The organism is Ameyamaea chiangmaiensis (genome assembly GCF_013376175.1).
GTDB classification, from domain to species: Bacteria; Pseudomonadota; Alphaproteobacteria; order Acetobacterales; family Acetobacteraceae; genus Ameyamaea; species Ameyamaea chiangmaiensis.
This window is the reverse complement of sequence record NZ_JABXXR010000013.1, coordinates 1-42411: the sequence shown is the minus strand read 5'-3', so window position 1 is coordinate 42411 and position 42411 is coordinate 1. Positions and strand designations below refer to the sequence as shown.

The following is a 42411-nucleotide window of genomic DNA, read 5'->3' as shown; positions in this document are numbered from 1 at the left end:
CGTCTGGCTCTCCACAAGACCGCCCATCCGCGCCATGATCGCACGGAGTTGCCCCAGTTCCTGTTCGTAACTCTTGACCGTGTGCGCGCTCTCGCGGTTCATCCGACCCTCCCCGATCTATCCGGCGTCACCCCCGGCGTTGCGCGCAGCGGTGGCCAGACGATCCACGCGTTCGTTGTTTTCGTCACCCGAATGGCCACGTACCCAGAGCCATGTGATCTCGTGCCGCTTACTGACATCGAGAAGCCGACGCCAAAGATCCATATTCGCGACCGGATCCCCTGCCGCATTGCGCCAGTTGCGTCTTACCCACCCCGTGGACCAGCGCGTAATGCCATTGCGCACATATTCGCTGTCGGTGTGAAGCGTCACGATGCAGGAACGGGTCAGAGCCTCCAGCGCCTCGGCCGCTGCCGTCAGTTCCATGCGGTTGTTCGTGGTCTCGGCCGCGTAGCCGCTCAGTTCGCGCTCATGCACGCCAAAGCGCAGCAGCGCGCCCCAGCCGCCCGGTCCGGGGTTGGGCTTGCACCCGCCATCGGTCCAGATCGCGACCGTGGGACGCGCACCTTCGCCAGCGTCCACCTGCGCCGCTTCGAGATCAGAGTCCATAGGCGCCCGGACCATCGGCCTGCAGATGGAAGCGCAGCCGATGCAGGTAGTCGCGCGGATCCTTGCGCGTCACCATGGCGTCCGGCGGCGTGTTGATCCAGTCATACAGCCGGGTCAGCAGAAAGCGCAGCGCCGCCCCACGCGCCAGAACCGGCAGGCTCGCGCGCTCCGCCGCCGTCAGCGGACGCACCGACTCATACCCCGCCACAAGAAGCCGCGCGCGCGTGACATTGAAAGAGCCGTCCATCTCGAAACACCAGGCGTTCAGGCAGATCGCAATGTCATAGGCCAGCATGTCGGTGCAGGCGAAATAGAAGTCGATCACGCCCGACACGGCGCGGTCGAGAAAGAACACGTTGTCGGGAAACAGGTCCGCATGGATATGCCCGACCGGCAGCGCGCCCTCGGCCGGCCAGTTCCGCAGCACACCATCGAGTGCCGCCGACACTTCGGCCACCAGACCGGGGTGCACGCGGTCACCCTGCGCCCGGCAGGCCTCCAGCAGAGGCCCCCACGACTCGGCCCCGAGTCCGTTGCGTCGCACAGGCACGTAGGCCTCTCCGGCACGATGCAGATGTGCCATCGCCTCGCCCAGTGCACGACAGTGATAGAGATGCACACGACGGGGCCACACACCGGGCAGGAACGTCGTAATGGCCGCCGGACGCCCGGCGAGTTCACGCAGTGCCTCGCCGTTCCGCCCCACGACGGGAGTCGGGCAGGACAGGCCATGGGCCGAGAGATGACGCATGAAGCCCAGGAACCACGGCAGATCGTCGCGGTTCACGCGCTTTTCATACAGGGTCAGGATAAAGTCGCCCTGCGTGGTGCGGAGAACGAAATTACTGTTCTCGACGCCTTCGGCGATGCCGCGAAATGCGACAAGGCCGCCGATCTCATACTCTTCAAGAAACGCCGACAGGGCCTCGTCGGAGACGTCGGTATAGACCGCCACGACTCAGCCCAAAGGGGCGGGCAGACGGAAGGTCACGTTCTCTTCCTTAACCGTCCGCTCCTCGATCTGAAGGTCGAAACGCTTGGACAGCGCGACCACCATCTCCTGGACCAAAGACTCGGGCGCCGACGCACCGGCGGTAATGCCCAGCGTATCGACACCTTCCAGCACCGCCCAGTCCAGCGCGTTCAGGCGCGGCACCAGCAGCGCGCGCTTGGCGCCCGAACGCTCGGCGACCTCGCGCAAGCGCTGCGAGTTCGATGAATTGGGCGAGCCGATGACGATCACAAGGTCGCTCTCCGGCGCGATCGCCTTCACCGCTTCCTGACGGTTGGTCGTCGCGTAGCAGATATCCTCGCGCTTGGGCCCTTCGATCTGCGGGAAGCGCTCGCGCAGGATCGAGACGATCTCCGCCGTGTCGTCGACGGACAGCGTGGTCTGGGTGATGAACGCCAGCCGGGACGGGTCGGCCGGCTGGACGGAGCGGGCCTCGTCCGCATCGTTGATCAGCGTGACGGCGCCCGCGGGAAGCTGTCCCATCGTGCCCACCACCTCCGGATGGCCGGCATGGCCGATCATCAGGATATGACGGCTGTCCGGACCACCGTCGGCATAATGCCGCTCGGCCTCGCGGTGCACCTTGGACACAAGAGGGCACGTCGCATCCAGATAAAGCAGGTTTCGGCGCTCGGCCTCGGCGGGAACGGTCTTGGGAACGCCATGGGCCGAAAAGACGACATGGCCGTCGGCCGGCACCTCGTCGAGTTCCTCGACGAAGATAGCGCCCTGCTCCTCGAGCGTCTCGACCACCGTGCGGTTATGCACGATCTCGTGACGGACATAGACGGGCGCGCCGTACCGGCGGATCGCCTCCTCCACCACGCGGATGGCGCGGTCGACGCCGGCGCAGAAGCCGCGCGGCCCTGCCAGGAGGACGCGCATGGACCGCACTGCGGTGTCGGTCGTCGCGGAATCGGCGGTCGTGGTCATCTGGTCGGGCATGGTGTTCCCCAAACATGCAACGGGCGGTATAGGAAGCAGGTTGTCTCCGGCCGTGGGGCCTGTCCACCCATACTTGTGGTCTGGTCCGCCCCTACGCAAAGTACGACAGACGCGCAAGCCATATTCCGCGGCGCGCCCGTTTCCGACGCCCCGACCGGGTCGCCGGAAGGCGCCGTCCCAGCCTCTCGGAGCCTTCGAATCCTACGATGACGACCCCGACCTTTCCCCGCTTCGCGCACCGCGCGGCCCTCGGCACCGCCGTCATGGCAAGCCTGCTCGGACTGGGGGGCTGCAATGACGACGCGACAGCCTTTGCTCCGGGTTGTCCCCGCTCCGATATTCCCTCCGAGGCCGCCGATTATTTCGACTACAGCGGCACCAGCACCGATCTGCGGACCCTGCTGGTCCATGCCTCGCTCAGCGGGCTCACCGGCGATTGCGAGGATGGCCCGACCGGCAAGGGCTCCGTCCGCAGCCGCATGACGGTCCGCATGCACGTCACGCGTGGACCGGCCAATCACACCGGTACGGCCGAGATCCCGTTCTTCGTGGCCGTCACGCATAACGGCAAGATCATCGACAAGAAGATCTTCAGCCAGACCGTGACCTTCACGACGGCGCTGTCGGAGACCGATGTCACGTCGCGCGTGCTGATCATCGATCTGCCCGACGCCGCGCGCGAGGACCCCGACAGCTACGGCATGGACATCGGTTTCCAGCTCTCACCCGGGCAGCTGACCTACAATCGCGCGCATCTACCGGCGGTCCGCTTTAAACAACTATAAAAATACGTGTTTTATTCATAAAACAAATCCTGTTGCGTAATTAATCCGTTTCTCCCTAGATGCTCGCATCATGGGAGACACCATCGTGCGGCTTCGCCGTTCCAGCCCCGTTCTTCGTCGCAGCGGTCTGTCGGTGCTGGCCATGGTGGCCCTTGCCCCCGGCGTCGCCCGATCCGCCGTGTCGTCCCTTCAGACGGCCACCCCGGCACAGGTACGCAGCGTGCAGCACTCGCCCCCCTCACGCGGGGCCGGCGCGGCGACCTTCCCGTCCATCCAGACCTATCCGCATGCCGGCCCCGTCAGCCAGCCGCGCCGCATCCCGGGCACCTCCGGCGCCCCGGGATTCAGCACCCACGGTCCGTGGGGCGTGTTCAATTACGGAAACGGCGAGCCGGCGGGATTCGGCCCGATCGGGCTGTATGCCGTCGCACCGTGGGCGGAGGACTGGAGCGGCCTGCGCAACGGGAAACCGGACCACGACCCGTTCGACGTGCTGAAATTCATCCCCCTGAACAATGACGGCTCGGTGTGGTTGAGCTTTTCGGGCGAGACGCGCCTGCGCAACTGGTGGGAACAACGACCCAATCTCGGCACCCAGAAGCCCAATGACTCCGGCCGCTTCGGCGTGCGCAACCTGTATGGCGCCGATCTGCATATCGGCCCGCATCTGCGTTTCTTCGGCCAGTTGATCAACGCCGATGCCGGGGGCTGGGGCGGGTATGGATACACCGCAAACTACCGGACGCGGCTCGACGTGCAGCAGGCGTTCGTGGAATGGCGGCAGCCGGTGCTCGGTACCCAGACAGGCTTCATCTTCGGGCGACAACAGTTTCTCGATGCGCCGTCCTACATTCTCTACAATCGCGAAACGCCCAACGTGCCGCTGTCGTGGAACGGGTTCCGCCTCTACTCCGTCGGACACCGCATACGCTTTGACGCGTACGATTTCGTCCAGACGAACATCACGCCCGCCGCCATGTTTCACGACACCGAAAACTACGCCACGCGCCTGTACGGCGTTAACGCGACCCTGGCGCCCGGCCAGTTTCATCTGGGTCTGGAAAAAGTCCGTTCGTTTCTGGATATGTTCTATATCGGCTACAAGCTGACCGGGTCGTCGGCCGCCATCGCCACCCGGACCGCCACCGCCTCGGGCGCGACCACGCGCAACAATTTCGGGATGCGGTGGTACGGCTCCGCGCCGTCCTTTGAATTTTCCGTGGGCGCGCTGTGGCAGGGCGGCACGTTCAACTATGCCCGGACCAACCTGCCACGCCCGGTCAGTGCCTATGCCATCAACACCATCATCGGCTACCGCCACACGCCGTCGCCCGTCCATCCGTTTCTGGGGGTGCAGGCCGATCTCTATTCCGGTGGCGACGCACGGCGCACGAATGGCACGGTCGGCACCTACATCGCCCCCTACAGCCCGCAGACCAACTACCTCGACACCACGACCTATATCTCGCCCTCGAACCTGATCGCCCTGTCGCCCGTGATCCGCCTGACCCCGCGCAACAATCTGACCGTTCAATTCAAGGCGCCGTTCCTGTGGCGTGACAGCACCAACGACCCGATCTATGGCCCATCGGGTCGTTACGTGTTCCGTCACGCCTTCAGCGGCGGCTATGTCGGCGTGGTGCCGCAGATTTCACTGTCGATCCAGCTCAACCGTCATCTGACCTGGACACAATACGCGGCACGTTTCTTCACGTCCGACAGCCTCACTCGTGCCGGCGGATCAAGCGGAAGCTACTACCAGAACAACGTCGTCTTCCGTTTCTGACGGGCGGCGCCGGGCTGCGCGTTCCCGGTGCGCTGACAGATACGTGATCCCCCGCCGCCTCGGCGTCGGGGCGCGCATGGGCCAGACTGCGCCATCGTTTGATACGCGACCTGCAGCGGAGGGGTTAGCATGCAACTGTTCAGTCTGAAGGGGCGGATCGCCCTCGTCACCGGTTCGTCGCGTGGGATCGGCCTGGCCCTGGCCCGGGCACTGGGCGAAGCCGGGGCGACACTGGTGCTCAACGGGCGCGACGAAGGCGCGCTCGGCACGGCGCGAGACACCCTGTCGGCCGAGGGGTTCACCACGCACACGGCGCGTTTCGACGTGACCGACCCGGATGCGGTGCGCACGGCGGTGGACGGCATCGAGCGCGACGTCGGCCCCATCGCGGTTCTGGTGAACAATGCGGGGCTGCAGCGCCGCGCGCCGCTGGAGGATTTCCCCGTCGCGGACTGGAAGACGATCATGTCCACCAATGTGGACAGCGTCTTTCTGGTCGCGCAGGCGGTCGCCCGTCACATGATCGCTCGCAAGGCGGGGCGCATCATCAATGTGTGCTCCGTGCAGAGCGAACTGGCCCGTCCCAACATCGCCCCCTACACCGCCAGCAAAGGCGCGGTGAAGATGCTGACCAAGGGAATGGCGACGGACTGGGGCAAACACAACATTCAGGTTAACGGACTGGCGCCGGGGTATTTCAAGACCGAACTCACCGACGCGCTGGTGCGGGACGAAGCGTTCAGCGCGTGGCTCGCCAACCGTACGCCCGCCGGGCGCTGGGGCAACGTGGCCGAGCTCGGGGGTGCGGCGGTCTTTCTGGCCTCGGACGCGGCGAGCTTCGTCAACGGCCACATCCTGTATGTCGACGGCGGCATTACCGCGTCGCTGTGACGGACGCGGTGATGCCCCGGCCGGTCCCTCAGTCGTCCGTGACGACCAGACGACCGGCAATGCGCGTGACCACGGCTCCCCCGATCCAGAGCGCGTCGTCCGCCCGCTCGACAAACACACGTCCCGCGCGGCCGAGCGCCGTACCCTGGCTGGCCACGTAACGGGGCGGCGCGATGCCATCACCCACCAGCCACTGGGCGATGCCCGCGTTCAGGCTGCCGGTGACCGGGTCCTCATAACCCTGCCCGCTCCCGATGAAGGCACGCACCTCGAACTGCGCGTCCGGCCCGTCATGGACGGGATCCCACGCCCCGACCACGCCGACCTTGTGCCCCTTCAGCGCACCCCAGTCCGGACGAATGCCAAGCACCGCCTGCCGCCCGCTCAGGCGGAGAACCATCCAACCGGGACCGTTGTCCGCCCACTCCGCATCGAGAACGTCCGTGCGGGCGAGACGCAGGCCGCTGAGAACCGGTCCGAGGTCATGGGCATCAACCGGACCTGAACGCAGCCGGGGCGGTGCGGCGAACGACAGGCGATCAGCATCACGACGTATGCGCACAAGACCCGCGCCGCATTCCTGCACGATGGCGTCTGCCCTCGGCACGCCCCCCGCCGACTCCCAGACGAAGGCGCTTCCCAGGGTCGGATGACCGGCGAACGGCAGTTCGCTGTCCGGCGTGAAAATCCGCACCCGATAGTCGGCGTCGGGATGACGAGGGCGCAGCAGAAAGGTCGTTTCGCTGAGATTGGTCCAGTTCGCGATGCGCGCCATCTGTGCGTCGGTCAGGTCGTCGGCGCCAAGCACGACGGCAAGCGGATTACCCTGAAAGGCCGCGGCGGCGAACACGTCGACCTGACGGAACGAAAGCTCCATGCTCAGGGCTCCCCCGCGAACGCGTCGGTCGGACGGGATTCACCATCCGCCATGGCCGTCAAAAGCGGTGCGTGCGCCGATGCCACCGCGCCCTGAAGCGCATCACGATGACATCGGGAGGCCTCGATACGCTCGCGCATCGGGATCGACACGCCGGTCACAAGGCCGCAGGCCCTCAGGGCCGCCGCGTTCATGCGACCCAGCAGTCGGCGCGCCCGCACGGGATCGGCAAGGTCGTCACGGGCATAGGACACCATGACCTGGTCTGTCTGATTGTCGGTCTCCTGTGCCGGAACGGGCGCATGAAGCGCCATCAGCACCATCAGTCCCCCGAGGATTGCCCCGGCAAAGCCCGCGACGGGGCCCCAGCACCGGATCAGACTGGGCGACCTGACCGGCATATGCGCAGAGAGGCTCTGCGCAATGCAGTGCGCCATAACATCCTCCTTATTGTCATAGGACAATTGAACAAATCGAATCGATTGCTCTAATTTGACAAACCAGAAAAAGAGTTCAATCTCTATATTGTCCTATTTCAATTACAGGCGAAGAGGTGCGCGATGTGGCAGCCCGAACTGGAGTCCGGCCGCCAGCCGCTCTATGAGCGACTGGTCGTCGCAATGGCCCGCGATATCCGGACGGGCGAACTGCCGCCGGGCAGCCGCCTGCCGCCACAACGCGATCTTGCGTTCCGTCTGGGCGTTAGTGTTGGCAGCGTAACGCGCGCCTATGCCGAGGCCGAGCGCCGGGGGCTTTTGTCCGCCCACGTCGGCCGGGGCTCGTTCGTGCGCGGCCGCCTGTCCTCCGCCCCGGACATACCGACACCTGTGCGCCATGACGGTGCGGAGTCCGCGCTCCAGGCGCCCATCGACCTGCGCCGCAACACGCCGCCACCGGTGCCGCTGATGGACGATCTCAGGACCGCGCTGGCGACGCTGATGGCACGCGACGCGCTGGAACCGGCGGTTCACTACATACCCGGCGCGGGCCTGCCGCAGGTTCGCGCCGCCGGGGCCCGCTGGCTTGCGGCGCAGTATGGCCTGGACGTCGACCCCGACGCCCTGATCCAGTGCAATGGCGGCCAGCACGGGATCGCCTTGGTGTTTTCATCGCTCTGCGCGCCGGGCAGTACCATCCTGTGCGAGTCTTCCACCTTTTATGGTGCGCGCGCGGCCGCCGAGCATTTCGGCCTCACCCTTCACGGCCTGCCAATGGATGAGGAAGGTATCCTGCCCGAAGCCGTGGCGCGGGCGGCGGTGGAGACCGGCAGCCGCCTTCTGTTTACCCTGCCGACCCTGCACAACCCGACCACGCGCACGATGTCCGACCGGCGTCGACAGGCCATCGCCGACGTCGCCCGCGCGCAGGACCTGCTGATTCTGGAAGATGACGCGTATTACGCCTATTCCGGCCGGCCGCGTCAGATCGCGTCATACGCGCCCGAGCGCACCCTCTATCTCGCCAGCCTGTCCAAGGGCGTGTGCGCCGGTTTTCGCCTTGCGTTCCTGACTGTTCCGCCGACCGTCCCACATGAACGCCTCCTGCGCGGCGTGCGGGCGCTGGGCTATTGCCCGCCTGCGCTGGGCGCCCTTGTGTTCAACGAGTGGGTCGCCGATGGCCGGATCGACGCCATCGCCCAGTCCGTCCAGTCCGAGGCCGCCGCGCGCTGGGCGTTGGCGCGCGCCACTCTAGGCGACCTGATCGCACCATGCGGGGCGGACCATTCGCCCCATGCGTGGATGCCGATGGGCGCGCTGGACGCCGAACGTGTCACGGGGCGCCTGCTGCGCGCCGGTGTCGAGATCACGCCGCCGGACGCATCGGTGGTGTCCGGCGACGCCGATACGGGGCTGCGCGTGTGTCTGGGCGCGACGCACAGCCGTAGCGAATTGTCCCGTGCCCTGACCATCATTGCCGATGTGGTGCGCGGCGGCCTCAGCGATAGCCGGGATGGAATCCTCTGATCGCCCGACCAGGTGAGACATGATGTCTGGCGATCAGAGAGGGGTATTTTATAATCTCCACTTACCGTGCCTCACCTCGACCGACGCTGTCTGGTGGCAACCAGAGGACGGCTGTTGGCGTGCATGACAGGACGCTCCACACGCCTGGACGCCGCCGGTGTCCGTGCCTCCGCTGCGCGCGATCGTTCGACCGACCAGCGATTGTCAGGAACCGGCAGTCCGAGATGCTCGCGAAGGATCTCGTGCTCATAAGAGGTTTTTCATACCCTTCGACAAAGAGACGACCAGATAGCGGGCAGGCTCCTTTGACAAAAGATGGTAGCCACAACGTGACGGTAGCGAGATTGAGAAAGGCGACGAAGGATTTCCTCGTTTTGTCATAGCAGGTGGCGATACGGCAGAACTTCTTGAGCGTGTTGAACATCCTTTCGAAACGATTTCAGTCACGGTATCGGCGGAAATCGCAGGGAATGTCCGGTGGCCGGTTCGAACGTGGCGGGATGACGGGAAGAACACCTCGAAAAAGCAGGGTCTCCCGTATCCTGTCACTATCATACCCCTTGTCGGCCAGAAGTCGGCGCGGTGTCACGACCGGCAGGTCCATCAGGGCATCAGCGCCGGAATAAGCAGAAACTTCACCACCCGTCAGGTCAAAGCCAAGAGGGCGTCCCTGACCGTCAGCACGGGCGTGGACCTTGCTCGCAAAGCCGCCGCGGCTTCGACCAAAGCCGTCCTTCTGAGTCCCCCTTTTGCGCCAACCGCCTGGCTGTGAGCCCGAACGACCGTGCTGTCCTTGCTCTGCCCATCGACGGAACCGCACATACACCGCGTTCCATTTTCCGTAGCGCTCATGCATGTGCCGCCATGGACAACCGACATGCAGGACATAAAGCATTCCGTTGAAAAATAGAGGATTATCCTGCGATAGTCGGGACGAAAGACCACGTTCAGGCGGCAGAAGATTGCCAATAATCGCTCATTCTTCGTCGGTCAGGTCGCCACGCATTCAACGGTCTCCGTAAAGACCAGCTTTGAATCACGTCCAAGCCAGTCTGAGAAGACTTTCTGCCAACAGAACCTCATGCGATAGACGAACCATCACGAACTAGACTGTCTATTTCGCGAACACCGCATCCATCGACGCAAAACCCTTTATTTCTATCGGATTTCCTGACGGATCACGAAAGAACATCGTCCATTGCTCGCCGGGCTCCCCTTTGAAGCGCACCGTCGGCGGCAACACAAAATCGACGTGCAACGCGACAAGCCGATCCGCCAGAACCCGCCAGTCGTCGAGCGGCAAAATCACGCCCAGATGCGGCATCGGTACGAGATGTTCGCCCACACGCCCCGTGTTCTGGGCCACGAAAGGTGTTCCGAGATGCAGCGAAATTTCATGACCGAAAAAGTTGAAATCCACCCATGTCGGCGCGCTCCGTCCTTCCGCGCAGCCCAGTGTTTGTCCGTAGAAATCTCGTGCCTCGTCAAGATTATCGACGTTATAGGCAAGATGAAAAACGCTTTTCATATTCGACCTCCTGTTTAGGCTCGCGGATCCGCTGACGATACGACGACACGGAAGCCGTTCCCGCGCCAGAAGCCGTTCGGCTCCAGACTGCCGCGATAGGTGCAACACGCTTTCAGGCGATTGCTGGAAAAGCACCCGCCACGGAGGACCCGCCGGATCGAGACATCCGCATCAGGGGCCTCGCGCCCATCGTCGCGGTACGGATAGGCGAAATCGGGGGTCGCCATGTCCGGGCCCCATAGCGTCGTCGTCCACTCCCAGATGTTACCCGCCATGTCATCCGCGCCGTAGGGAGAGCGCCCGTAGGCACACAGCCCCACGGCAACCGGAGTGTTCAGGCCCAGTTCGGCGGAATTCGACCATCCCGCCCTCCACGCTCCTACCCAGGGATACACGACGGCGCCGGACTCGTCGGGGTGATCCCCCCGCGCCGCGCGTTCCCATTCCATTTCGGTGGGAAGCCGCACCACCTCGTCGGCCGCAATTCGACCTTCAGCACGCCAGCGTTGCGTCAGCCACGCACAATAGGCACAGGCGTCATACCACGTCACGTCCGTGGCGGGTGCGTTCGCGCGCTCGGCTCTCGCAGCATCGGGCGATGTCCACGCGCGGCCCGTCTCGCGCACGAAGGCGCCGTAGGCCGCCACCGTGACGGGGTACCGGCCGATGCGATAGCCCGCCAGCCTAACGGCGTGCACCGGCTGCGAATTCGGATGCGTGTCCGACCCGATGACACTGCGCCCGGGCGGCACGTCGATCAGCGTATCCAGCGCACGCGGGTCACCAACGAGGGCGAGGTATCGCGCCGCCTGGTCGCGCAGCGCAAGCGTCGCCCCGCCTTGCGCGATCATCGTGGTCAGGGCGCGCCGCGCGGCCCGCAGCAGATCGTCGTCGTCCGTCGATGTCACGCAGAGTGCGGCGGCTGACAAGAGCCCGATCGCCCAGCGGTCGGAAAGCTCGAGCAGCCCCCGCGCCAGTGCCGTCGTCCCCTGACCACGTTCGCGCAGGACCATCGCAAGAAGGGGGATCGTGGAACGCCAGCGGAGCGGGGACTGCGCGACACGGACCAGAACATCGTGCGCAGGCAGCATGGAAAACGCACGTGCAGCCAACACGGGATACAGTATCGTTCGGGCGAAATCCGACGTGATCAGCCTGTCAGCGCCTACCGGCTGGCCGTCGGCCACGGCGGCGGTGGCAAGTGCCGCCCGACGTTCGTCCGACTGTGCGTGCAGCCACGCGTCGGCGACCGCGACCGGGTCGGCACCGGCCGCCCCGCCGACGGCCATCGCGGCGACGAACAGGTCCGGTCGTGCAGGCATGCCGTCCGCATCCGCCCGACACGCACGCCTTGCCAGTGCATCGGCCTTCTGTGCGTCGTTCAGGGCGATCAGGGAGAACGGGGCAAATGCGTCCGGCACGGCCAGACCCCGGCAGAAATAGCCATCCGCCAACACGACGACCCGCAGCGCGGAATGCGCCTCCAGCAAAGCCGCCGCGTTACGAAGGATAGATTCAGGGTCAGGACATTTTTCCAGCCCGTCAATAATCAGGAGCGTGTTTGCCTCCAGAAGACCTTCATCGGTCAACGTCCGGATAACATGATCCCAGTCGTCACCGTCTTCGACCCTGTACAGGACCGGCTCGGGGACCGGCCCACTCCAGCTTTCCTGCCGGCGCGTGCCCGCCCCGTTACGCGCCACCATCCGCGTGAGAGCCTTCAGACCATAGCGGCGGTCCCCGACCAGTTCCCCGGCGAGATTGAGAGCCAGGTCGAGTGAAAAACTCGTTTTCCCGGAACCGGTGTCTCCGGACAGAAGACAACCGCGTTCCCGGCTTACCATGTCCAGCGCCGTGAAATGCACGGGCGGACGAGGCGCGGTCGGATCGTCCAGCTTGCGAAGACCCTTGGCCTCCATATCCTCCTGCGTGTAGCTGACCAGCAGCGGAATATACGCCTGATGCACGGCGAGAGAGTCCCCGCCCGCTCCCCAGACGAGAGGGGCATCCCCGAAGCGGCGGATCAGGTCCCGCCCCCGGACATACAGAGTGGTCATAGACGTCACCCCCGGAACAGCGCGGCGACCGAGGGGTTGTGAAAGCGCTGGATTTCGATCGCATAGCCGGCGGGATCTTCAAAAAAGAAGTGCTCGCAGAAGCGTCCTTTTTGAAGAGTGCTTACGTTCGGCACCCCCGCGGCCACCATGCGGGCATGCCAGCCCTCGACATCCTGGGCAACGATGGTCAGCAGCACCGCACTGTGTGGCTGATGCCGCAAATGACCGCGATTGCCGTCAACCATGCCGAAGTAACTTCCTTCCCCGACACGGTATATGCGCGCCATGCCCTGATCCAGCACCAGCTCGAATCCCAACACCTCTTCGTAAAACGGAATGACGGACGCCATGTTCTCGTAATAAAAAAACGTGATGGTATAGTCTTGCTTCATGAGAACGCTTCCTTCGTGAAATGCATGATACCTTTATGATCCACGGACAGTCCGCCCAGTCCGGCCCGCGCGGCCGCCAGTGTCTCGGGATGAACCAGGTATAGCCAAGGAGGATTGGTCTGCAGCGCCGACAGACACCGACCATAGGCTACGGCCCGACGCTGCGGATCGATGGTCTCGTTCGCCGTGGTGATCAGGCCCTCAAGCGCGGGGTCGTCAAAGCCCTGCCACCAGACGCCCCGGCTGGAACTGCTGATCTTGTCGTTCAGGACACGGAATGTGCTATGCGGCGACGAATCGAATATGGCGATATCGCCCATGTCCTTGCGTCCTATCGCGCGCGCATAGCCCGGCCTGTCGTCCGCCACATCGATGCGTACTTCCAGGCCGACATGCTGAAGTGCGTCCTTGATGACATGCGCGATCCCGACGGCATGTTCAGGCATATATGTCGGAGTCCGCAGCACCAGTTCCTCGCGAAAGTCGAGCGTTCGAAGCATCGCGCGCGCCGTGTCGGGATCGTAGTCGATCGGATGAAGCCCGGCCTGCGAAGCACCACAGTGCCATGGGCTGACGATCGTCGCCGCAGGGCGCGCCAGGCCGTGATAAACCTGCCGGCACAGGGACTGCCTGTCGATCGCCAGGTTCACGGCCCGCCGCGCCACGTCGGACGCGAACAACCCGCGCGCGCAATTCAGATACGCCATCACCGACAGGCAGTGCGTGGCGTGAATCCACTGCAACGGCCCCTCCCGGCGGGGCAGCCTCTCCAGACAATCGAGCTGGCACGCGATGTCCGCACGCCCGGCCACGACCTCCGCCAGACGCGCCTCCGCGTTCGGCAGGGCGTCGATCCTCATTCTGCGTCCCTGGGCATCGCTCAACCGGACCGATGTGGCGCGCGTGAAAGCGTCCACACGAAAGGGGCCGGTGCCGATGGTCGCGTTTCCCTCCGGATCGGTACGGGACAGATAGAATTCGGTGAAAATTTCCGGCAGATCGCCCATGGGACGCGCGGTCGTCACGCGCATTGTCGATTCCGATGCCGCCACGAACCGTGCATGTGCGAAGTAGCGCGCATATGACCACTTCATGCCAAACGTATCAACGGATGCGCTGATCGCGTCCACGAAATCGACGACGTCCCGAGCCGTGCAGCGGTGCCCATCATGAAAAACCGGATCCGGGCGGAGATGAAACGTCCAGACACAGCCGGTCTCGTCCACCTCCCACCGGTCGAACAGGCCGGCCTCGACACGCCCGTCGGTCCATGCGCACAGCGGTTCCATCACAAGGGATTTGAGCGTGAGGATACTGCGGTCGTCCGTCACCCGGTCGGGTGGCAGAAAGTCCACCTTTTCCTGCACGATATGCACGTCATCAGGGCGTGTGTTGGTCATTCGGGCGTCCACCGCTCATACCTTCGGGTTGAGGTAATCAGACATCGCATCAGCGATCAGATTGAACGACAGGACCGTCAGCATGATCGCCGCACCCGCACTCATCAACACCCACGGGGCGACGCGAACGAAATCCAGATTGGCCGCAATATCCGCACCCCATTCGGCCGACGGCGGCTGCGCCCCCAGCCCCAGAAACCCCAGGCTGGACACCTGAAGAATCGCCGATCCCACCGACAACGATGCCAGTGTCACCATCGGCGCGATACCGTTGCGCAGCACATGGCGCGCCATGATCCGCAGGCTCCCGACCCCCAGCACGCGCGCAGCCTCGACATAGAGCATGCCCGAAATATGCTGCGCCTGACGCCGTGCCAGACGGGCGAACTGGGGTGTCATCGTGATGGCGATCGCCAGCATCGCGTCCAGCAGTCCCGGCCCAAGGGCAGCGGCCAGCGCGATCGCCAGAACAAGCGCGGGAAAACTGAGGACCGCGTCGACGATACGCATCGCCACGGCATCGAACAGTCCACCCCGGAAACCGGCGACAGTCCCCACACCCACCCCGACGGCAAAGGCAATCGCCACCACACCCAGCCCGATCGCCAGCGTATGACGACCGCCATACAGGGTGCGTGTCAGCACGTCACGCCCGAACAGATCCGTGCCGAGAGGATGCGTCCGGCTCGGCGCCTGCAACATCCGGGTCACGTCCATATGGTCGGGCATGCCCGGTGTCACCAGCGGCGCGATTGCAATCAGGGCAATCATGATGCCCAGAATGACCACTCCCGCCCGTCCACCGCGATGGGCGAGCATATGGCGAAGACAGCGCGTCATCGCGCACGCTCGCGCCGCAAACGGGGATCGATCCGGGCGCTCAGGACGTCCGCGCCGAGGGATACGGTCATGAAGATGATCGCAAAGACCAGCGTCGTGCTTTGAATGACAGGATAATCGCGATCGCGAATGGCTTCGAACATGTAGCGCCCGATTCCCGGCCAGGAAAACACGGTCTCGGTCAGGATCGCGCCCCCCAGCATATCACCGAACTGCACGCCAAGAATCATGATGGCCGGTCCGGCCGCGTTCGGAAGCGCATGCGCAAGCAGGATCTGCCCCTCTTTCATGCCTTTGGCCCGCGCCGTTCGGATATAATCCTCCGACAGGGTCTCGATCATCACATTGCGCAGAAAACGGCCGAGCATGGCGGTGAGAAACGCCGCCAGCACCATGGCCGGCAGAATGATATGCGCGAGCAGGTCGGCAAAGGTTGCGACATCGCATCGCAGAAGACTGTCCAGCAGCAGGAAGCCGCCACGCCCGTCATCGATCATGAACGCGCTGGTGCGGCCCGCGACGGGCAGCCACCCCAGCCACGCGCTGAACACATATTGCAAGCCGAACGCCAGCAGAAAGGCCGGGATCGACACTCCGCACAGCGAACAGAACTGCAACGCACAATCCACACCGCCGCCCGGGCGCCGCGCGGCCAGAACACCGGCGGGCACGCCGACCGTCAGCGCCAGCACGAAGGCCATCACCGCCAGCTCCATCGTTGCGGGCAGACGGGTGGCCAACGCGTCCGTCACCGGACGCCCGGTCCGGATGGACGTGCCGAGATCACCGCGGGCCAGCCCCGCAACATAGTCGACGAATTGCAACGCAGCCGGCCGATCGAGACGCAGTTCGTGGCGCAACGCACTGATCTGGGCGTTCGTGGCACCCGGGCCCAGCAGGGTCACCGCCGGATCGCCCGGAATCATCCGCGTCAGGCCGAAGACGATCAGCAACACCAGCCCCAGAACAGGGATCATGGCCATGATCCGGCGTGCCATATACGCGCTCATCCCGACCGCGCCTCCTTGAACACGCCCCAGTATTCGCTCAGCGGTGGCGTGGATTTGACCACCAGTCCCCGCACATTGCGACGCGCGAACACGATCACCTTGTTGGTAAACAGGTACACGGCGGGCAGGCGTGCCAGAAGCCGCGCCTGAAGCGTCGCATACAGCGCCTTGCGCCGTGACGGATCAGTCTCGACCTGTGCCTGAAGGATCAGGCCGTCCATGGCGGGATCGGGTGGCATGCGGAATGTCATGGCGGTTTCGGCAAGTGTGGACAGATAACCGATCGTGAGGTGGGCGTCCGGATCGTTATACCAGGGCTCCCGGCCGTCCAGCGCCGTATCGAAGCGGCCGGAAACGTGAAGGGCGCGCAGGGAGGGAAACTCCATCTGTTCGATGGTGGTCCTGATCCCGACGGCCGCCAGACAGGACTGCAGGAACGTCGCCACCGTGGCCCAGAATGTCCCTTCGAACGTATACAGGGTCAGGTGCAGCGCACCGGGTCCGAACCCGGCTTCGGACAGCAACGCAACGGCCTGGGCCGGATCGAAGCAGGGCGCTAGATCACGCATCGAGGGGTCGAACGCCCAGTTGCTGCCGGGCAACGGACCGAAGGCGCGATCAACGGTTCCGGCCAGAACCCCATCGATGAGCGCGTCATAATCGATCGCATGCGCGACCGCCTGCCGCACGCGCAGATCGGCGACGGGCCGACCGGTGGCCCGATTGTTGAAGTCCAGCTGCCGCATGATCTGGCTGGGCACCTCGATCACCTGAATATCGGGGTTGCGGCGGAAGGAAAGTATGTCAGCCATCGGCAGCGACGATAACTGCGCGTTCTGCTGGCAGACGTCGATCTCGCCGCGCTCGAGCTCCAGCCTGCGGGTGGAGGCATCGGCGATCACACGATACACGAGGTAGGACAGCCGCGACGCTCCACGAAAATAGGACGGATTGCGCGACAGCGTCAGTCCGACGTCCGGCACGTAGCGATCCACACGAAAGGCACCCGTCCCCACCGGTCGCGTGGAAAAATCCCGCCCCAGCGTCCGAACCGCCGTGGGACTGACGATCCCGCTTTGGGGCTGGGCCAGCAGCGACAAAAAGAACGGAACCGGCCGGGACAATTCGAAATCCAGCGTCAGCGGGCCGGTCACCGTGATCGACTGCAGCGCATCCAGGCTCGCCCGCATGTAGGGGTTCAGTCGCCGTGTACGTTCGAGCGAAAACCGCACGGCCTCCGCGTCCAGCGGCGTGCCATCATGAAACGTCACTCCCTCGCGCACGACGAAGCTGTAACGGGTTCCGTCGGCGGAAACGCGCCAGCGCTCGGCCAGTCGACCTTCGGGCTCGGCGTCCGTATCAGACGCCCACGCCACCAGCGGGTCGAACACGTTCAGAATGATTTCGCTTCCGATCGGCTCCGCCCGATTGTCCGCAGGCTCCAGCCCGACAGGATCGGAGCCGATGGCTACGACGAGAATATCATCGTGCGAAGGCCTTGCGCCTGCGGGCACCACGTCCAGAACGGTGGCCGCCCCCATGCCGAGACCCGAGGCCAGAACCGCGCGGCGGCAGGGACGAAGCGGGGCGGCCGTGGACATCGAGGCTCCGTCTGCGAGAGGACAGGGGTCAGCTAATATTCTAGGTAATATATTAGTATGCCGCTCCAGGTCAATTTCGCGACGCCCATTTTGACGTTGTGGGCTTACGCAACGACGTGGTCGGGCGTGCGGCCCGCCAGCCGGTCAATCACCTGCCGGGCACACAGGCATGACGTCGCGCGCATGGCCTCCTCTGTCGTGCCGCCGATATGGGGTGTCAATATAGTGCGCGGCAGCGACAGGACCGGATCGTCCGGTGCCGGTGGTTCGGTCGTGAACACATCGAGTGCCGCCGCCCCCACCCGCCCATCGGCCAGCGCACGGCCCAGCGCGGACACATCGATCAGGCCACCGCGCCCCGTGTTGATCAACAACGCACCGGGCCGCAGGACGCGCAGCGCGGCATCGTCGATCATGGTGATCGTGTCGGCACGTAACGGTCGGTGAAGGGACACCACATCAGACCGCTGAAGCAGATCCGGCAGATCCGGCACGCGCGCTACGCCGTCTGCTTCGAAAACCGCCTCCGGCGTGCGTGGCGACCATGCCAGGACCGTCATGCCCAGCCCATGGCGCGCCATCGATGCCACGGCCCGCGCAATCGTGCCGAAGCCGACGAGGCCCAGCGTCTTGCCGTGCAGTTCGTGCAGGCCGGGCTGGTAGCGAAACCCCCAGTCGCCCGCACGCACGGCCGCATCGGCGTCAAGCGTCCGTCGCGCCAGTGCGAACATCAGGCCGATGGTGTGCTCGGCCACTGACCGCACGTTGGTCTGCGGGGTGTTCGTCACCATTATCTGGCGAGCACGCGCGGCGATCAGATCGACGCGATTAACGCCGACGCCATGGCTTGCGATGTGACCCAGATCACGCGCCGCCCCGATGGCGCGCGCATCCATCCCGGCGTCGCGCGTGATGACGGCGCGGGCATCGCCGATTTCGCGCGCCACCACGGCCATGTCCGGCGACGACGCGAACCGCACGTCGTGGCCCGCGGCACGCAACAGGTCGACGCCCGCCGGATGGATCGGCTGCACGACGAAGCAGTCCGCCATTCGGTCAGGCCCCCGAAAGAGTGCAGCTCAGGGTTGGCGCGCCTTCGCTGCCACCCGCTTCGAAACGCGTGCCAAAGGGGGCCGACAGACGGGCGAAATTCTCCAGAATGCGCGGCCCTTCCTCCTTACCCGCCAGAGACGGGACACCTCTCACGTGGGCCGCCGGGCCCAGGTTCAGGGTGATCGGGTGAATTTCGATTCCCGTCAGCACACCCTTGTCATACGTGCAGATTGGCATGACCGTTTCCCAAAAACGGGTTTCAGCGGGAAAGCCCTTCGCATCGTTGTTGCTCCGCGCCTTGTAGACACGATGCGGCGTCAGATCGGTACTGACGCGATTGACGGCATAGGATTCGACCGGCAGACGCTCGACCAGTTCGTTCTGCCCGATAAAATTGCCCAGACTGTAGAAAATCGGCTTGCCTCTGTAGATTTCCATGCCGCGCAACAGATGCGGACCGTGTGCGGCCACGATATCGGCCCCCTCGTCGATGGCCCGACGGGCAAACGCCACAAGGAATTCGGCCGGCGTTTCCACATCGATGACGCCGGACTCGTTATATCCGCTTTCATGGGCATGAACGCTGACGATCACCGTGTCGGACACCATACGCGCCTCGCCGATCCAGCGGGCGATCGCCGCGACGTCGCCCGGATGGGGGGCGGTGCGGACTTCGGTCCGGTCTCCGATCGTGAAGCTCAGGTTCTCGAACGCCAGTATGCCCGGTGGCGTCGGAAACGCGAAACCGAGCTGGATCTTGTCGTCGCGGACCTGCTGCAATCCCAGCCGGGCGTAGAGTGCGCCGAGCCTCTCATACTCCTCGGCCGATACATGATGCAGCGTGGAATAGCGCAGCGGGTTGATGCCGGGACGGCCCTGCATCGCCTGCGTCTGATCCGCAGCTTCCTGTCCGCGCGCAAAGGTGGAGACGCACGACAGCATGGAGACCGTACCACGCGGATGCGTCGCATAGGCCGGCCGACGGGCCTCTTCGAGATTTTTTCCAATACCGGAATAAAGAATCTCGCGCTGATCGAGAACTTCCATCGTCTTGCGCAACCCGGAAATACTGTAATCGAGGCTGTGATTTGTCGCGGCAGCAAACAGGTCGAAGCCTGCTTCCGCCAGTTCGTCCACGACCCACGAGGATGCTCCGAAATGCGTCCCCCCCATATCGAGTGCCGGATCACCTTCGAAGTCGTTCGGCACTAGCTCGAGATTTGTGAAGGAAACGTCGCATGATCTGATCTTGTCGAACAGAGGCGCTATCTTGGGGTCGGTCAGGCTGTTCAGGCGTCGAAAGAGAATGCTATCGCCGGTCAGGCAGATCTTCATGGGAGGTCTCCCGTGCTGGGGTGAAAATGGCGGCGTGGGTTCAGCGTGAACGGGCTTCGAGCACCGTCGCGAGAACCTCCGCGCCGACGGCAAAATCGGCCTCGTCCATGGCTTCGTCCGGGTTATGGCTGCCGTTCGCGTTGCGCACGAATAACATGGCGGTAGGAACGCCCTGATTCGAAAATATCGCGGCGTCATGACCGGCACCGCTGGGCATCGAACGCACCGCAACACCATGCCTATGCGCCGCCTGCGTGAGCTCCGACTGAAGCGCCGTGTCCATGTTGGCCGGCTGGCTGCCGGTGACCGCCCCCAGCGTCACCCGCACGCCGTACTCCGCCTCCACTGTGGCGCGCGCCGCCTGAATGTGACCGTCCATCTGTGTCAGCAATGCGGTATCGCGCGACCGAACATCGAGCGACAGGGTAACCTTGCCGGCGACGGTACTGAAATCTGCCTGGTCCGCATCGGTATGGCAGACGCCAAACGTCAACGTCATGTCACCGCCCTCGGCCTCGATGGCCAGCCAGCACTGCTGAAGTTGGGTGATGAACGCCGACATCGCCAATACCGCGTCGCGACGAAACGCGCGCGGTGTGGCACCCGAATGGGCATAGTCGCCCTCGATCGTGATGGTGCGATAGCGCAGGCTGCCGCATATCCCGCTGACGATACCCAAAGTGGTATCGGTGCCGATCAGGACCGGCCCCTGTTCTATATGCAGTTCGACGAAGCACGCGATCTGCGCCGCGTGCAGCACCCGCGCTTGTCCCATCTGATCGGGCTGTCCGCCGGACTGGCGCATATGCTCGAACAATGTGCGTCCGCTGCCCCGCTGTCGAACATGGAGCGACGCCACGTCCAACACACCGAACGCTGCCTTGCTGCCGATATACGACACCGGAAACCAGGCGCTCTCCTCGGCACGGATGACCACGACCGTCACATCGCAACGCGGCCGATACCCCTCGTTCCGCCATCCAGACAGCGTGGCCAGTCCGGCCAACACCCCGGCCGCGCCGTCAAAATTGCCGCCCAGCGGCACGGTGTCGACGTGCGAGCCCGTCATCACGACCGGCGCCGTCCGGTCTTCGCCGGGCAACGTGATGAACAGATTGGCGGCCCAGTCCGTGTGGACCTCCAGACCGATCTCGCGGGCGGTGGCCGCCAGCAGCGAATGGGCCTGATTTTCGCCGGTATCGTACGATGCGCGCGTCATGCCGCGACCGTCGAACCCGATCTCGTGAAGACGGGCAAACAGGTGTCGGGCCAGTGCGAGGTCAATGGTCATCGCGGCGCGATCCGATCCTTGTGGCAAGACGCGCCCTGTTCACGCGTCGTATCGACACACACGTACGTCAGAGCAGGTTTTGGCAAAATTGAAGCGTCTGTCATGACGGTCATGCCGCGTGGCACGCGACGTCGTGCCCGGCGACGACGGTGCGGGCCGGCGGATCGACGTGGCGACATATGTCCATGCGCTCTGCGCAGCGTGTGTAAAATGGACACCCGGCGACGGGCTCCTGCGGCTCGGCGGGAGCGCCCGGCGCCGGCGCCTCCGACAAGGGGTGCGTGCGCGGGACAGAACGCAGCAGCATCCGCGTATAGGGATGCAGCGGCGTGTCGAACAGCGCGTCTCGGCCGCCTGCCTCCACGATGCGCCCGCGATAAAGAACGGCGACCCGGTGACTGACACGCCGCACGACGGCAAGGTCATGCGCGATGAACAGATAGGCAAGGCCCAGCTGTTCGCGAAGATCGTGCATGAGATTAAGAATATGCGCCTGCACCGAGACGTCGAGCGCCGAGACCGATTCGTCCGCGACGATCAGCTCCGGCCTCGTCGCCAGTGCCCGCGCGATGCCGATGCGCTGCTTTTGGCCGCCCGAAAACGCGTGCGGTCGACGCCCGGCGGACAGCGGGTTCAGCCCCACCTGCTGCAAAAGTGCTGCCACGCGCTCACCCCGTTCAGAGCGCGACAGAGCGGGTTGCGTGGCCTCCAGCGCCTCGGAGACCGAATCGCCAACGCTGATGGCAGGATCGAGCGCGTTATGCGGATCCTGGAAAATCATCTGCACCCGCGACCGAAACGGCCGAAACTCGCGTTCGGACATCGCGGTGATATCGTGCCCGTCAAAAAGCACACGCCCCCGCGTCGGTGAGACAAGCCGCAGCGCCATGCGGCCGAGTGTGGATTTTCCACTGCCGCTTTCACCCACGATCCCAACGGTCTCGCCGCGCGCGACCGTCAGCGAAATACCGTGCAGGACCGGGGTCGCGGCCGGCCCTCGCCAGGGAAAGCGCGAGGGGCGGCCGTAGGACTTCGTCACCGCGTCGAACCGCAGGAGGGCCGTCACGCCGCCACCTGCAGGGGGTGAAAGCAGCGCACGAACCCATTCCGGTCGACCATCGTGTGCCCAGGGAAAACGTGTGTGCACTGCACGTCGGCGCGGGTGCAGCGCGGTGCGAAACTGCATCCCGGCGGGAGGGCCCGCAACTCCGGGACCATGCCGGGAATGGCATGGAAGCGATCGGACGTATCCGCCAGATCCGGCATCGAATCCATCAACCCACGCGTGTAAGGATGGTGTGGGGCCGAAAACAGGGCGTGCACATCGCCCTGTTCGACCACGCGCCCGGCATACATTACGGCCACCCGATCGGCATAGGCCGCGACAACGCCCAGATCGTGCGTAATCATGAGAATCCCCATGCCACGGCGGATCTTCAAGGCATGGAGAAGGTCCATGATCTGCTTCTGGATCGTCACATCCAGCGCCGTGGTCGGTTCGTCGGCAATCAGGAGCGCCGGATCACAGGAAATGGCCATTGCGATCATCACGCGCTGGCACATGCCGCCCGACAATTCGTGCGCATAGGCATCGTAACAGCGCACCGGGTCGGCCAATCCCACCTCGCCAAGCAACGCGATCGCCCGCTGTCGGGCGGCCTTGCGCGACAGGCCCTTATGACGGCGGATCGTTTCCGAAATCTGCTGGCCCACGCTGCGCACCGGATTGAGGGCCGACATCGGGTTCTGAAAGATCATCGCGATCTCGCGCCCACGGATCGGCGACATCGCTTTCTCCGGCAAGGTCGCGATATCCCGACCCAGCAGCGTAATACGGCCGCTGGTGTTCAGCCCGTCCGCCAACCGCATCAACGCCAGCGACGTCATGCTTTTGCCGCAACCCGACTCCCCCAGCAGTGCCAGCATTTCCCCCGCCCGCACGTGCAACGTAAGGTCGTTCACGATCACGACGGCGTTGTCCCGCGTCGCGACCGTCAGTGCGGCCACATCCAGGACCGATGCGTTAGTGCCGGCAGGCGGATGCGGCTGCATCAGCGGCGCTGGAGGCTTTGCCGCATGCGGTCCAGCCCCTCAAGCAGGGTCGCCCGCGTGCAGCCGAAATTCAGGCGGACGAAATCCTTCGTTTCAGTCTCATGAAATTCGTTCCCGGCGCTGAGTGCGACCTTGGCATGGCGCAGAAAAAAGGCGTGCGGCTCCTCGCCCAGTTCAAGTGCGGAACAGTCGAGCCATGCGAGGAATGTCGCCTGCGGCGCATGCAGCGTGATGCCGGGCATGGTCGCGCGGATCGTCTCGACCAGAACGTCGCGATTGGCCTGCAGATAGGCAAGCTGCGCGTCGCGCCACTCGGCGCCGCCCGCCAACGCCGCTTCGGTCGCCACCAGGCCGAACAGGTTGACGCTGTCGACCATGCCAAGGCGATGCGCCTCGAACCGTACACGGATGTCAGGATCGGTGATGATGGCAAAAGCGGTTTTCAGACCCGCAATATTATACGTCTTGCTCGCCGCCATCAGGGTGATGGTTCGCCGCGCGATATCGGGGGACAGGCTGGCGATCGGCGTGTGAACTCGGCCGTCGAACACCAGATCGCCATGGATTTCATCCGAGATGATCAACGCATCGTGTCGTGCGCAGATGTCGGCAATCCCCAGAAGCTCCGTCCGGGAATAGACTTTTCCGGACGGGTTATGCGGATTACACAGCAGGAACGCCCCCGCACCGGCCATCTGCGTCTCGAACTGCGCAAGATCGAGTGCCCAGTCCCCCGACGCACCCGGATCGAGGCGAATATCACGCCGCGTAAGCCCCCAGTGGCCCGGCGCGCGCAGGATCGGGCGGTATATCGGCGTCTGGACCGCGATCGAATCGCCCGGGCGTAGAAACGCCTTCATCGCCATGTTGAAGCCCGGTTCCACCCCCGGCAGCAGAACGATATCGGCCGGACTGATCACCCAGTCGAAACGGGCGCGCAGTTCCGTGACGATCTGCGCGCGCAGACTGTCCTGCGCGACGGCGTAGCCGAAAACCGGGTGTTCGGCGCGTCTGCGGACGGCATCGACAATCGCTGGCGCGACGGCGAAATCGGTATCCGCCACCCACATGGGCAGGATATCAGCGGGATAGCGCGTCCATTTGTTGCTGCCGGTCCCACGGCGATCGATGGTCGCGTCGAAATCGAATGTCATCGGGTTCGCCCTCCGTTTCGTCTTCAGGCGAACCAGTGCCACAGGCCGCGCCGGACGTATTCACCTGCCCCCGGCCTGTTAACGACGTCGCTGCCGTCCCATGCCGTTTCTCCGCGCAAATACGTGCGCGAGACACGCCCGGTGAAACGGTGCCCATCGAACGGGCTCCATTTCAGGTCGTCATGCGCCGCCGCGCTGTCCCAGACGTGCTCGCCCGGCGTAAAGATCGCGATATCGGCGTCCGCCCCGACGCACAAACCACCTTTTTGCGGCCACAGACCGAAAAACTTCGCCGGACGCTCGCTCAACTGCGCCGCCGTCAGCGCGGGCGCGTCATAACCGCGTCGCTCGGCCTCGGTAAAAAACGCGGGCAGCAGTGTTTCGAGTCCGGGAACGCCCGCGCCGGCGTCGAAGATCGAGGGCGTGAACTTGTTGTCGATCGGCCAACTCGAATGATCGGAACTGACGAAGGCCACGCGCTCGTGCAGGATTTCATTCCACAGACCATCTCGAGCCCCGGGACGAATGGGCGGGTTCACCTTCATGCGCGCGCCCAGCGCCGGTCCGTGCTCCTGCGGATCGAGAACCAGATAGTGAACGCAGGTCTCACCCGTCGCGCGATAGCCGAGCGCCTGATACTGATCCGCCAACTCCATGCCTCGTGCTGTCGTAAAATGCACGATGTGCGCGTGCGCGCCGTGTGCTGCCCCAAGTTCGAAAAAAGCAGCCGATGCAGTCATCTCAGCGGCGATCGGGCGGCTGTCCGAATGGGCCTCTATCCCGTCCCGACCCGCAGCCCGCGCCGCGGCGATCCCCGACCGAACCATCTCCTGATCTTCGTTGTGCAGGCCGAGCGGAATGTCGGTTTCGGCAAGTGCTGCCAGAATGTCGCTCGTCTGGTCAGCGGCAATGCGCGGAAAACGCGTAGGGCTGCTTTCAAAAGACGAAATCTTGAACGCAACCACGCCACCGTCGATCAGGGGCGCCATGTCGGCCGTCCCCTGTCCCGGCATGACCGTGCCGTACAATGCCACATCGCAATGTGCCAGCGTCTCAATCGCCGCCACTTTCTCCCGCAGGCGCTCGACCGTGCTCAGGGGCTCCGGATTGTCATAGGGCATGTCGACAATAGTGGTGACGCCGCCCGCGATGGCCGAACGCGTCGTTGATTCAAGACCCGCCAGCCCAGCATAGCTGCCGGCATGTGTCTGCCCGTCCACGACACCGGGCATGACATAGCTGCCGGTGGCATCGACGACATCAAGCGCCGAAGGGGCCGGCCCCTGCCCGATGGCGGCGATCACCCCATCGCGGATCCCGATCCAACCATTTTCTATAATGTCCGACGGCGTTACGATGCGCCCCAGGATAATGCGATCCATAACGTTTTTTCCGTTTCAGGCTGGTAAGATCATGATGACTCGCGACCCGTCAGCCGGGCTCGGGGCCGGTGGCCACCGGGCGCGACGGGTCGGCGCTCCAGGCCGACCACGATCCGGGATACATGGGCGCGTCGATCCCCAGCATCATCAGCGCCGCGACCGTGTGGGCTGCCGACACGCCAGCCCCGCAGTAGACGCCCACCGGTCGGTTGCCATCCGCACCGGTCGCGGCATAGAGCGATCGAAGGGTCGCGAGATCGGCGAAATGGCCGTCCGGCGTCAGAGTATCAGGGGCCGGGACGTTGATCGCACCAGGAATATGACCGCGCGCTGGCGTCCCCGGCGGCACATCGCCGCCGCGATAGTTCGGGGCGATGCGCGTGTCCAGCAACACCCCGCTCCGCGCCAGCCGTGCCGCCGAGTCCGCGTCGAGTTCGGGCATCCCGCCCGGCTGTATGGCGACATCGCTTGGAACCGGTGGCGGGGACGCCTCCGTGACCACAGCACAGCCCGCAGACGCCCAGGCCTCAAAGCCACCATCCAGCATCACGACACGCGTGAAACCCGCCCAGCGCAGCACCCACCACGCACGCGCGGCCATCAGGTTGCCGTCATGATCGTAGACGACGATAGCACGATTTTTCCGCAACCCGAGCCGGCGCACCGTCTCCTGCAGTGCTGCAACGTCCGGCAATGGGCGCGCGCCATCGCGGGGATGGCTTGGGCTGGCGAAATCCACCGTCATTTCGGCATCCTGCGCGCCGGGGATACGGGGGGCTGCCTGAAACGGGCGCGGACAGACGGTATCGGGCGACCTGATCGCCAGTACGGACGGCGCCTGGTCCGATGCCAGCAGCCCAGCCAGCGCAGAGGCAGAAATCAGAACGTCTTCACGGCGATCGGCAGGCATGGCGGTCCCAGACTACAGTCAGAGTGTCACGGATGAGGAATGGTCGTTGAGAATGGACGCCGTCAGGCCGGCTCGGGTGCTCTCGATATGTCGGGCCATGGTCTTTCCGGCGACATCGGGATCGCGACCGCGCAGGATGTCCACGATCTGCACATGCTCCTGATTGGTTTCCATATTGATGTCGCGTTGGCGCGCGCCGATATAGAAAAAGCGCTCGCTTTCCTCCAGATGGCTGACGATCAACGCACTCAACCGTGGATTTCTGGAGCCATGGGCAATCGCGATATGAAACCGGCGATTGGCGTCAATGAAATAATCGATGCTGTTTTCTTCAGTCACACTGTAGGACGCCCGGGCCAGTTGACCCAGAAGATCGAGGTCCTCTTCGGTCATGTTCCGCGCGGCCAGCGATGCCGCCGTCTGCTCCAGAACCGATCGAACGGCGAAGAGATCGTTGATGTCCTTGATCGTGACCGGACGGATGCGATACCCGCGCCGCGGAAAGATATCCAGAAACCCGTCCATGGACAGCCGTGCGAGGGCCTCCCGAATAGGGGTCTTGCTGGTACCCAGCCGTTCGGCGAGTTCCAGTTCGGACACGTCGCTGTCCGGCGGAAGCTGACAGGTGATGATTTCCCGGCGCAACGTTGCGTAGGCCTGATCCGTAAGCGAGGGCTCGCGGCGTGGCCCTATGCGGGGCAACGGGCTTAAAGCGATCTTGGTCAACGTCCAGCCTTTCATCAGGATACGGTCCCTGGACTATAGAACCGTTATCCTGCAGCAGAAACGTATCATAAGATATTCCCACTGGTATATCAATGCCGTTCATGCGTATACCGCCCGCATGCGAAACAGGCTTTGCGCCGGAGTACGTTGTGAGTGACATGCCCAAGATAGTTGTCATCAATCCGAACTCGTCCGCCGACGTCACGGCCTCGATGCGGGAGAGCGTATCGGCAATGGCGCGCGCGCTTCCCTATACCCTTGACTGGATCACCAATCAGGGTGGGCCGCCGGGTATCGAGACGGACGCCCACGTGCACGCGGTTGCCTCCCAGATGAGTGACATTGTCGGGCACGCGGTCGCCGATGCTTTCGTCATTGGATGTTTTTCCGATCCCGGCGTGTCATCCTTGCGCGAGACCCAAGGCCGGCCGATCATTGGCATCGCGGAGGCCGCCTATCGATACGCCATGACGCAGACCCGTCGCTTCGGCGTCCTGTCGATCGTCGAAGCCTCCGTCGTGCGTCATCGCACTCATCTGCATCAGCTCGGGATCGCGTCATTTATGGCGGGCGACAGGCCGCTGGACCTTGGCGTCGCGGAGCTCGCGGGCGGTGGCGTGCTGGACCGACTGGTCTCGGTTGGTCGCATGTTGCGCGACGTCGACGGTGCCGAGGTCGTCATCCTGGGTTGCGCGGGGCTCGGGCGCTATCGCCTGCCGTTGCAGGCCGAACTGGGCATGCCCGTGATCGACCCGGTCATGGCATCGATCGCGCAGGCCGCGACGGAACTCCTGATGCGCATCTGAAAGGGTGCATGATCCCGACCGATAAAAAACGTCGGCCTGTATCATATTTATCACATTCATCTCTAAGTACATGAAATGCAAGGATATAATTGATCATTCCCGACATGGTCGGGCAGATTCGAGGGCAGCGTTGCGGCATCGAACTAATTGATATTTTTAATGGTATTCTTTCTGATATCTCACGAGACATATTTTACCTGGTAGGGTAGTTATTTCGTCATGATTACGGCATCCAAACGTTTCGTCCTCCTGGCGTTTACCGCCCTCTGCGTCCTTCCTGCCGCAACGGTACACGCGCAAAGTACGCAGTCGGTCGCGAAAACGGCCTATGAGAACAGCGCCGGCGAAGCCGTGATCGTGACCGGCACCCGCGAGACCGGGAAAAAGGCGCGCGAAAGCCTTAACCCCATTGATGTCATTTCCGCCCGGGAACTGGCCCGCACCGGGCAGACGAACGTGCGCGACGCCCTGATGCAGTTGCTGCCGTCCGTCAATCATCAGACGCAGGGCACGACCGTCGGCGCGCTGACGGATTCGATCAACCTGCGTGGACTAAGCCCGAACCAGACGCTGATCCTGGTGAACGGCAAGCGCCGTCACACCACCACCAACATCCAGACCGATGCAGGCCCCTTCCGCGGGTCGACGCCGGTCGACATCGATATGATCCCGATGTCGATGATCGACCATATCGAAGTGCTGCGCGACGGCGCATCAGCGCAGTACGGCTCGGATGCGGTGGCGGGCGTCGTCAACATCATCCTGAAAAGCGACGATCATGGCGGCACCCTGTCGAACGAGGCCGGAGCGTACAGTGCCGGTGACGGCTTTACCGAGAACCTGAACATCGACCACGGCTTCGCGCTAGGAAGCCGGGGCTGGTTGCATGCCGGACTGAGCTATCAGCATCGTGAGCGTACCGATCGCACGGGTGTGGACACACGCACGGGCCTGCTGGACAGCCACTGGATCGGCGATCCCCTCAGCGACCGGATTTCCGCCGCGATCAATGCGGGCTACCACGTCACCTCGGGGATCGAGGCGTATACGACGCTGACCTACGCACACCGCAACGCCAGCACGTTCCAGATCTATCGTCTGCCGTCCACGCTGCCCACAGTCTATCCAAACGGCTTCTCTCCCATCCTTGGCATCACCGAAAACGACTATGCGGCAACCCTGGGCTTGCGAGGCGGAAACTTTCTAGGCTGGAACTGGGACCTGAGCAGCACCTACGGCGGCGATCGCACCAATATCGGCATGCAGCAGTCGGCGAATACCGGTATCTACGCGGCAACCGGCGCCACCGACACCAGCTTTCACCTCACGGACTCCGCCTCCACGCAGCTGACAAACGATTTCGACCTCAAGCGCAGCTTCAGGCCTTCGTTCTGGGCTTTCCCGGTCAACGTAGCGCTGGGCGCGGAACAGAGATTCGAAACCTATTCGATCGGCAGCGGAAGCTACCAGTCCTATACTCTGGGTGGTTCGCAGGCCGTGCCAGGCGTGCAGCCGCAAAGTGCGGGAACACATTCGCGCGTGGTGTACGGCGTCTATGGCGACGTCTCGACGCACCTGACCAGACAGTTGCAGGTTGATATGGCCGGCCGCTTCGAACACTACACGGACTTCGGCAATACCGAGGCCGGCAAGGTCGCGGCACGCTACGACATCACGAAATGGTTCGGCATTCGCGGCACCATCAACAACTCGATCCGTGCACCGACGCTTGCGGAAGAGTACCATACGTCAGCGACGGTCACGACCACAGGTGCCACGGGTGAACTCGCACCCAGCTCACCCGGGGCAAAACTACTCGGCGCCAATGATCTGAAACCCGAACGTTCGACGAACGTCACCGCCGGGTTCGTCCTGCACCCGCTGCACAATCTTGATATTGCCGTCGATGCCTACCAGCTCGACATCCGTGACCGCATCATGGATGGGGGGACGTATAGCGGCGCGATGGCCGTCGCAGCCTTCGAGGCGAACGGTCGTTCCCTGCCTACCAACGTATCCCTCTCCGGTATTTCGGCCTCGTATCTGACCAACGCGGCGAGCACCCGCACACGCGGTGTGGACATCACGGGCAATTATCGCATCGACCTCGGACAAAACGGCCGGCTTGCCCTCGACGTTGCCCTGAACCTGAATGAGACCAGCATTCGCCATACCGGAACCAACGCGTTGGGCCGCTCCTTGCTGAACCTTCAGCAGATTGCGTACCTGACCACCGATGCACCGCGTAACGTGCTGATTTTCGGCGGCAACTGGACGAAGGGACGCTGGAACATCAACCTGCATGAGATGCGCTACGGTCATATCTTCGACCAGATGACGATCCAGCAGGGTGCCAACGCCTACTCGACCAGTGTGTTCGCGCCCTACACGGCGCATGCCCGTTTCATCACGAACCTTGCCGTCTCATACAGCCCCGCCGACCGCTGGACCGTCACGGCCGGCGCAAACAACCTGTTCAACACGTATCCCACACGCGTGCCCTATGCCGCCACCTATTATGGGCAGGCCAAATATGACCGCTATGGACAACAGATCGGCTTCAACGGCGGATTCTATTACATGAACATTTCGTACCGCTTCTAAAACGCACCGTCCCCGGCAACAGGGCTCAGCCCTCATGACCTCCAGGTGTGTCGGACCGGCAAAACGGCCCGATACACCGACGACCGAGTCTCGCGCTGGACACAGCCGCGACGTGCGGTGTGCGTCCTTGCGCAAAAGCACTCGAATCCCTGCCTGGATTGGGGCCACCGATCGCAGGTCGAGCCGGCGGCCCTTATGTCCAACGATAATCGCCGGCATGACGCCATGGCGGACACACGGGACGCGGTGCTCTCTCGCCGTATACACCGCCGCAAGCCGCTCCTGACCCGAGCGCATGCCGCTGTGCCCGACCCGTCACACAACACGGTAAGGCCACGCGGCGTAACGCGAACAGCGGAACGATGCCTGACTGTCCGTCACGTCCGGCGGCCCGGCCTGAACACCGGCGGCGTGGGTGCCAGCGAGATCGGAGCATCACTGACATCCGCCGCATGGCCGCCACCAACGAAAATCATACGCGGGCCAAGGTTAGGGCATGCGGTGACCGCTTCGCGCTTTGTACTTTCGGCGCTAAGGTTCCCAAGCGCCATTTGCCGAGAGAAGCATGATCAGTCTGTTCGACCTCTTCAAAGTCGGTATCGGTCCGTCGTCGTCCCACACGGTCGGGCCCATGCGCGCCGCACAGCGCTTTGCCGCGTCGCTGACACAGGCCGACAGGGTCGCCCGGCTACGGGTCACGCTGTATGGTTCCCTCGCCTGGACCGCGCAGGGGCACGCTACGGACAAGGCTATTATTCTGGGGCTGTGCGGCGAAAGTCCGCAGACGGTCGATCCGGACGCGGCCGACGCCATCGTGACGGACGTGCACGCTTGCCGCTATATCAGCATTCACGGGCACGGCATTGCTTTCGACCCGGCGGTGGATCTGGTTCTCGACCGCGAGACGACACCGCCTGTCCATCCCAATACGTTGCAGTTCGAGGCCCTCGACAGCGCAGGCCACCTTCTGGAGCACGCCCGATTCTGCTCCGTCGGGGGTGGTTTCATCGTCCATGAAGATGCGACCGAGAGCGCGGGCTACGTGCAGCCCGACGTGCCGTTCGATTTCGTCAGCGGGGCGCAACTCCTGGACCAGACCAAGCGCAGCGGATTGAGCATTGCCGACATCGTCATGGCCAATGAGAGCGCCTTACGCCCGCGCGCTGAGACCGAAGCCTATCTCGACCAGATTATCGACGTGATGATGGCGTGCATCGAACGCGGACTGAGCCATGGCGGTACCTTGCCGGGCCGGTTGAAAGTGCGGCGCCGCGCTGCCGCGCTGCACCAGCGACTGCGCGCGCAGGAGTCCGTCAACGCCCAATCACCCCACGGGATCATGGACTGGATCAGCCTGTTCGCGATCGCCGTGAACGAGGAGAACGCGGCGGGCGGACGCGTGGTCACCGCCCCCACCAATGGCGCGGCGGGCATCATTCCCGCCGTCCTGCGCTACTATCGGGATTTTTGCCCCCAGGCTTCGCCCGTTGCGGCCCGTCAGGGCATGCGGGACTTCCTGCTGACGGCGGCCGCTATCGGCGGCCTTTTCAAGCTCAATGCCTCGATTTCCGGCGCCGAGGTCGGGTGTCAGGGCGAAGTCGGGGTCGCGTCCTCCATGGCCGCCGCCGGGCTCGCCGCCGCACTGGGCGCCGACCCGCTGCACGTGGAAAACGCCGCCGAGATCGGCATGGAACACCATCTGGGCATGACCTGCGACCCCGTGGCCGGCCTGGTGCAGATCCCCTGCATCGAACGCAACGCCTTCGGAGCGGTCAAGGCCATCAACGCCGCCTCGCTCGCCATGCATGGCGACGGCACGCACCATGTCTCCCTCGACCAGGTCATCCGCACCATGGCCGAGACCGGACGCGACATGAACCACCGCTACAAGGAAACCTCGCTCGGTGGTCTGGCCGTCAATTTTCCGGAGTGCTGAGGCAGGACACCCCGTGCGGCGAGCCCCTGTAAAAAGCCAGTCGAGCCACATCCGCTTCTATCGTATGGGGGAGCAGCGCCTCCGTCCGCCCTCGTTCCGGCACACCGTTTCAACTGGTGGCCTGTTCGCCGCGTGTCGATCAGGTGCATGCGGGATCGGGCACGTCACGCGGCATGGACGGTCGGCGGCCGGACAGTAAAGTCGCGTCATCGCGACACCGACGTCAAACGGTGCCCGTGCCCGGAGGCGTCACAGCCTTGACCTCCATCAATGCCCTCGGACCCGGGGCCATGGCATCGTCGTACCAAGCAAGGCGCAACCTCGATGTTGTGCCACTCTCCGGCAACACCGCGCCATGACGACAGACCCAGGATCATAGCCAATGACTGTCAAGATTTCCGTCCTCAAGGAACGCGACGAAGGCGGCGAACGTCGCGTGGCGCTCATCCCGCAAGTCGTCGAAAAGCTGGCGCCGCTCGGAATCGCCTTTTCGATGGAGACCGGTGCCGGCCTGGCATCGTCCTATCCCGACAATGCCTACACCGGTGTCTCCGTATCACCGGACCGGAACGCGCTGCTGGCGGACGCGGATATCGTATTGGCCGTGCAGCCGCCATCCCTTGACACCGTCAGGGCCATGAAGCCGGGCTCCGTCCTTGTGTCCTTCGTCTACGGACGCAACAATCCCGATCTGGTGAAAGCCCTGCGGGACGGCAAAATCACCGGCTTCGCCATGGAACTGGTGCCCCGCATCTCCCGCGCGCAGGCCATGGACGCCCTGTCCAGTCAGGCCACACTGGCCGGGTATTACGCCGTGCTGATGGGCGCGGTGCACATGCCCAAGATTCTGCCCATGATGACCACCGCCGTGGGCTCGCTGCGCGCTGCACAGGTGCTGGTCATGGGCCTCGGCGTGGCCGGGCTTCAGGCCCTGGCGACCGCCAAGCGGCTCGGAGCCGTCACGGAAGGCTATGACGTTCGCCCCGAAACCCGGGAGGAGGCCCAGTCGCTGGGTGCGAAGTTCGTCGATACCGGCGTCGACGCCACAGGCCAGGGCGGCTATGCCCGGGAACTGACCGACGACGAAAAACACAAGGTCCGCACGATTCTCAGCGAGCACATCGCCCGCTCGGACCTGATCGTCACGACCGCCGCCGTTCCCGGCAAACGCGCGCCCCGCCTGATCGACGCGGAGCAGATAAGCGCCATGAAACCCGGTGCCGTTATCATCGATCTCGGCGCGGAAGGCGGCGGCAACTGCGAAGGCACCGTGGCGGGGCAGACCGTGCGCGTCGGCCCGGCGACCATCGTGGGACCCGTCAACGTGGCGTCCATGCTCGCCGAACAGGCCAGTGAACTCTACGCCAAGAACATCATGCATCTGCTTCAGCAGCTCATCACCAAAGAGCATGGTCTAGCCCCCGATTTCACCGACGAGGTCATCGCCGGCACCGCCCTGACGCATGACGGCTACATCACCAATGACGGCGTCCGCGCCGCGATCGACCCGACGTCGCCCGCTCCGCCCCCCGTCGCCCCGCCTGCCCCCGCCCCTGCCGTGACGCCTGACACCGGCCATACCGGGAAGGAGACCGTCCGATGATCACCGCCATGACCTTTGTCATCGCCCTCTATATCTTCATGCTCGCGGCCTTCACGGGTTACGAGGTCATCAGCCGCGTGCCGTCGATCCTGCACACGCCCCTCATGTCCGGTTCGAACTTCGTCCATGGCATCGTGGTGGTCGGCGCGCTGGGCGCCCTGTTCAACGCGTCATCCGTTCTGGAACAAGTCATCGGCTTTCTGGGCGTCATGCTCGGCGCCGGCAACGTGGTCGGCGGGTATGTCGTCACCGACCGGATGCTCGCGATGTTCAAGCCCAGCACCAAACCTGCCGCTCCTGCGCAGGGTATGCCGGTGACGGGAGCCAGATCATGATCGTCCTTGCCTACTGTGTCGCGCTCAGCGGCCTGATCGCCTCGGGGCTGCTTGTCTACGGGCTCAAGCGCATGTCGTCCCCGGTCACGGCCGTATCGGGGATCGTGACGGCCGGGTGGGGAATGCTGTTCGTCGTCGCGGCGAGCTTTCTGCAGATTTTCGGCGTGTCCGACGCCGCGCGCCCGCACATCGTGGTGAACGTCTTCCTGGCCATCCTCGCGCTGGTCATCGGTGGGGGCTGGGCCGGCTGGAAAGGCCGCAGCGTCGCCATGACGGCGATGCCGCAGATGGTCGCCCTGTTCAACGGCATGGGCGGCGGTGCGGCGGCGGCCGTGTCGGTCATCGCGCTGACCGGCCCGACGGACACGGGCATCGGCCAGCTTCTGGTCACGGTCGCGGGTGGCCTGATCGGCAGTATGTCCCTCTCCGGGTCGCTGATCGCGTGGGCCAAGCTCGATGGCCGGATGAACAGGCCCCTGCGCTTTGGTGGCCAGCGCATCGTCAATGCGGTCGTGTTCGTGCTGACCCTCGTACTGGGCGTCCTCGCGGTCGCGCAGTATCACCAGCCCGGGGGCGGCCTGATGGCCCTGCTGTTCTTCGCCGGCGCGCTGCTGTGCGGCATCTGCATGACCCTTCCGATCGGTGGCGCGGACATGCCGGTCGTGATCTCGCTGTATAACGCCTTCACCGGTCTTGCGGTCGGACTCGAGGGGTATGTCATGGCCGAGCCGGCCCTGATGATCGCGGGCATGGTCGTGGGCTCGGCGGGCACGCTGCTAACGGTCATGATGGCCAGGGGCATGAACCGGTCCATCTCCAATGTTCTGTTCAGCAATTTCGGCGAGGTCGCGGCGACCGCGGCCGCGGGTCCGCAGAAGGACGCCAAGTCGGTCAGCCCCGGCGACGCCGCGACCACGATGCGCTATGCCTCCACGGTCATCATCGTGCCAGGGTACGGGCTGGCGGTCGCGCAGGCCCAGGGCAAGCTGTACGAATTCGTCAAGCTGCTCCAGGCGGCCGGCGTCGACGTGAAATTCGCCATCCATCCGGTCGCGGGCCGTATGCCCGGCCACATGAACGTGCTGCTTGCCGAAGCCGGTGTGCCGTACGACATGATCTACGACATGGAGGACATCAACGACAGTTTCGGCGACACCGATGTCGCCCTCATCATCGGGGCGAACGACGTGGTCAACCCGTCCGCGCGGACGGATAAGTCGTCTCCGATCTATGGCATGCCAATTCTCAACGCCGACAAGGCCCGTCAGCTGTTCGTCATCAAACGCGGCATGGGCATGGGCTATTCCGCCGTTCAGAACCCGCTCTTCTTTCAGGACAATTGCGCTATGGTCTTCGGGGACGCGCAGGCCGTGCTGTCCAAAATGGTCGAGACGGTCAAGGGCCTCGCGACGTCGTCGTAAGGCCTGCGACATGGGCGTGCCAAGAACGGCCTTTGCCCCCAGAGGCCACGCGTGTAACCGGCTTCGGCACGACGTCCCCCGGACCGGTCGGGGTCAGAGTTGTCGTCGACGATGGGCCGCATTGCCGTCCACGTTGGCGTGGGACACGTGCGGCCGGACGTGATCGCGGCACAGGACGGCCCGACGTGCCGCCGTGAAAGCACAGGGAGTCACTACCCATGTTTGCCATGCAGTTGAAAGCCCATCACACGCCGCTCGAGTGGGTCGAGCTTCCGGACCCGGAGCCCGGGCCGAATGAGATCCGCATCCGCATCGGCGCGTGCGGCGTGTGCCGGACGGACCTGCATGTCACGGACGGCGAGCTGGCCCATGCAATGCTGCCCGTCATCCCGGGTCATGAGATCGTCGGCCGGATCGACCGGATCGGCCAGGACGTCACCGGCCTGTCCGTGGGCGAGAGGGTCGGTGTGCCGTGGCTCGGTCATACCTGCGGGCGCTGCCATTACTGCACGCACGGGATGGAAAATCTGTGCGATCATCCCCTCTTCACCGGTTTCACCCGCAATGGCGGCTACGCCACGATGACGGTCGCCGATGCGCGCTATGCGTTTCCGATGGGCGACAAGGGCGACGACAGGGATCTGGCCCCCCTGCTCTGCGCCGGGCTGATCGGCTGGCGCTGCCTCAACAAGGCCGGCTCCGGACAGAAAGTCGGCCTGTACGGCTTTGGCGCCGCCGCCCACATCATCACGCAGGTTCTCCGCTGGCAGGGACGCGACGTGTACGCCTTCACGTCGCCGGGGGACACCCAAAAGCAGGCCTTCGCCCGTTCGCTCGGGGCCGTCTGGGCCGGGGGCTCGGACGAGGAACCGCCTGACCCGCTCGACGCCGTCATTTTGTTCGCACCCGTCGGCGCTCTGGTGCCCGCTGGCCTCAAGGCCGTCCGCAAGGGGGGAAAGGTCGTCTGCGGCGGGATTCACATGAGCGATATCCCGGCGTTTTCCTACGACGCGCTGTGGGAGGAGCGCGAAATCGTCTCCGTCGCCAACCTCACCCGACAGGACGGTCTGGACTTCCTCAGGATCGCGCCGGACATCGGGATCCGGGTCACGAACACGCCTTACGCCCTGAAAGACGCCAACCAGGCGCTGGATGATCTTCGATACGGCCGCTTCGACGGCGCCGCCGTGTTGATTCCGTGAGTGGGCCTGAAAGCAGCGTGGCGGCTGTCAGGATACCGGCCACCTATGGGAGGACACCTCTCGCCGCGGAAGCGTTATAGGCATCCGGTGGTCAACGCGTCCGCGTGACGCACCGCCCATTACCAAAATCACGAACCGTCGCCGGACTCCACATCGACCGAAAGCGTAAAGACGTAGCCCGAGCCGCGATCAGTCCGGATGATCTCGCGCCCGCTCCGTCCTCCGGCGCCCCCGCCCTTGTCGAAGCGTCGCCGGAGACGGAGGATCTGGACGTCGACGCTGCGGTCGAACACGTCTTCATGCACCCGCGTGGCGTTCAGCAGATATTCGCGCGATAGCGGCCGGCCGGGGGCGTCGAGAAACGCCAGCAGAAGCGCGAAATCGCCTTTTGTCAGTTTGACGACATGGCCGGACGGATCCTTGAGAATCCGAAGACGCCGGTCGAGTTCCCAACCACTGAAGGCATAGATGCGTCGGCCGCCCGCACTCTTGAGGTCCTCCGGCTCCGCGCGCGTGCCCTGTCCGTCCCGGACAGAGCAAAATTCCTGATACCGGCGCGCCTGAACACGGATCCGGGCAAGCAGTTCCCGGGGCCCGAACGGCTTGACAAGGTAATCGTCAGCTCCCAGCTCGAGCCCGATGACACGGTCCATCTCCGAAATTCGATGGCCCGTCACCAGAATGATCGGCGCGTCCGTCGCGGCCCGCAGGGAGCGCATGACATCAATCCCGTCCAGGCCGCCCAGCTGAAGGTCGAGGACGATAACGGTCCGGGACCAGTCCGGTGCCGCGTCGTGCAGACCTTCGGGGCCACTGGACGACCACACCTCTATCCCGTTCATCGCCAGATAATTGCCGATCGCCGAACGGAATTCGTGATCGTCGTCGATCAGGACAACCGACAACCCGTCCGTCCTGGGAAGAGTGCCGGCCCCGGAGGACAGCTCCACCTCCGTCATGGACGCACGACCACCACGGCGGACACGTTGTCGCGCGCACGCCGCCGCAGGGCCGTAGCGAGCATACGCTCCGCAACGTCGCCGTCCTGTCCGAGGAAATAGCTGATTTCGTCCTCGTCCATCGTCTTCAACAGGCCATCACTGCACAACAGGAAGCGATCCTGCGGCAGAACGACGCCCGTACGCTTGTCGAGCTTGAGCTCCGCCTCCGCACCGCCAACCGCGCGCGTGATGATGTTGGCATTCGGATGGTGACGGCTTTCGATCAGGGACAGCGAGCCGGAATCGACCATCTGCTGCGCAAGGCTATGGTCATGGGTCAACTGGATCATTTCGCCGTCACGACGGAGGTAAACGCGCGAATCCCCGGCCCAGAGAACGACGAAGTAATCGCCAGCCAGCAACAGGACGACCAGTGTCGAGACGGCATCGTCCCCGGTGACCGCCGTGTGCTCCCGCAGGTGCTGGTGCGCCGCGTTGACGGCGCGCCGGACGGTTCCAAGCCTGTCTCCGGGGGGCACATCCGGCGGGATCGTTGCGATCGCGTCGATAATCGTCGTGGCCGCGTAACGGCCTCCCTTGTGACCGCCGGCGCCATCGGCGACCGCGTAGACGCCCAGATCCGGACGACAGACCAGCGCGTCCTGGTTCTCGGTCCGGAACGGCCCCTTGTGGGTCGCGTAATAGCTGTATTCCTGCAAATTCGTCATCGAGAGGTCTCGAGCCTTTCTCATGCCGAACATGGAACACTGGTCCGCGACCAGCCCGCTGGCGCGCAGGGTGCCCCGCGCCGTTCCGTGCCGCTCAACCCTCTCCGATCCGAACGGCACCGGCCGCCGCATCGGCCGGAACGGCCGCTGGGCAAACACCGGCGCGGCGCGGACGGCTCAACGTGCACAAGCATCCATTCCTCAGGCGTCGGGCCAGCACGCGTGATCATGGCCCTGGCCTCCCGGTCCGGTTCGGTCCTTCGGCGACGAGGCTCAGAAACGATGCCCGCTCGTCCGCATTGCGAATGAACAAGGAGCACTGTTCGACAAGAGTCTCCGCGTCGGTGTCGCGTCCCAGCCGGGAGACGACGAGTGGGCCGATCGGGCCGATGACACGCACCAGGCACATGGTCGTCCATTCCTGCCACGCGTGCCGGTCGTCGGCGTCCGCCACCCCGTTGGCACGTACCTCTGCCACAGCCTGAACGGGCACAGGGCCTCTCGTCGCGGCCACCGCGTCCACGGCGGCGTGGCCCACGACTGGCTCTGCCACAGGCTCCCCGGCAGGATGCGGCAACGGCACCCCAATCGACGTTCCACATGTCGGGTCAGCTGGATCGTCCGACGCCGATCGTGCCACGACAGCCGTCTGCGCCGTATCGGGGGGCGGAGGATCGACGCAATCGCGCGGCGCGTCCTCGGCCGCATCGGGAACGGCTGTGAACGGGGGGGGCGACTCCGGCACGCCATCGTCGGTCAGTGGCGTGCCGTCCGAAGTCTCCTCCACGGTCGCGTCGCCTGTGGCCGTGACGCTCGCAGGTGCGTCAGGCTGGGCGACAGCATGCCCGGGCCGCCAGACATCAGGCGTTGCGTCGACGCCCGCCTCCGGTGGCGAGACCGTCCCAACGGCCTCCGCGACGTTCATGTGGTCTGGTTCGGGCCGCTCCGGCACCGTGGATGTCGGACACACCAGCGTGTCGTCCGAGACATCCGACACCTGCGGTCCGGACCGGTCCGCAGAAGAACGGTCGAGAGCGGGAGCCGGCATCTCCAGCTTGCTCGCGGCCCGGTTCACGACCACCGTGTCGGCATCGTCACCCACAGCGGCCATCGGGAAGGCGTCGTTCCACTCGTCCGAACGAGGCGCGTGCTCCGGGGTACGCCGTCCCCGCGACATTGCCACCGCTTCGGCGAAAATCGGCGGCAACGCGGGCACCCTGAAAGAGCCGCCGATGACCTGTTCCAGGGTACGACCGAACGTGTCGGCATCCGGAAAACGATCTTCAGGCTTCTTGGCCAGAGCGGTGTCGATGGCCGCAATCAGTTGCGGCGACAGATCGTCACGAATGTCCTGCAAGGGCACGTGGGAGCGACTGATGATGCCAAGGATCGTGTCCGTGTAATTGGCCCCCTTGAACGGACGCTGACCGGCCAGAAGCTCATACAACACGCAGCCGAGCGAAAACAGATCCGAACGACCGTCAAGCGGCGCGCCCATGCACTGTTCGGGCGACATATAGCTGGGCGTGCCGATCAGCAGCGGCGTCATGGTCAGTTCCGTGCTCAGGAGCCGGGAGATGCCAAAGTCGGTAATCTTGAGCTTCGCATCAGCCGAAATCAGGATATTGGCCGGCTTGATGTCACGATGCACGATTCCGCGTTCATGCGCGTAGTGGAGGGCGTCCAGCACCTGCAAGGCAATCGGCAGAACCTCTCCCTCGCTGCGCAGGGAGCCGCGCGGCAGGGCCTGCTGAAGGCCGATCCCGTTCACATACTCCATGACAAGATAGGGATTACCCTCGTGAAACGAAAAATCGTATAGCCCGACAATGTTGGCGTGCACGCAGCGTCCGGCGATCTTCGCCTCGTTCTGGAAGCGGCGGAAATAACTCTCGCGCTCTTCACCGTCCAGCAGGTCCGCCCGGATAAGCTTGATGGCGACCGGACGATCGATATGCTCGTCATGTCCTTTGTAGACAACCCCCATCGCGCCGCGTCCGAGAACCGCCTCGATCTGGAAGCGCCCGATGCGCGCGGGAATATCCATCGCCGTCATGACTCGACCAGGGCGATCGCGCTCTCCATGCTGCGGCGCAAACGGTTGAACGACAGTGCCAGCGCGCCCAGCTCGCCGGGTTCGCGCGTATCGAACTCTTCCACACCTTCCACTCCAAGAGAAACATGCTCGGCCACGGCGGCGATTCTCGAAAGCGGACGCAGCAGCGCGACTTCCACCACGGCGCAAAAGACCGCCGCCAGCGCGGCGATCACCAGTGCAGCAAGGAGAACGCATGTTGTCTCAGAGGCTGGTGCGGGCGGAACCGGCACGGTGGCGATCGTCGCGCCGACGATTTCGCCGGCCTTGCGGTCAAAACCGTGTGCCGTGCCAAACGCATCGCGAATGGCAATCGGTGCGCTGGCCTTGGAGGTGTAACAGGTTGCGCAAACGCCATCGCTCATCGTCAGCGGCATGACGTAGGACAGGCGCCCTGGCGCGCGAATCTCGCTGTAGGGTTCGCCCTTTTTCTCGCCGCGCAGACGCATGATGGCATCGCGCTCCCAGCTATCGGGTCCATCCGTCACGCCGGTTGAATCCAGCACCACACGCCGGAGTCCATAGCCCGGCAGCGCATCGCCCAGAAGCCGGGCCTCGCTCTCGATCGTGAAAAAACCGGTACTTTGCGGAATGAAGACGACCTTTGCCCCCGCCACGCGATCGAGAAGCGGTGCCACCTGCTCGCGCGTATAGCGATCGGTCACGTCCGCCTGGGCGACCATAAGCCGCGCCGACGCTTCCGCGGCGGAGACCCGGGCCGCCCTGCCCTCGTGGTGGATAAGCCCCCACATGGCCAGAAAAGCGATCAGGGTTGCGGCACCCGTCGCCGCATAGATTTTCCCGCGAAGCGTCATTTTCTCATCCGCCCGTCAGAGCCTTCTGTTCGTCCGGCGTCAGTTGACCGGTCGTCGGATGCCCCAGTTTTTTTTGATAAAGCCTTACGGCGTTCGCCGTTGCCAGATTGTCCTTGCCCGTCACCGTTCCATGATACACGCCCGCGGCCAAAAGACCGAGTTGAAGCGCCCGGGTTTGCGGATCACCCTTCGGTGTTTCCGAATGCCGCGGCAACACGATATGACCGGGCTTGACCGGCGCCCTGCTGGCGGGCGTCGTGACGGTGGCCTTGGGGGGCTCGCCGGACATGGGCACTGCCGCCGCGTTCTGGCGCGGATCGGCCGG

At 64.3% G+C, this 42411-nt stretch carries 38 protein-coding genes and 1 pseudogene; 11 read left to right on the top strand and 28 right to left on the bottom strand.

The features are described from left to right. From HUK82_RS17325 to ispH, 4 genes and pseudogenes are all read right to left on the bottom strand, one after another. A pseudogene (locus HUK82_RS17325) lies at positions 1–102 on the bottom strand (phosphate signaling complex protein PhoU); the annotation flags it as partial. A 15-nt stretch (positions 103–117) separates the two neighbouring features. Continuing rightward, complete coding sequence (rnhA, locus tag HUK82_RS03630; RefSeq protein ID WP_176612642.1) at positions 118–609, bottom strand: ribonuclease HI; 492 nt, start codon at positions 607–609, stop codon at positions 118–120. Next, entirely contained in the window at positions 599–1564 is a 966-nt protein-coding gene (locus tag HUK82_RS03625) for a homoserine kinase (protein WP_176612641.1), read from the bottom strand. Before HUK82_RS03625 ends, rnhA begins: the two co-directional genes overlap by 11 nt. Positions 1565–1567: 3 nt before the next feature. Next, positions 1568–2566, bottom strand: a complete 999-nt coding sequence (gene ispH, locus HUK82_RS03620; RefSeq protein WP_176612640.1) for a 4-hydroxy-3-methylbut-2-enyl diphosphate reductase — start codon at positions 2564–2566, stop codon at positions 1568–1570. Between the two features lie 206 nt (positions 2567–2772). Here ispH and HUK82_RS03615 point away from each other — a divergent pair, with 206 nt between their 5' ends. The 3 genes from HUK82_RS03615 to HUK82_RS03605 all read left to right on the top strand — a co-directional run bounded on the left by HUK82_RS03615 (position 2773) and on the right by HUK82_RS03605 (position 6028). Then, a complete protein-coding gene (locus tag HUK82_RS03615) occupies positions 2773–3351 on the top strand; it encodes a hypothetical protein (protein ID WP_176612639.1) in 579 nt (192 codons plus the stop codon). 70 nt (positions 3352–3421) lie between these two features. Further along, complete coding sequence (locus tag HUK82_RS03610; RefSeq protein WP_246495691.1) at positions 3422–5137, top strand: alginate export family protein; 1716 nt, start codon at positions 3422–3424, stop codon at positions 5135–5137. A 129-nt stretch (positions 5138–5266) separates the two neighbouring features. Beyond that, on the top strand, positions 5267–6028 hold the full coding sequence (locus HUK82_RS03605; protein WP_176612638.1) for an SDR family oxidoreductase: 762 nt from the start codon (positions 5267–5269) through the stop codon (positions 6026–6028). A 28-nt stretch (positions 6029–6056) separates the two neighbouring features. On the opposite strand, the gene HUK82_RS03600 is transcribed toward HUK82_RS03605, so the two are convergent. Together HUK82_RS03600 and HUK82_RS03595 are read right to left on the bottom strand one after the other, a co-directional pair. Beyond that, positions 6057–6905 (bottom strand): PhzF family phenazine biosynthesis protein, encoded by an 849-nt coding sequence (locus HUK82_RS03600; protein ID WP_176612637.1) that lies wholly within the window; start codon positions 6903–6905, stop codon positions 6057–6059. Positions 6906–6907: 2 nt separating this feature from the next. After that, the gene (locus HUK82_RS03595) at positions 6908–7342 is read right to left on the bottom strand and encodes a UrcA family protein (RefSeq protein WP_176612636.1); all 435 of its coding nucleotides are present in this window, start codon (positions 7340–7342) and stop codon (positions 6908–6910) included. Between the two features lie 123 nt (positions 7343–7465). On the opposite strand from HUK82_RS03595, the gene HUK82_RS03590 reads away from it, so the two are divergent. Further along, positions 7466–8869 (top strand): aminotransferase-like domain-containing protein, encoded by a 1404-nt coding sequence (locus HUK82_RS03590; RefSeq protein WP_176612635.1) that lies wholly within the window; start codon positions 7466–7468, stop codon positions 8867–8869. 439 nt (positions 8870–9308) lie between these two features. Here HUK82_RS03590 and HUK82_RS17670 read toward each other — a convergent pair whose 3' ends face one another. From HUK82_RS17670 to HUK82_RS03505, 17 genes are all read right to left on the bottom strand, one after another. Beyond that, positions 9309–9827, bottom strand: coding sequence for a transposase (locus tag HUK82_RS17670; protein WP_373318254.1), 519 nt, complete (start codon positions 9825–9827; stop codon positions 9309–9311). Between the two features lie 156 nt (positions 9828–9983). After that, positions 9984–10397, bottom strand: a complete 414-nt coding sequence (locus tag HUK82_RS03580; protein ID WP_176612634.1) for a VOC family protein — start codon at positions 10395–10397, stop codon at positions 9984–9986. A 14-nt stretch (positions 10398–10411) separates the two neighbouring features. Further along, complete coding sequence (locus HUK82_RS03575) at positions 10412–12454, bottom strand: SUMF1/EgtB/PvdO family nonheme iron enzyme (protein WP_176612633.1); 2043 nt, start codon at positions 12452–12454, stop codon at positions 10412–10414. Positions 12455–12459: 5 nt separating this feature from the next. Beyond that, on the bottom strand, positions 12460–12846 hold the full coding sequence (locus tag HUK82_RS03570) for a VOC family protein (RefSeq protein WP_176612632.1): 387 nt from the start codon (positions 12844–12846) through the stop codon (positions 12460–12462). After that, on the bottom strand, positions 12843–14246 hold the full coding sequence (locus HUK82_RS03565; RefSeq protein WP_176612631.1) for an ABC transporter substrate-binding protein: 1404 nt from the start codon (positions 14244–14246) through the stop codon (positions 12843–12845). Before HUK82_RS03565 ends, HUK82_RS03570 begins: the two co-directional genes overlap by 4 nt. A gap of 15 nt (positions 14247–14261) precedes the next feature. Next, positions 14262–15086 carry an ABC transporter permease gene (locus tag HUK82_RS03560; RefSeq protein ID WP_176612630.1) on the bottom strand — a complete coding sequence of 275 codons (825 nt, stop codon included), beginning with the start codon at positions 15084–15086 and terminating at the stop codon, positions 14262–14264. After that, positions 15083–16096 carry an ABC transporter permease gene (locus HUK82_RS03555; protein WP_176612629.1) on the bottom strand — a complete coding sequence of 338 codons (1014 nt, stop codon included), beginning with the start codon at positions 16094–16096 and terminating at the stop codon, positions 15083–15085. The genes HUK82_RS03560 and HUK82_RS03555 overlap by 4 nt, the downstream gene beginning before the upstream one ends. Further along, positions 16093–17697, bottom strand: a complete 1605-nt coding sequence (locus HUK82_RS03550) for an ABC transporter substrate-binding protein (RefSeq protein WP_246495689.1) — start codon at positions 17695–17697, stop codon at positions 16093–16095. Before HUK82_RS03550 ends, HUK82_RS03555 begins: the two co-directional genes overlap by 4 nt. Before the next feature lie 104 nt (positions 17698–17801). Further along, positions 17802–18749: a hydroxyacid dehydrogenase gene (locus HUK82_RS03545; protein WP_176612628.1), complete on the bottom strand. Its 948-nt coding sequence runs from the start codon at positions 18747–18749 to the stop codon at positions 17802–17804. Positions 18750–18753: 4 nt separating this feature from the next. After that, on the bottom strand, positions 18754–20085 hold the full coding sequence (locus HUK82_RS03540; RefSeq protein ID WP_176612627.1) for a CapA family protein: 1332 nt from the start codon (positions 20083–20085) through the stop codon (positions 18754–18756). Between the two features lie 40 nt (positions 20086–20125). Next, positions 20126–21376, bottom strand: coding sequence for a Zn-dependent hydrolase (locus HUK82_RS03535; RefSeq protein WP_176612626.1), 1251 nt, complete (start codon positions 21374–21376; stop codon positions 20126–20128). Positions 21377–21485: 109 nt separating this feature from the next. After that, positions 21486–22442 (bottom strand): oligopeptide/dipeptide ABC transporter ATP-binding protein, encoded by a 957-nt coding sequence (locus HUK82_RS03530; protein ID WP_176612608.1) that lies wholly within the window; start codon positions 22440–22442, stop codon positions 21486–21488. Next, positions 22439–23428: an ABC transporter ATP-binding protein gene (locus HUK82_RS03525; protein ID WP_176612625.1), complete on the bottom strand. Its 990-nt coding sequence runs from the start codon at positions 23426–23428 to the stop codon at positions 22439–22441. Before HUK82_RS03525 ends, HUK82_RS03530 begins: the two co-directional genes overlap by 4 nt. Then, a complete protein-coding gene (locus HUK82_RS03520) occupies positions 23428–24582 on the bottom strand; it encodes a MalY/PatB family protein (protein ID WP_176612624.1) in 1155 nt (384 codons plus the stop codon). The genes HUK82_RS03525 and HUK82_RS03520 overlap by 1 nt, the downstream gene beginning before the upstream one ends. A gap of 23 nt (positions 24583–24605) precedes the next feature. Further along, on the bottom strand, positions 24606–25964 hold the full coding sequence (locus HUK82_RS03515) for a dihydroorotase (protein WP_176612623.1): 1359 nt from the start codon (positions 25962–25964) through the stop codon (positions 24606–24608). A 49-nt stretch (positions 25965–26013) separates the two neighbouring features. Then, positions 26014–26874 (bottom strand): sulfurtransferase, encoded by an 861-nt coding sequence (locus HUK82_RS03510; RefSeq protein WP_176612622.1) that lies wholly within the window; start codon positions 26872–26874, stop codon positions 26014–26016. An 18-nt stretch (positions 26875–26892) separates the two neighbouring features. Further along, entirely contained in the window at positions 26893–27600 is a 708-nt protein-coding gene (locus HUK82_RS03505; protein WP_256126883.1) for a GntR family transcriptional regulator, read from the bottom strand. A 158-nt stretch (positions 27601–27758) separates the two neighbouring features. Between HUK82_RS03505 and HUK82_RS03500 the strand changes: the two genes are divergently transcribed. From HUK82_RS03500 to HUK82_RS03470, 7 genes are all read left to right on the top strand, one after another. Beyond that, the gene (locus tag HUK82_RS03500) at positions 27759–28406 is read left to right on the top strand and encodes an aspartate/glutamate racemase family protein (protein ID WP_176612620.1); all 648 of its coding nucleotides are present in this window, start codon (positions 27759–27761) and stop codon (positions 28404–28406) included. A gap of 219 nt (positions 28407–28625) precedes the next feature. Further along, complete coding sequence (locus HUK82_RS03495) at positions 28626–31010, top strand: TonB-dependent receptor plug domain-containing protein (protein ID WP_176612619.1); 2385 nt, start codon at positions 28626–28628, stop codon at positions 31008–31010. A 565-nt stretch (positions 31011–31575) separates the two neighbouring features. Further along, positions 31576–32946, top strand: a complete 1371-nt coding sequence (locus HUK82_RS03490) for an L-serine ammonia-lyase (protein WP_176612618.1) — start codon at positions 31576–31578, stop codon at positions 32944–32946. Positions 32947–33328: 382 nt separating this feature from the next. Beyond that, positions 33329–34549: an NAD(P) transhydrogenase subunit alpha gene (locus tag HUK82_RS03485; RefSeq protein ID WP_176612617.1), complete on the top strand. Its 1221-nt coding sequence runs from the start codon at positions 33329–33331 to the stop codon at positions 34547–34549. Beyond that, entirely contained in the window at positions 34546–34884 is a 339-nt protein-coding gene (locus HUK82_RS03480; protein WP_176612616.1) for an NAD(P) transhydrogenase subunit alpha, read from the top strand. Before HUK82_RS03485 ends, HUK82_RS03480 begins: the two co-directional genes overlap by 4 nt. Beyond that, entirely contained in the window at positions 34881–36305 is a 1425-nt protein-coding gene (locus tag HUK82_RS03475) for an NAD(P)(+) transhydrogenase (Re/Si-specific) subunit beta (RefSeq protein ID WP_176612615.1), read from the top strand. Before HUK82_RS03480 ends, HUK82_RS03475 begins: the two co-directional genes overlap by 4 nt. A gap of 218 nt (positions 36306–36523) precedes the next feature. Beyond that, positions 36524–37507, top strand: coding sequence for a zinc-dependent alcohol dehydrogenase family protein (locus tag HUK82_RS03470; RefSeq protein ID WP_176612614.1), 984 nt, complete (start codon positions 36524–36526; stop codon positions 37505–37507). Positions 37508–37635: 128 nt separating this feature from the next. Here HUK82_RS03470 and HUK82_RS03465 read toward each other — a convergent pair whose 3' ends face one another. The 5 genes from HUK82_RS03465 to HUK82_RS03445 form a co-directional block, all read right to left on the bottom strand. Beyond that, complete coding sequence (locus HUK82_RS03465) at positions 37636–38466, bottom strand: response regulator (protein ID WP_176612613.1); 831 nt, start codon at positions 38464–38466, stop codon at positions 37636–37638. Further along, the gene (locus tag HUK82_RS03460) at positions 38463–39176 is read right to left on the bottom strand and encodes a PP2C family protein-serine/threonine phosphatase (RefSeq protein WP_176612612.1); all 714 of its coding nucleotides are present in this window, start codon (positions 39174–39176) and stop codon (positions 38463–38465) included. Before HUK82_RS03460 ends, HUK82_RS03465 begins: the two co-directional genes overlap by 4 nt. A gap of 226 nt (positions 39177–39402) precedes the next feature. Next, positions 39403–41232, bottom strand: a complete 1830-nt coding sequence (locus HUK82_RS03455) for a serine/threonine-protein kinase (RefSeq protein WP_176612611.1) — start codon at positions 41230–41232, stop codon at positions 39403–39405. Next, positions 41229–42086 (bottom strand): c-type heme family protein, encoded by an 858-nt coding sequence (locus tag HUK82_RS03450; protein WP_176612610.1) that lies wholly within the window; start codon positions 42084–42086, stop codon positions 41229–41231. The genes HUK82_RS03455 and HUK82_RS03450 overlap by 4 nt, the downstream gene beginning before the upstream one ends. Positions 42087–42090: 4 nt before the next feature. Beyond that, a partial coding sequence (locus HUK82_RS03445) for a peptidoglycan-binding domain-containing protein (protein ID WP_218061504.1) occupies positions 42091–42411 on the bottom strand: 321 nt, incomplete at its 5' end.

What these genes read in the sequence shown, in the direction of transcription:
- rnhA (WP_176612642.1), bottom strand. Translation starts at nt 609, where the DNA reads ATGGACTCTGATCTCGAAGCGGCGCAGGTGGACGCTGGCGAAGGTGCG.
- HUK82_RS03485 (WP_176612617.1), top strand. Translation starts at nt 33,329, where the DNA reads ATGACTGTCAAGATTTCCGTCCTCAAGGAACGCGACGAAGGCGGCGAA.
- HUK82_RS03570 (WP_176612632.1), bottom strand. Translation starts at nt 12,846, where the DNA reads ATGAAGCAAGACTATACCATCACGTTTTTTTATTACGAGAACATGGCG.
- HUK82_RS03560 (WP_176612630.1), bottom strand. Translation starts at nt 15,086, where the DNA reads ATGACGCGCTGTCTTCGCCATATGCTCGCCCATCGCGGTGGACGGGCG.
- HUK82_RS03605 (WP_176612638.1), top strand. Translation starts at nt 5,267, where the DNA reads ATGCAACTGTTCAGTCTGAAGGGGCGGATCGCCCTCGTCACCGGTTCG.
- HUK82_RS03615 (WP_176612639.1), top strand. Translation starts at nt 2,773, where the DNA reads ATGACGACCCCGACCTTTCCCCGCTTCGCGCACCGCGCGGCCCTCGGC.
- HUK82_RS03540 (WP_176612627.1), bottom strand. Translation starts at nt 20,085, where the DNA reads ATGAAGATCTGCCTGACCGGCGATAGCATTCTCTTTCGACGCCTGAAC.
- HUK82_RS03490 (WP_176612618.1), top strand. Translation starts at nt 31,576, where the DNA reads ATGATCAGTCTGTTCGACCTCTTCAAAGTCGGTATCGGTCCGTCGTCG.
- HUK82_RS03470 (WP_176612614.1), top strand. Translation starts at nt 36,524, where the DNA reads ATGTTTGCCATGCAGTTGAAAGCCCATCACACGCCGCTCGAGTGGGTC.
- HUK82_RS03455 (WP_176612611.1), bottom strand. Translation starts at nt 41,232, where the DNA reads ATGACGGCGATGGATATTCCCGCGCGCATCGGGCGCTTCCAGATCGAG.
- HUK82_RS03510 (WP_176612622.1), bottom strand. Translation starts at nt 26,874, where the DNA reads ATGCCTGCCGATCGCCGTGAAGACGTTCTGATTTCTGCCTCTGCGCTG.
- HUK82_RS03515 (WP_176612623.1), bottom strand. Translation starts at nt 25,964, where the DNA reads ATGGATCGCATTATCCTGGGGCGCATCGTAACGCCGTCGGACATTATA.
- HUK82_RS03610 (WP_246495691.1), top strand. Translation starts at nt 3,422, where the DNA reads ATGGGAGACACCATCGTGCGGCTTCGCCGTTCCAGCCCCGTTCTTCGT.
- HUK82_RS03555 (WP_176612629.1), bottom strand. Translation starts at nt 16,096, where the DNA reads ATGAGCGCGTATATGGCACGCCGGATCATGGCCATGATCCCTGTTCTG.
- HUK82_RS03500 (WP_176612620.1), top strand. Translation starts at nt 27,759, where the DNA reads ATGCCCAAGATAGTTGTCATCAATCCGAACTCGTCCGCCGACGTCACG.
- HUK82_RS03520 (WP_176612624.1), bottom strand. Translation starts at nt 24,582, where the DNA reads ATGACATTCGATTTCGACGCGACCATCGATCGCCGTGGGACCGGCAGC.
- HUK82_RS03475 (WP_176612615.1), top strand. Translation starts at nt 34,881, where the DNA reads ATGATCGTCCTTGCCTACTGTGTCGCGCTCAGCGGCCTGATCGCCTCG.
- HUK82_RS03600 (WP_176612637.1), bottom strand. Translation starts at nt 6,905, where the DNA reads ATGGAGCTTTCGTTCCGTCAGGTCGACGTGTTCGCCGCCGCGGCCTTT.
- HUK82_RS03590 (WP_176612635.1), top strand. Translation starts at nt 7,466, where the DNA reads ATGTGGCAGCCCGAACTGGAGTCCGGCCGCCAGCCGCTCTATGAGCGA.
- HUK82_RS03565 (WP_176612631.1), bottom strand. Translation starts at nt 14,246, where the DNA reads ATGACCAACACACGCCCTGATGACGTGCATATCGTGCAGGAAAAGGTG.
- HUK82_RS03495 (WP_176612619.1), top strand. Translation starts at nt 28,626, where the DNA reads ATGATTACGGCATCCAAACGTTTCGTCCTCCTGGCGTTTACCGCCCTC.
- HUK82_RS03545 (WP_176612628.1), bottom strand. Translation starts at nt 18,749, where the DNA reads ATGGCGGACTGCTTCGTCGTGCAGCCGATCCATCCGGCGGGCGTCGAC.
- HUK82_RS03525 (WP_176612625.1), bottom strand. Translation starts at nt 23,428, where the DNA reads ATGCAGCCGCATCCGCCTGCCGGCACTAACGCATCGGTCCTGGATGTG.
- HUK82_RS03460 (WP_176612612.1), bottom strand. Translation starts at nt 39,176, where the DNA reads ATGACGAATTTGCAGGAATACAGCTATTACGCGACCCACAAGGGGCCG.
- HUK82_RS03575 (WP_176612633.1), bottom strand. Translation starts at nt 12,454, where the DNA reads ATGACCACTCTGTATGTCCGGGGGCGGGACCTGATCCGCCGCTTCGGG.
- HUK82_RS03535 (WP_176612626.1), bottom strand. Translation starts at nt 21,376, where the DNA reads ATGACCATTGACCTCGCACTGGCCCGACACCTGTTTGCCCGTCTTCAC.
- HUK82_RS03450 (WP_176612610.1), bottom strand. Translation starts at nt 42,086, where the DNA reads ATGACGCTTCGCGGGAAAATCTATGCGGCGACGGGTGCCGCAACCCTG.
- HUK82_RS03580 (WP_176612634.1), bottom strand. Translation starts at nt 10,397, where the DNA reads ATGAAAAGCGTTTTTCATCTTGCCTATAACGTCGATAATCTTGACGAG.
- HUK82_RS03550 (WP_246495689.1), bottom strand. Translation starts at nt 17,697, where the DNA reads ATGTCCACGGCCGCCCCGCTTCGTCCCTGCCGCCGCGCGGTTCTGGCC.
- HUK82_RS03595 (WP_176612636.1), bottom strand. Translation starts at nt 7,342, where the DNA reads ATGGCGCACTGCATTGCGCAGAGCCTCTCTGCGCATATGCCGGTCAGG.
- HUK82_RS03480 (WP_176612616.1), top strand. Translation starts at nt 34,546, where the DNA reads ATGATCACCGCCATGACCTTTGTCATCGCCCTCTATATCTTCATGCTC.
- HUK82_RS03465 (WP_176612613.1), bottom strand. Translation starts at nt 38,466, where the DNA reads ATGACGGAGGTGGAGCTGTCCTCCGGGGCCGGCACTCTTCCCAGGACG.
- ispH (WP_176612640.1), bottom strand. Translation starts at nt 2,566, where the DNA reads ATGCCCGACCAGATGACCACGACCGCCGATTCCGCGACGACCGACACC.